The sequence below is a fragment of the Pseudomonas fluorescens genome, from assembly GCF_041354075.1.
In the GTDB taxonomy this organism is placed as follows: Bacteria; Pseudomonadota; Gammaproteobacteria; order Pseudomonadales; family Pseudomonadaceae; genus Aquipseudomonas; species Aquipseudomonas fluorescens_CE.
Genome location: NZ_JARZGC010000002.1, coordinates 239511 through 295990 on the forward strand (window position 1 = coordinate 239511; position 56480 = coordinate 295990).

The window sequence follows — 56480 nt, forward strand, 5'->3', positions numbered from 1 at the left end:
GCCACACGGCGTTCGATCAGACGATCCGAACCACCTTCTGCCACACGGCGTTCGATCAGACGATCCGAACCACCTTCTGCCACACGGCGTTCGATCAGACGATCCGAACCACCTTCGGCGACAACCGGGTGAGCGGAAGTAGCGGCGAATGCGTTAACTGCGAAAACCGAGAAAGCGATGCTGAGGAAGATTTGGCGTTTCATGATGGTGTGCTCCGGGGGTAGTAGTTTTGTATGGAGCCATTGTTACGCCGCCCGGTTATTGAGAGAACTTCATTGGGATGATGGTGACTATCGATGCCGGTAATGAATCATTGATCCACTGTCGGAGCGAGCTTGCTCTTACAGGCCAGCGCCCACACGGCTCACTGCACCCGCGATCAAACCCGCGCCTCATTCTGATACTGGCGCGGACACATGCTGAACCGTGCTCGAAATTCCCGGGAAAAATGCGCGCCGTCGGAGAAACCGCAATCCATGGCGATCTGGGTGATGCTGCTGTGGCTGTTCACCAGCAGCCACGCACCGTACTCAACCCGCAGGGAGCGCTGGAACTCCATGGGGGAAAGCCCCAGTGACTGCTGGAATGCCCGGGTCAGTTGACGCCGGCCGAGCCCGACATACCGGGCGATGGCATCGAGGGTCGGCAGGCTGTCCATGCGCTGCTCGATGTAATGCGCGGCCTGGCGCACACGTTCGTCCTTGATGTCTTCGAGGTTGGCGTAGAAATGCGCCTGTGGCTGTCGCCCCTGGCGAATCCCCTGCAACATCATGTGCCGCACCGCCTGCTGGGCTTTCTCCCGTCCACAGTGACGGGCCACCAGGTACAACGCCAGGTCGATGGCGGCGGTCGAGCCGGCACAGGTGATCAGGTCGCCTTCGTCGATGAACAGATGATCGACAGCGGCCGGTGTTTTCGGGAACCGGGCGCGGAACGCGTCCAGCACGTTCCAGTGCACACACACCGAACGACTTTCCACCACACCCGCCTGCGCCAGGGCGAAGGTGCCGGTGCAGATACCCAGCAGGCGCGTGCGGCTTTTCGCGACGCGTTGCAGCCAGTCACGCAAGTGGCCCGGCATCTGGGTATTGAGATAGTCATTGCCGCCGCAGATGGCGATGTAATCGAACGCCTCCACGTCCTGCGCCAACCCTCCGGAGACCTCCAGCGCGATACCCGCGCTTGAAGTTCGCGGCAAGCCGTCAACACTCATCACCTGCCACGTCGTGTGAATCTGCCGGCTGCCGCCGCCCAGATCCCCCGCCAGGCGCAGGACATCGATGAATCCGGAAAACGCCGCCAGGGTGAACTGATCCAGCAGGACGAAGCCCACGGATAACTGCGGACGCGGGTTCACCACGCTGCCGGCGGGGGCAGACGTTGGGCGATCCGGGTCAATCGGCGTCATTTTTTGCATGACCTAACTATTCAACTTTAAGACCCCGAAGTGCAAGCACTCGAATCAGCGATACGAGCAAGATGCAGGCAAGGGGAACAGTCCAATAACAGCAATAGAGGACATACGATGAAACTGAAGACAGGTCAGACAATCACCGCCGCTCTTTTGGTTACGGGCTGCATCGCCGCACCGGTCGCCTTGGCCGACCCGCAGAAACTGACCGTCGCGCTGTACGGCGGCAACTGGGGCGACGCCTTCCTCAAATGTGTTGCAGAACCTTTCACGAAGGCCACGGGGATCGCCGTCGCCGCCGAAGTCGGCACTTCGACCGTCACCCTGGCCAAGCTCCAGCAGCAGAAATCCAGCCCGACCATCGATGTGGCCTGGATGGACGGCGGCATCAGTGAAATGGCCTATGACGCCGGCGTCGTCGCTGATCTCGACCCGGCGGCGATCCCCAATCTGAAAAACGTGCAGGACAAGGGGATCTACACCCACGACGGCCACACCTTCGCCGTCAGCAGCGGTTACTACTCCCTGGGCCTGACCTACAACACCAAGGACATCAAGCAGGCGCCCACCAGTTGGAAAGACCTGTGGAACCCGGAGTACGCCGGCGCCATCGCCCTGCCCTCGCCCGCCAACTCGTCCGGGGTGCCCTTCGTGTTTTTCATGGCCGACGTCTGGGGCATCGACCGGGCCAATCTGGAGCAGGTCTACACCAAGCTCGGGGCGCTGGACACCGCGTTGTTCTTCGACAGTTCGGGCGCGGCCACCAATGCCTTCCAGAGTGGCGAAGCGATCATCGGCGCACACTTCAACGTCGGCGCCTGGGACCTGATCGACAAGGGTGCACCCATCGGCTTCACCATTCCCAAGGAAGGTGTCTGGGCCACCGATGCGCGCCTGCACCTGATCAAGGGCGGCAAAAACAACAAGGCCGGCGAGCAGTTCATCAACACGGCGCTGACCCCCGAAGCGTCCTCGTGCCTGGCCAGCAAGCTGTACCTGGGCCCGGCGGTGAAAGGCGTCGAAGTGGCGCAGGATGTCGCGCGCAAACTGCCCTGGGGCGTGGACGGCTCGATCGACAGCCTGCGCCTGTTCGACTGGAGCCAGATCAATGCGCAGCGCGCCGCCGTCACCAATGACTGGAACCGCAAGGTCACCGCCAAGTAAGCCACGGGGTCAGCCATGTCAGTTTTGTTGAGCATCGACAGCGTCTGTAAACACTTCGGACCGTTCCAGGCACTGGACAACATCCAGCTGGATATCCAGCAAGGCGAGTTCATCGTCCTGCTGGGCCCCAGCGGTTGCGGCAAGACCACCCTGCTGCGTTCCATCGCAGGCTTCATGCAGCCGGATTCGGGCCGCATCGCCATCGACGGTCAGGATGTCAGTCGTTTGCCACCCTACCGTCGCCCCCTGAACACGGTGTTCCAGAACTACGCGCTGTTTCCGCACATGACAGTGCTGGAAAACATTGCCTACGGCCCTCGGCGTCAGGGTATTGGGCGTAACGAAGCCAAACTCAAGGCCCGCGAAGCCCTGGCGATGGTCGGCCTGGAAGCGCTGGAAGACCGTTTTCCGCGTGGCATGTCCGGTGGGCAACAGCAGCGCGTGGCCCTGGCGCGTGCCATCGTCAACCAACCCAAACTCTTGCTGCTCGATGAGCCACTCTCGGCGCTGGACATGAAACTGCGCAAGCGCATGCAGATCGAGCTCAAGCACTTGCAGGCCAAACTGGGCATCGCTTTCATCTTCGTCACCCACGACCAGGAAGAAGCGATGACCATCGCCGACCGGATCGTGGTCATGAACGCCGGGCGCATCGAACAGGTCGGGACCAGCAGCGAGATCTACAGCGCCCCCGCTTCGCGGTTTGTCGCGGACTTCATTGGCGAGGCCAACCTGATCGGTTACGAAGCCCGCGACAGCGGCGAGATTCGCCTGGCAATCGCCCACAGCCCATTCCTGCACATGGCGAAAAACCTGTTGCCACGCGGCACGGCGGTGTTGCGTCCCGAGCATCTGCAAGTGCTGGAGAACGGGAGCCTGGAAAGCCCAGGCCGCTGCGAAATGCACGGCACGGTGACCGATGTGATCAGCGTTGGCAGCCACACCCTGGTCCACTCCGTGATCGACGGCCAGCCCGTCGTGGCCCGCACCATGGGCCTGCCTCGGGCCGACCTGATCGCCGGCAGCGCCGTGCGGCTGGGTTTCGATCCGGCGCACCTGCACCTGATCGGAGAGCCGGTATGAAACGCACAGCGCTTGCGCCGTCGCTGATGCTGTTCGGCGCCCTGGCGTTCTTCACCGCGTTTTTCCTGGCGCCCTTCGCGGTGGTGATCTTCGCCAGTCTCACCACCAGCGGTGATCAGACGCTGACGCTGGACCACTACATCAAGGTGCTGGGCGATCAGTACCACTGGGACGTGATCCTGGTGACATTTCGCATCGCCGCGCTGACCACGCTGATCTCGCTGCTGCTGGGTTATCCGCTGGCCTGGTATCTGGTGCGCGTCGTGAAATGGCGAGCCTGGCGCCGTGCCTGCGTGATCCTGCTGGTGGTGCCGATGTTCACCAGCAACATCGTGCGCTCGTTCGGCTGGATGGTGCTGTTGGGTCGCAAGGGTCTGGTCAACGAGAGCCTGATGGGCGTCGGCCTGATTGACACGCCGGTGCGCTTTCTCGGCACCGAACTCGGCATCCTGATCGGCATGGTCTACATCCTTCTGCCGTTCATCGTGCTCGCTGCCGGCAACGCCCTGGCACAGGTCGACCCGGCCTACGAACAGGCGTCCGATGACCTGGGTGCCAGTCCTCGTGCAACGTTTTTCCACGTGGTGTTGCCGCTGACCATGCCCGGCATCATTTCCGGTTCGATCATGGTGTTCACCCTGGCGGCCAGCGCCTACGTGACCCCGGCATTGCTGTCCGGCGGCCGGATCTCGGTGCTGTCGATGCTGATCTTCCAGCAATACAGTTCGGTGTTCGATTTCAACTATGGCGGCGCACTCAGCGTGGTGCTGCTGATCTTTACCCTGGTCATGGTCGGCATCGCCGGACGGGTGGGCAACATTCGGGGGAGCAACTGATGATCACGCAAGTATTGGTCAGACTCGTGTCCTGGGCCGTGCTCGGCTACATGCTGCTGCCGCTGGTGGTGATCCTCGGCGTCTCGGTCACCGCAACCTCGTTCCTGGCCTTCCCGCCACAGGGCTGGACGCTGGACTGGTACGGCAAAATGCTGAGCGACCCGAGCTACGTGGCGTCCTTTGCGACCAGCACGATCCTGGCGCTGGCAGCGACCTTCGTCGCCGTGTTGCTCAGTGTGCCGGCCGCGCTGGCGATGGCCCGCTACGAGTTTCGCGGCAAGGGCACGATCGTCGCGGCACTGACGTCGCCCCTGGTGTTTCCGCACATCGTATTGGGTGCAGCGCTGTTGCAGTTCGGCGGCTACTTCGGCCTGACCCGCAGTTTCCTCGCCTTGCTGATCGGTCACACCATCATCATCTCGCCCTTCGTCCTGCGCTCGGTGCTGTCGATGCTGACACCCGAACAGCGTGCCCTCGAAGAAGCCTCGAGCGACCTGGGCGGCACACCCTGGACCACGTTCTTCCTGGTGAGCCTGCCGCAAATCCGCCCGGGTCTGGTGACCGGATCAATGTTTGCGTTCATCTCGTCATGGATCAACGTCGAGCTGTCGATCTTCAACACCACGCCGGACCTCAACACCATCCCGGTGAAGCTTTTCAACTACGTGCAATACACCGTCGACCCGACCATCGCCGCCGCGTCCGGCGCGACCATCCTCGTCGTCGTGGTCGCCGTGATTATTCTGGATCTGTGCATCGGCCTGGACCTTTTGTCCGAACGCAAATAACCGCCCCATCCCACCCACACAACACTCATACGTCCCGTTAGCAGGAGAGTACCGTCATGCGCATGCAAGACACGTTCGATGTCATCTATACCCATACCGAAGGCGAACCCCTGTGCATCGTCCACAGCGGTATTCCCTACCCCGCCGGCTCGAGCATTCTGGCCAAGCGGCGCTTCCTGGAGCAGAACTACGACTGGCTGCGCAAGGCCCTGATGCAGGAGCCACGCGGGCACAAGGACATGTTCGGCGTGTTCCTCACCCCGCCTTCGAGCAGCGAGTACGACGCCGGGCTGATCTACATGGACGGCAGCGTGTATTCGCACATGTGCGGCCACGGCACCATCGCCGTGAGCATGGCGATGGTCGCCCTGGGGCTGGTGCCTCGAGGCCAGGACGGCATCACCAAAATTCGCTTCGAAACCACCGCCGGGCTGGTCGTGGCCGAAGTGGGGTCCGAAGGCGACAAGGTGCTGTGGACCCGTTTCGAAAACGTACCGGCCTATGTGGCCGCCCAGGATATCCCGATCCAGCTTCCCGGCTACGGCGACCTCAAGGCCGACCTGGTGTGGGGCGGCAACTACTTCGGCATTGTCGACCTGACCAACTGCGACCTGCGCATCAGCCCGGACAACGGCAGCGAACTGTCGCGCCTTGGCCTGTTGGCCCGGGATCAGATCAACAAGCAGTTGAAAATCCAGCACCCGACCGAGGCCCACATCAACGACCTGAACTTCATCACCTTCTGGCACCCGGCAACCCTCGAAGGCGCGTTCTACAAGAACGTCCACGTCTTCAGCGCCGGCCAGCTGGATCGTTCCCCGGGCGGCACCGGCACCAGCGCGATGATGGCGATGTTCGAGGCCCGGGGGAAACTGGGGTTGAACCAGCCGATCCTGTCCGAAGGCTTGCTGGGCAGCGGCACCTTCGAGGGTTGCCTGCTCGGTGAGGTGGACCTCAACGGCACCCGTGCGGTGCGGCCGACGGTCAAAGGGACGGCGAGCATCCTGGGGACTTCGCGTTGGGTAATCGACCGTGATGATCCGGTGGGTTCGGGGTTTGTCATCAACTGATGCCCCGCCGGTTTTGCGGGCGTGCGCAAACGCTGTGCACCCCGCAAATCTGCAGGAACGGGCTCGCCCGCGATGGCAGCCCCGGCATCGCAGGCATCCAGACAGCCCGCGTCATCGTTGACGCAGGCAATCAATCGCATCGTCATCGCGCTTGCCCGGCCCTGACTCTCTATCGATAATTGCGCTCCCTCCCCTCACGCAAGGATTTGCCGTGAACAAGCTCTACCTGGCCCTGCCTTTCTGCGCACTGCTGTTACAAGGCTGCGGTGTGACCATGGCCCGCTACGAACCCAATTTCCAGAACGTACAACAGCTCAAGCAAGCAGCACCTTTGCAGCCGGTTCGCGACGCGCAGGTGAATGCCGACTCCGGCCAAGGTTCTCTGATGGTGCGTTTGAACCCGATTTCCTCGCCCGAGGGCAGTGTTCCATTGCACATCCAGGCCGCGATCAGCGACGAGCTGCGTCACGCCGGGCTGCTCGACCCCCGAGCCGACCGGCAACTGCAGATCCAATTGATCAAGAGCCAGCTCAATACCGGCGTGATCACCGGCCACGGTGAATTGGCAGCACGCTTCACCCTGCGCAAGGGCGACGAGTTGTTGTACGAAACGACCAAGGAAGTGGAACGTGATTGGGACAGCAGCTTCTTCGGACCGATCGCAATCCCCGCTGCTGCGAACAACTACAACCCGATGGTGCAGGCCCTGCTGAAAAACCTCTACAGCGACCCGCAATTCCTGCAAGCGCTCAAGTAATCAACTGATCAAAAAAAGAGCCGCAAATGCGGCTCTTTTTTGTCGATGTCAGCCGCGAGGAATGCGGGCACCCACAGCGGAGTACTTCATGCGGTTGCTGTCGACCCAGTTCTTCAGCAGCGCATTGACCTGTCGATTGAACGTATCGGTGACCGCCGCCTTGGGCGTATTGCCCGCCAGAGGAAGGAACCAGATGCCCATCCAGGTATTGATTGCGTCGTGGTTGCTGGTTTTGCCCAGCGACTGACCACGCTCATCCAGCGTTTCCAGGCTCATGGTGTACTGGTCGGTCGCGAGCGCAGGAATGATCGTCAGGGTCAGGCCGCTGATGAAGGCCATCGCCATCTGCCCACCACCCGGCGCGTGGTTGTAAACCTTCAGGTGCAGACTGTAGTCACCAGGTTGTTTCTCGAATTCGTCGAAACTCACACGACCGAACAAACCCGATTCGTTGAAGGCGCGCTTGAGCTCCGGCTTGAGCATTTCTCGGGCTTGCGGCACTTCGTTGGCCTGCGCATTGCCCGGATCGCCCTGGTAGAAATCGAAGTCCACATAGACGTTCGGCTTGTGGGAGTAGCTGGCCATCGATGGCAAATCTACAGGTGCCACCTCATCCTTGGTGAAGCTTGCGCAACCACCCAGGGTCAATGCCAATGCGAGACTCAGGACTTTTCCAAATTGCATATCGACTTCCTTGCAGATCAAAAAAAAGCAGCCAGTCAGACTGCGGAGCCGATTCTAGAGCGATTGCGACGCAAGCTAAAGGTGGATGACGGGCAAACTGCAAGCCCATTGACGATTGCTGCCTTTCACCATGGGTAGAAATCGGCCGAGGTTGGTGGACACGTCGGCTCTTCCAGACCGCCTCCCGTGCGGTGCGGCCGACGGTCAAAGGGACGGCGAGCATCCTGGGGACTTCGCGCTGGGTAATCGACCGTGATGATCCGGTGGGTTCGGGGTTTGTCATCAACTGATGCCCCGCCGGTTTTGCGGGCGTGCGCAAACGCTGTGCACCCCGCAAATCTGCAGGAACGGGCTGGGGCTGAGTATCAACTGGACGAAGCCCCGACCGATGCAGGCGCTTGTCGCTTGAACGCAACGCAGAAGCACAAGAGCACAGCCACTGCAAAAAGCGCCGGGAACAGCCAGATGCTCGTCCAGTCATGCAACGTGCCGACGGCGTAGTGATCGGTTACTTTACCGGCGACCCAGAAGCCGATCAGCATACCCAGCCCATAGGTGGCCAACGTGATCAGGCCCTGAGCGGAGCTTCGGCAGCCAGCCGTGGCCTTGGCATCGGTGTAAATCTGCCCCGAAACAAAGAAAAAGTCGTAGCAGACCCCATGCAGCGCGATGCCCAGCAGGAGCATGAACGCTTGCCCGTCGCCATGGCCGTAGGCAAACAAGACGTAGCGCAACGCCCACGCCAGCATGCCCACCAGGAGCGCCATTTTGATCCCGAAGCGTGTGATGAACAGTGGCAGCAACAGCATGAAGAGGACTTCGGACACCTGCCCGATTGCCATTTTGGCCGTGGGGTTGGTCACTCCGATCTCGGAAAGGAAAGGGTTGGCGTTCTGGTAATAAAACGCCAAGGGAATGCAAATCAGGATCGAGGCCAGAAAGAACACCAGGTAGCTGCGATCCTTCAGCAGACCCAGCGCGTCCAGCCCCAGCAATTGACGCAGATCCGAGCGCCCCGCCGCTGCCCTGGTCGGTGGCGTCGCAGGCAAGCTGAGGCTGTAAAGGCCCAGCACCAGCGAAGCGAGCGAGGACATCAGGAAGGTGTTTCTCAGCCCGCCGCTGGCCACAGCCTGCGCCGAATCCCAGGCGAACACGATACTGATGACGACTCCGGCGACAATCCATCCCAAGGTGCCCCAGACTCTGATGCGTGCGAACTCCTTGGCCGGATCGCTCATCTGGCGGAATGCGACCGCGTTCACCAGTGCCAGGGTCGGCATGTACACAACCATATAGGCCAGCACGTAGGGATAGAACGCGCTGAAATCCGGCGCCTGATACAGCTGATACAGCAGCACCGCGCCCAACAGGTGCAATACCGCGAGGATTCTTTCTGCATTGAAGAAGCGGTCTGCCACCAACCCGATGACGAACGGGGCAATGATTGCGCCCCAGGACTGTGTCGAAAACGCCAGCCCTATCTGCGCACCGTTAGCCGCCAGATGCGAGGACAAGAACGTGCCCAGGGTGACGAACCAGCCGCCCCAGATGAAAAACTGGAGGAACATCATTGCGCTTAATCGCAGGGACATCGTGTTCATGTGCAGATCACCGTTTTATTGTTATGTCGGTCATGCAGGGACAGCTCAGGCGTCAGGCAACCCCAGCAATCGTCTGTTGAAATCAGCGTCAGCCGCCACACCGGCGAAGTCGTCGAAGGCTTTGCGGGTCTTGTCGATCATGTGCGCGTCAATGAAAGCGGCACCCTGCGCCGCACCTTGGGCCGCGTCCTTCAGACAGCACTCCCATTCAAGAACGGCCCAGCCATCAAAATCGTATTGGGTCAACTTGCTGAAAATCGACTTGAAATCGATCTGTCCGTCTCCCAGCGACCTGAAACGGCCCGGCCGTTCCACCCAGCCTTGATATCCGCCGTAGACGCCTGAGCGAGCGTCCGGCCGGAATTCGGCGTCCTTGACATGGAACATGCGTATCCGCTCGTGATAGCGATCGATGAAGCCCAGGTAGTCCATCTGCTGCAGCAACAGATGACTGGGGTCGTAGAGGATGGCGGCCCGGGGATGGTGATCGACAGCCTCCAGGAAACGCTCGAATGAGGCGCCGTCATGCAGGTCCTCGCCGGGGTGAATCTCAAAGCAGAGATCCACGCCCTCCTCCTCGAAGCAATCGAGTATCGGCCGCCACCTTGCCGCCAGTTCTTCGAAGCCTTGCTCGACCAGTCCTGCCGGCCGCTGCGGCCATGGGTAAACGTAGGGCCACAACAGGGCGCCGGAAAACGTGGCATGTGCCGTCAGGCCCAGACGCCGACTGGCCCGTGCCGCCAGCTTGAGCTGCTGCACGGCCCACGCGGTGCGCGCTTGCGGCTGGCCGCGAAGGTGTTCAGGCGCAAATGGGTCGAACAGCGCGTCGAAAGCTGGATGGACGGCCACCAATTGGCCCTGCAAATGGGTCGACAGCTCGCTGATTTGCACGCCGGCTGTGGCGCAGATCGAGGTCAGTTCATCGCAGTATTCCTGACTCTCGGCAGCGCGGGCCAGATCGATGAATTGGCTGCCCAGCGTAGGAAGCTGGATGGCCTTGTAACCCTGCGAAGCAGCCCAGCTAGCGATGTTGGCGAGGGTATCGAAAGGCGCCTCGGCCGACATGAACTGCGCCAGAAAGATGGCTGGTCCACGCAATCCGGGCTTGTCTTCAGCCTGAAGTTCTGACGGTGACTTCGGGGTGGTCATGATGTTGTTATCTCCGTCCATTGTGAGTGCCTGCGGTGGCTGGCGATCGCCGCCTCAATGAATGCCATGCCTCTGTGACCAATCTCTATACCGGGAACGCCGGGTACCTGATGCCCTTTGGCGCCCCCGCGAATCGCGCGAGCGAAATCGCCGTACAGGTTGGCCATGGCTTCGAGATAACCTTCCGGGTGTCCCGCCGGTAACCGCATGCGCTGCTGGGCCTCTGCGCCAAGCCAGGGTTGGCCCAACCCTGAGCGCAACAAACGCAGTGGCTGATCCAGAGATCGATGGATCAGGCTCGACGGGTCTTCCTGTCGCCACTCCAACCCGCCGAGGTTGCCGTAAACCCGAATCTTCAACGGGTTTTCCTCACCGGCGCAGACCTGGCTCGCGAGCAACACGCCGCTGACACCACCCTCCATCTTGATCAGCATGCTGGCGTCATCGTCGAGCTGTCGGCCGTCGACATGTGATCCAAGGATCGCGCACAGGCTGCTAACCTGGCGCCCCGTGACGAACTCGGCCAGGGAGAAAGCATGGGTGCCGATGTCGCCGATACACCCACCGATCCCCGATTGCTCCGGTTGATCACGCCACGCCGCCTGTTTGTTACCCGATTGGGCAACGTCCTGACTAAGCCAGCCTTGGGGATACTCGACGATGACTTTTCGCAGTTCGCCCAGAACGCCTGATTGCACCAGTGCCCGCGCCTCCCAGACCATGGGATAGCCGAGGTACGTATGCGCCAGGCCATACAGCCTGTCGCTTGACTCGACAGTGGCCTTGAGCGCCACCAGTTCAGCCAGATTCAAGGCAGCCGGTTTTTCCGAAAAAACGTGGAAACCCGCCTTCAGCGCGGCCTGGGAAATCGGTGCATGAAGGTGATTGGGCGTGACGATGACCAGCAATTCCAGACGATCTTCAGTCGGTCGATTCGCCTCCGCCTGAAGCATCTGCTGCCAGCTGTCGTAAACCCGGTCCTGCGCAAGGCCCAATGCAGCGCCGGTGCGGGCGTTGTTGTCCGGATCTCGGCTGAAGGCGCCACAGACGCACTCGAAGCGGCCGTCCAGACCCGCGGATTGTCGATGCGCCTGTGCGATGAACGACCCCTCACCGCCACCGACAAACCCCATTCTTATCTTTTTCATGATCGCGCCTGTGAAGTGAATGTACGGCCGATTTCAGCGCCGAAAGCGCCTGATGTAACCGGTTACATTGGAGAGCAAATCTAGGCACAATTCAGTCGGCTGTCAAACACCGCCAGATGCGCGTACACAGGCGACCCAGGCTTGGGTTAAGCTCGTGCCCTATCCGAATCGGACCCGAGGTGGCTTTGTCCAATATTCGTGAGGTCGCCAGAATCGCTGGCGTATCCGTCGCAACTGTTTCACGCACGCTCGCATCGCCCGATCGGGTATCGCCCGGCACACGGGATCGCGTCAATGCCGCCATCGAGCAGGCAGGTTATCGACCCAACTTGCTGGCGGTGCAGTTTCGCTCGCGCAAGACCTTCAACATCGTCATTCTGGTCCCCCAGATCGCCAACGCCTTTTTTGCCAGGGTCATCAGTGGTGCGCAACGCGCCGCCCAAGCCTGCGGATACAGAATCCTGTTGTGCGACACACAAGGGGACGAACGGGTCGAGAAGGAATTCGCCAACCTCGTCTATGCCCACCAGGCGGATGGTGTCATTCAACTGCGAGCCAATGACCCGTTCGCAGACCTGGTTGATGGCCAGCAACCGCCACTGGTCAACGCCTGTGAAGTCATCAAGGGTGGACGCTATCCGACGGTGAGCCTGGATAATTTCGGCGCTGCCAGATCCATCACTACGCTTCTGATCGAGTCAGGCCACACACGCATAGGGTTGATCAAAGGCCCGGAGCACAGCCCACTCACCCGCGACCGCGTTGCTGGTTACGAAGAGGCCCATCGTCATGCCAACCTGGCGCTTGATCCGTCTTTGATGTGTGAAGGAGACTTCAGTTTGAGGGCGGGATATGAAGGCGCTGCGATATTGTTGAACCTGCCCGTTCGACCCACTGCGATTTTCTGCGAAAACGACGAGATGGCGTTTGGCGCACTGAAGCGAATAAAGGAGCAAGGCTTGAGGGTTCCTGACGATTGCTCACTGGTAGGGTTCGACGATATCGAGATGGCCTCGTACTGTGATCCGCCGCTCACCACCGTTTCCCAACCGGCTGAGGAGTTTGGTCAGCGGGCGGTTGAAATGCTCAAGGCGCTCATCGAAAACGAGCCCCTGCTCGAAAGGCATAGGGTGCTCCCGTTCAAGATCATGATGCGCGACAGCTTGCGGTCGATTTGAGCAGCGAACGCGCTGGTCGCGATGTTCTGCTACCTGGTAGTCGTCGGGAAGATTCAGCGCATGGATCTCAATCAAGACGACCGTAGTCCGTCACTCTCCAGTAGCGTATCGAGCCAAGGCTCATCGCAAAAATGCGAGGAAGAAAAAGGTCGCCAAGCCCGCCGATGTTGTTGTGCGCCTGACTTTGAAGATCAGTCGCAGCCCCTACAGGCTAGATGCTTTTACATCCTGCACAAACAGCACAAAGGCAGAAGATGTCGATACGACAAATGGCAAGGGTGCTAAAAAATGTCGCTGCGCCACGCATTTACTTAACGACTGCCCCCTGAGTAGAATGCGAGTAATTATCAATCATGTACTTTCGGGATGGCGATGCGCAGCGACGATACACTAGGTATTGCAGATCTAGGGCTGCTCTATCGCACCCACCATTCCTGGTTGCAGGGCTGGCTGAGCCGACGGGTCGGATGCCGCGAAAACGCCGCTGATCTGGCGCAGGACACTTTCGTGCGCCTGCTCAAGTCCCGTCAATCGAGCCCCTTGCGCGAGCCCCGTGCCTATCTGAGCAGCATCGCCCGCGGGTTGATGATCGACCAGTATCGTCGTCGCGAACTCGAGCGGGCCTACCTGGAAAGCGTTCAGCTGCTGCCTGAGCAGCATGTGCCCTCGGCAGAAAGCCGGCTGCTGATTCTGGACGCGCTGGAACGCATAGACCGCATGCTCGACAAGCTCAAACCCAGAGTTCGCCAGGCGTTTCTGTTTGCCCAACTGGACGGTCTGACCTGCGCGCAGATCGCCGAAAACCTGGGGGTTTCCCGCGCGACGGTGGAACGTGACCTGGCCCAGGCCCTGCAACATTGCTATCGCTTGCGTTATGTCGAAGCCTGAGCCGCAAACGCTGGATCCGGCCATTGTCGACCAGGCCATCCAGTGGCTGGTGTCCCTGCGTTTCAATCAGGCCGATGAGCAGACACGGCACCGGTTCGAGCATTGGCTGCGCCAGCGTCCGGAGCATCGGTTGGCATGGCAGCGTGTGGAAACGCTGGGCGATGAGTTCTCGGGCATTCCCACTCAACTGGCCCGACAAACCCTCAGTGGCCGCCACCGTGGCATGCATCGGCGGGACAGCCTCAAGCTGATGGGCCTGTTGGCCACGGTCGGCGCAGCGACCTGGCTCGGCCGGGACTACACACCGCTGCCAGCCCTGCTTGCACAGGAACACAGCAGCACCGGCGAGCAACGACGCTTCCAGCTGGATGACGGCAGCCTTGTTCAGCTCAACAGCGACAGTGCGGTCGACAGTGATTTCGATGCACAGCAACGCCTGATCATCCTGCGCCGGGGTGAAATCATCGTGAACGTCGGCGCCGATGAACACTCGGTCCCACCCCGCCCGCTCTGGGTACGAACCCGCGACGGGATGGTCCGCGCCCAGGCCACCCGCCTGCTGGCGCGCGAACGTGACGACGGCAGTACCCTGCTCGCGGTTCAGGGCGGCGCCATCACGGTATTTCCCGGAGCCAGCCATCCACTTGCCAACGGCGCTGGCAACGGTGTGCGAACCAGCCATCAACTGCTCCTGACATCAGGGAGCGCCCGCGAGCCAAGGGACAGCGGGCTGGATGTCTGGAGCTGGAGCGACGGCGTGATCAGCGCGCGCAACATGCGCCTGGGTGATTTCGTTGCCGAGTTGTCACGCCATCGTCACGGCGTCTTGCGCTGCTCCCAGGAGGTGGCTGATCTGCGGATCTCCGGCACCTATCAACTCGCCGACAACGACCAGGTACTGGCATTGGTCGCGCAGTCATTGCGCTTGCGCATCGATTATCGGACCCGTTACTGGGTGACGTTGACCGCCAACAGCTAAGGCCATCTCCCCGCATCTATTTGTAAAAATTAATGAGGGACTTTCTCATTCTCGTTCGACCTGTAAGGAAGGCCGGAATACAGGCCAGTTTGCCGATACCTTTCTACGGAGCGAGAAAATGAGTGTGTCCCCTGTTCCACAGCGCCATCCATTGAGTTGCGCCTTGCGCGGCGCAATCCTGGGTCTGGTCGTCAGCAGCTACGCGTTGCCGGCGCTGGCTCAATCTTCGAGCACTGATCACAGCAGCCAGGTTCAGCAGTGGAACATTGCCGCCGGCCCATTGGCACCGGCACTTGACCGCTTTGCGCGCGAGGCGGGCATCAGTCTTTCCTACGATGCGTCGAGCGTAGCGGACCGCACGACCCAAGGCGTCAGCGGCACGCTCGGTACGGCGGCCGCGCTGTCATCGTTGTTGCAGGGCAGCGAGTTGCAGGCTGAGCAACAGGGCCCGAATGCTTACCAGCTGACCCCTCAACCCAAGGCTCCCGGCCCGCTCGAACTCGGCTCGACCGATGTCGAGGACTACCGCCTCGCACCTTTGATCATCAATGCCAAGGTCAAGGTGAGTGCCGACGACGACATCAACTCGGTGGTCGCCAAGGAACTCTGGGTCGGCGGCAAGGTGGCGACCAACATTCTCAACACGCCCGCGTCCGTGTCGGTGGTGACGCGCAAGGAAATGGAACAACGCAGTGTCAGCACCACCGAGGAGGCGTTGCAGTACACGCCCGGCGTGGTCAGCGACTTCTACGGCACCGACGACCGCAACGACTATTTCCAGATCCGCGGCTTCCAGGCCACCACCTACCGTGACGGCTTGACCCTGAGCTCGATGCGCGGCGTACGCGAAGACCCGTTCGCCTATGAACGCATCGAAATCATCCGTGGCGCCAACTCCACGCTGTTTGGCCCGGCCGACCCCGGTGGCTCGGTGAATTTCGTGACCAAACAGCCACGCTTCGAGCAGTTTGGCCAGGGCTACGTAACCTATGGTTCCTTCAACCATGTCGAGACCGGCATCGACGTGGGGGATACGCTGAACGACGAAAAAACCCTGGCCGGCCGCTTCACTGCCAAAGGGCAAGACAGCGACCGCGAATACGACCATTCGAAGGACGACAACCAGTTGTTCATGGGTGGCCTCACCTGGGCACCGACGGATTTCACTTCCGCTACCATGGTGCTGGACTACCTGAAAACCGAAAGCTCGCCCAACAGCGGTGGTTATCCGCTGGACAGGGAATACGACCGCAAGGATTTCTTCGGTGAGCCGAGCTTCAACTATCACGATGTCGAGCGCACCAGCCTCAGCACTAACGTCACCCATGACTTCGACAACGGTTTCGTGCTGCGCAGCAACCTGCGTTACAGCACGCTGACCGACGACTACGGCTACGTTTACCTGAGCGACAACGCCTCGCGCGTCGGCACCACCGTCCCGCGCTACCTGCTCGGCACCGACAGCGATGCCGACCAGTTCAACGGCAACCTGATGCTGCAATACGATGCCCGTTTCGAGAACATCGACAGCAGCACCCTTGTGGGCGTGGAATATCTGGACTCCTCGACCAAGGAGCGTTCCATCTACGACCTGACCTCTTCGATCGACATCGCCAATCCGGTATTCACCGGCGTTTCAAGCGCCCTCACGCCGTACACCGAGAAAAAGAGCGAGGCGAAAACCAAGGCAGTATTCCTCCAGCAGAACCTGTCGTTCTACGAACGCTTCATCGTCACCGCCGGTGTGCGCAACGACTCCATGGATCTGTCGAGCAAGGGCTACAACCTCTTCTCCACGCCGGTGCAGTTCGACGATAACGACACCTTTTCCGAGACGTCCTACCGGGGTGCATTGACCTATATCGTCAACGATGAGGTCTCCACCTACGTCAGCATGGTGGAATCGGTCTCACCTCCACAGGTGGGCGTGACACCGCAAACGGGCAGGCAATACGAAGTGGGCGTGAAGTACTCGCCCATGGGGATGGACGCCCTGTTCTCGGCAGCCGTGTATGACCTGACCCAGGAAAACGTCACCATCGCCGTCGTGCTGCCAAGCGGCATCATCGAACAGCAGACGGTGGGCGAATCGCGGGTGCGCGGCCTCGACCTGGAGGCCAAGGCGCAAGTCACCCAGAACGTCAGCCTGATTGGCGGCTATTCCTACATGGATTCCGAAGTTGTGCGCGGTTCCTTGTACGACGGCAGCTCGCTCAAGGGTAACGAGTTCACCACGGCACCCAAGCATTCCGCGTCGCTGTGGAGCTACTACAGCATCCCCGGTACTGACGTGAGCGTGGGCCTGGGCGCGCGTTATGTCGGCGCCTATTACCTGGATGCCGCCAACACCCGTGAAAGCGATGGCACCACGTTGTTCGACGCCGCCTTCAACTACCGGATCGCCAAGGGCACGGACCTGGCCGTTAACGTCAGCAACCTGTTTGATGAGCAACACGTGGTGGGTTCCGGCACGGCGAACTTCTACAACCCGGGTCGCGAGATTACCGCCAAGTTGAGTTACAACTGGTAAGTCCGCGCTCCAGGCTCCCGATGAGAGTGGTGCCCACTGAGTAGCGGGCACTGCCGAGGCTGCGTTGCCTGCCGCAGATTTGAGGCTGATCTGCGGCGAAGCGGCATGGTGGCAGTAGGCATCGCTGGTTTTTTTTGCAGACCTCCATGATCCGGCGGACCGAAGCGCTGGATGAGCCCGTTATCAGAGATTGCGCACAGAAGACCGTAACCTTTGCTCAACTCGCCTCGCGATCACGAAAACCTTCAAGTTTTACAGGCCCACGGCCGGGCAAGCGTGCGACCAACTCCAGCGTTCCACCTAGAGCCTCGACATAGCTTCGCAATGTGGAAATCAGCATATCTTCTCTTTTTTCCACTTTGGAAATGTTGGCCTGCTTCATGTCCAGAAGGCCGTAACACCGAGTTTACAGTCACCACCCACACCCAGTGATGGCCCCCTGCCCAACCTCAACACATAAGCTCATTCCAACACGGTATTTAGAGCTCGATCCGCACCCTGCCTAGAATCGGGGCCCTTATGCCAGTGGATCCAAGTCACGATGTCTCGCCTTACCCCCCTCGATCGCCAGCACCTCGAACCGTCCACCGTAAACACCCTCGACCGACTCCTCACTGACTATGGTCCCTACGCCAGCCTGCTGGGTGCGTTCACCCATCGGCCTCCGGCGCTGGAGCATTTGTTCGGTTATCTGGTGCAGTCCAAGCGTGATGCGCTGATCTCGCCACGGCACCTGGAAATCGCGTTGCTCACGGCCTCCAAGGCCCACGCCTGCCACTACTGCATCGTCCTGCACGAGCCGAAACTGGCGGCTCAGGGCATCAGCCAGGAAGCGATCGAAAAACTGCTCGACGACCATGTGCCGGGCCTCGATGCACAGGATCTGCTGGTGCGTGATTACGCCCGCCTCGTCACCTTGACCCCCGACCGGATCAGCGATGACGTGCACCGCCGCCTACGTGAGTACTACAGCGAAGCACAGGTGGTGGAGCTGACCATTCGTATTGCCCTTTGCAGCTTTTTCAAGCGCTTCAACGAAGCCCTGGAAGTACCGAACGAAGACATAGTCGCCGCAGAACTGCACGGGGAGCCGGCGGTATGACCGCCAAGCTGGCGATCAGTCATCTGCGCAAATCCTTCAACACCGATGGCCAGCCGGTACCGGTGCTCGACGACATCAACCTGCAGGTCCAGGCCGGCGAATTCGTCAGCATCATCGGCCCTTCGGGGTGCGGCAAGTCGACCTTGTTCAACATCCTCACCGGGTTGCTGGAGCACGACAGCGGCCGTATTGCGCTGGACGGCCACGAGGTACCGCACCTGCGCGGGCGGGTGGGCTACATGCTCCAGCGTGACCTGTTGATGCCCTGGCGCACGGTGCTGGAAAACGTGATTGTCGGCCTGGAAGTCAAGGGCGTGGCCCGTGCCGAGTCCATCGAGCGCGCGCGGGAGTACCTGAACAATTTCGGTTTGCTGCCCTTCCAGAACAGCTACCCCAAGGAGCTCTCCGGCGGCATGCGCCAACGCGTGGCACTGGCCAGAACCTTGCTGCCAGACCCGGACATCCTGCTGCTTGATGAACCCTTCTCGGCGCTGGACTACCAGACCCGTCTCTACCTGGAAGCCATGCTGGTGGACACGGCCAGCCAACAAGGCAAAACCGTGGTGCTGGTCACCCACGACATCGATGAAGCCATCGCCCTGTCGCAACGCATTTATGTGCTGAGCGCGCGGCCTGGCCGGGTCAAGAGCGAACAACACATCGACCTGCAAACCCGTTCACCGCTGGAGGCGCGTCACGACCCGCGTTTTGCCGGTTACTTCGACCTGCTGTGTCGAGAGCTGGACATCCAGACTGCCGCCAGGAAACAGGCCTCATGACTCAGACCTCCACCTCCACTGCCCTCGCGACAAACGCTCCGGCGCCACCCACGCGACGTCGTGTGCCGGTGAGCATTGTGCAATTGGGCATCTTGCTGCTGATCGTCGGCACCTGGGAATATGGTGTGCGCGCCGGGTTCATTTCCGCGTTCCTGTTCGGCTCACCCAGCGGCACCGCGCTGGCGGGCTGGAAGCTGATCCAGTCCGGCGAACTGTGGGAGCATGCCTACTACACCTTGTGGGCATCGATCATAGGGTTCGTCGCCGGCACCGTGCTGGGCACCCTTCCGGGATTGCTCTTGTGGTATTCGCCCTATGTGGCCCGGGTGATCGAGCCATTTCTGGTGGCGATCAACAGCGTGCCGAAAATTGCCTTCGCACCTCTGGTGATTCTCTGGTTCGGCACCGGCCTGGTGTCGAAAATCGCCCTGTCGATTTCCCTGACCTCGATCGTCGCCCTGCTCGCGGCGTTCCAGGCCGCCAAGGACACCGACCCGGATCTGCAGAAAATGCTGATCTCCCTTGGCGCCAGCAAGTGGCAGATCTTCGCCAAGGTCGTGGTGCCCTCCGCCCTGCCCTACGTGATCAGCACCTTTCGCATCAACATCGGTTTCGCCCTGGTGGGCACCGTGGTCGGCGAGTTCATTTCGTCCAGCTACGGCATCGGCCATGTGATCTTCGTCGCCTCTTCGCTCTACGACCTGAACACCGTGTGGGTCGGGATTTTCAGCCTGATGGCGCTGGGCTTCGTGCTTTACGCCGGGGTCGAGCTGGCCGAACGAAAACTGCTGCGCTGGAAAGACCAGACCTACGCCACGAACTTCAAACTCTAGGAACTCGCATGACATTGTCCCCCTCCATTCGACTGGCAGGTTTTGCCCTGGCCTCAACGCTGTCCCTGGGTGCCGTTGCCCAGGATCAAACCGTGGTCTCGGCCGCCTTCAAATCGGTGTTCTACCTGCCGGTGTATTTCGCCCAGGAGCATGGCTACTTCAAGGACGAAGGCCTGAACGTGCGCATCGACGTGGCCTCCTCGTCCACCAATGCACTGGCGGCGGTGATCGCCCGCAGCGCCGACTTCTCGCTGCACGGTCCGGAATGGACCGCGATCTCCTTCAGCCGTGGCGCCCCGGTAAAAATCGTCGGCGGCACCCTCAATCGTCTGGGTGTATGGCTGACCTGCAAGGCCGATGTGACGTTCAACGGCTTCGCCAGCCTGGCCGGCAAGACCATTTCCACCGGCACCATGCCCACCACCAGCACTTCCGCCTTCCTGAGGCTGGCGCAGCAAGCCGGCCTGGACCCCAAGAAGGACCTGAACATCCTCCAGGTGCCGATGGGCAACGAGATTGGCCCGCTCAGTTCCGGCCAGGCCGATTGCGCCGTGTTGTATGAACCGGGCGCTTCGCAGGCAGAGGCGCAGGGCTACAAGGTGGTCGCGGCGTTCTCCCGGCAGATGGGACCGTACACCTTCTCGGCGATCTCGACCCGCAAGGACATTGATCCGGACACCTCGCACAAATTCGTCAGCGGAATCGACCGCGCCCTCAAAACCATTCGCAAGGACCCCGAAGCGGCAGTCGCAAGCGGCTTGAAACTGTTCCCCAACCTCGACCCGGCCGTGGTGCGCGCTTCGGTACTGCGCCTGATCAACGACGGTGTATTCGCCGACTCGGTGGCCATCGACCCCAAGGCCCTTCAGGACGCGCTGGCGACACAGGTCGACCTGGGCAACCTCGAACAGATCCCCAAGGATTCGAGCTGGATCGATTTGCAGTGGGCAGATCAGCAGACGGGCAAGGGTTACTGATGCTCCCCTGGCCGGACCTCGCCCCTACAGACGGTAACTCACGGACTGTGGGAGCGTGCCGGCTCGCGATGGTCGTCAACGATGACGCTGGCTAGCTGAAGGCCCGCAGTGCTCTCAGGTTTTTCGCGAGCGAGCTCGCGCCTACAGGGTTCGTGCGGGTTCCAGGGAGACCCTGACAAACACCGGCTCACTGCTGACCAGGCGAATCCCGTCAGGACCGCTTTCCAGCAGGCGTCTCTCTTGCTCCGCAACCAGAAGCTCCAGCTCGAAACCCTCGGCCTTGGTGAAGCGGGAGGCGATCTCGCGGATCGAGTTCGACGCACTCGGTGTGTTGGAGTCGAAATGACCGAGCAGCTTGCCGTGTTGCCGAATGACCAGCCTGTAAGTTTGCATTCAGGGCATACCTGTAGTGGGTGAATGGATGTCAGCGTTCGCGACCTGTTCAGTGGGGATCGGATGCGCCAGGCCAGTAGAAGGCATCAGGCGTGCTGCGAGCACCGAAGATCGCCTGCCCCACACGGACCACAGTGGCGCCTTCCTCGATGGCAATTTCGTAGTCGCCCGACATCCCCATCGACAGCTCATCGAGCCCGATGCCTGCGGGCGCACCCTGACGCAGTTGATCGCGCAACTCGCGCAGCAGGCTGAAGCAGGCCCGGACGCGCTCAGGCTCTGCCGAAAGCACGGCCAGGGTCATCAACCCACGCACGCGGAGCGCGGAAAACGCCGGCAGTTCGCCAAGGAACGCCGGAACATCTTCAGGCCGCAGCCCATATTTGCTGTCCTCACCGGACGTATTGACCTGAACGAAAACGTCCAGCGACCGACCGGCGTCCTGCAGGTGCCGATCGAGCGCGCGTGCGAGGCGCAAACTGTCCAGCGCCTGGAATTCACTGGCGAATTGCGCCACGACCTTGGCCTTGTTGGTTTGCAGGTGGCCGATGACTGACCAGCGCAGCGACGGGAGGTCGCTCATGGCCTGCCATTTGCGGCTGGCTTCCTGCACCTTGTTCTCGCCCAGCCACACACAACCCGCCTGGTGCGCGAGGCGAATGCGTGACTCTTCGACGGTCTTGCTCACTGGCAGCAGGCGCACACTGTCCCTGGCGCGGCCGACACGGGCGCAGGCCGCCTCGATCCGGGCATCGACGGTGGCCAGGTTGCGGCGAAAGTCTTCGACGGTCTCGGCGACAGGCCACAAGCCATGCTGGTCATGGCGGGTCTGGGTGGGTGGATTGGCGCTGTGTTCGCTCATGGCTGCTTCTCCTGTGGGCTTCGGATCACTGGCTCGTTTCCAAGCACGGTTTTCTCCGATATGCTTTGTCTGTGTCTAAATTTATATTGGCATAGGACAATGACCAAAATCAAAGGAAAATCGGCGCAAGAGATCGCCGACTGCGTTCGTGCCCTGGTGCAGAGCGGCGAACTGGCCCCCGGGGCTTCGCTGCCACCGGTGCGCGAGCTGGCGTTGGAGATCAACGTGAATCGCAACACGGTCGCGTCGGCCTATCAGCGCCTGGTGACGGCCGGAATTGCCATCACTCAGGGACGGCATGGCACGACTGTCTGCCAAGCCCCTCGTGCGGGCGAGCAGGAGGGTTTCAGCAGCGGCACCGCGCTGATCGATCTGGCAGACGGCAACCCCAATCCTGCGTGGCTGCCCTCGGTGGCGTCGCTGCTGACAGGTTCACTGCCTCGTCCTTATCTCTATGGCGACGACACGATTCTTCCCGAACTGCGGCTGCTGGGGGAGAAGTCGCTCGGCCCCGATTGCCCCGCGACCTGGAGCCTTGAACTGACCCACGGCGCAGTCGACGCCATCGAACGCCTGGCCGCCGCGCTGCTGGTCCCCGGCGATGCCGTCGCCATTGAAGACCCCGGTTTTCTCGGTAGCCTCAATGCACTGCGCCTTGCCGGCATGCGCACATTCGGCGTCGAGATTGACCGGCAGGGCATGACGCCGGCTTCTCTGGAGGCATCGCTCGCCAAAGGTGCAAGGGCTGTGCTGATCACCCCTCGGGCGCAAAATCCGACGGGTTGCAGCCTGACGAAGAAGCGCGCGCAACAATTGCAGAAAGTCCTGACCAGGTTTCCGGAGGTGGCGCTGATCGTTGACGATCATTTCGGTTTGCTGGACGAAACGCCCTATCACTCGATCATCCCGCCCGGGACCCAGCGCTGGGCACTCGTGCGCTCGGTGTCCAAGGGGCTCGGACCGGACCTGCGCGTGGCATTCGTCGGTTGTGACAGCGTGACAGCAGAACGCCTGCGCACCCGGCTCACGTCCGGTACGTGCTGGGTCAGCCACATCCTCCAGGCCGCAGTCATCACAGGCTTGACGTCGAGCGACGCCCTGGCCCGAATGGATGAGGCGCGGCGGGGCTACACGCGCCTGCGCCAGGAACTGTGCGACGAACTTTCGCAGGTGGGCATCGCCGTCACCCCACCGGAGGGCGGCTTCAATGTGTGGATTGCCCTGCCCGGGGACGCGAAGGATGTCGCCTACGAACTGGCGAAAAAAGGCTGGCTGGTTCGCCTGGGGACGGCCTTTGATGTGGACGGCGAATCCAGGGCCATTCGGGTCACCGTGTCGCACCTTCAGACGGATCAGGCAAAGGCCTTTGCCCGGGATCTGAAGGCTTGCCTCTGACGTTTTACCCAAGAGTTCAGCGAGGAAAAAATGAACGTACATTTTGTGGTACACGAGGCTTTCGAATCGCCAGGCGCTTACGAAAACTGGGTCGAGAGCCGCGGCCATCAAGCCAGCTATTCCCGCGTCTATCTATACGATGAGCTGCCGCAAACCCTGGACGACATCGATCTGCTGGTCGTGATGGGCGGTCCTCAGGGTCCATCGACAACCCGGGAAGAATGCCCGCACTTCGATGCCGCCGCCGAATGTGCACTGATCGCCAAAGCCGTGGCCGCCAACAAGCCAGTCGTGGGCGTGTGCCTTGGCGCGCAATTGCTCGGCGAAGCGCTGGGCGCAAAATGCGGCCACAGCCCGGAACCGGAAATCGGCAGCTACCCGATCACCTTGACCGCTGCCGGCAAAGCCGACGCAAAGCTTGCGCACTTCGGCGACACCCTCGAAGTCGGCCATTGGCACAACGACATGCCCGGCCTGACCGCCGACGCGCAAGTCCTCGCTGCCAGCGAAGGCTGTCCGCGCCAGATCATCCGGTACAGCCAAGGGGTGTACGGTTTCCAGTGCCATATGGAATTCACCCGTGAGGTTGTCGAGTTGCTCATCAAGGCCTCCGCAGACGACCTGCTGAAGCTGGCTGATCGACGGTTCGTGCAGCAGGCCGAGGCGTTGCGGGCGAATGGTTACGACGAGATGAACCAGAAGCTGTTCGGGTTTCTGGATGCCCTCGTTCTGGAACACAAACGATGAGCAACTTGAAAACACCGCAGCCCCTGTAGGAGCGAGCATGCTCGCGATGGTAGTCAACGATAACGTGGGCTGCCTGATACCCCGCGGGGTCCTTGCAACCATCGCGAGCATGCTCGCTCCTACAGGGGCTGCGTCGTGGTCACGGCAAAATGCCGCCTCGTTGGGATTCGCACTCAAATAGCAATTGCTATCATTTACAGATCCAGAACATTTATTTAAGCTTCCGCCGCGATTTATCCGCTCGTCTGCCAGAGAAGCCCGACCATGTCGTTTGTCTCCTTCATCGCGTTGCTCCCCGGACCCCGTCGTTGAACTGGCAGGACATCGACCTGCGCTGGGCCTACAGCGATCTGTTGCTCAGTCTCAGCCGGCAAACCCGTTGCGTGCAGCGCGCCTATGACGTGTTGCACGACGCGCTTGTCCGTTTCGCCCTCGCCCGCCCTGCTCAGCCGGTGACGCAGCCCAACGCCTACCTCAGGCAGGTGGCCCAGTCGGTGTTGATCGACCATTTCCGCCGCAACGCCCGTTTCCAGCCCCTGCCCGATTACCACGAACAAAACGATGACACGCTCTTTGCCCCGTCCGCCGAACACTTGCTGGACATCCAGCAACGGCTGACCGCCCTGCAACGTATTCTCGACTGCCTGCCTGCGCGCTGCCGCGAGGTCTTCTGGCTGGCGCGCATCGAGGGCTGCTCGCAGAAAGAAATCGCCGAGCAGTTGGACATCAGCGTGAACATGGTCGAACGCCACATGGCCAGGGCCCTGGTCGACATGCGCAACGCCCGCGAATTGCTGCGTCGATGAGCACCGCCCGCGAACAGGCGGCGCTGTGGTTCGCGCGCCTTTACAACGGCGCCGACGACCACCCGGAACGCCCGCAGTTCGAGGCCTGGTTGGCCGAAAACCCGCTGCACCTGACCGAGTATCGTGAACTGGCCGAGCTGTGGGGCGATTTCGCTTCGGTGCGACACATCGAGGCACTGGCCCAGGCAATGGAACAGGATCGTCGGCGCCAGCGTCGCCGCCTGATACAGAGCGGCGGGCTCGTCGTGTTGCTGGTGTTGAGCGGCCTGTTCGGCTGGCACGCTCACCGTTACGGCCCTCTGGAGCTCGATCTGCACACCCGCATCGGCGAACGACAGGTGCAGCACCTGCGTGACGGCAGCGAACTGTCGCTCGATGCCGATACCCACCTGCACCTGCGCTTCGACAACACGCTGCGCCAGGTCGAACTGCTGCGCGGTGAGGCGATCTTCTCCGTGGCGCGCCAGCCCGAACGCCCCTTCGTGATCGACAGTGGCCTGGCCCGGGTTCGCGTGCTGGGCACGCGTTTCGTGGTCAACCGCCTGCCTGACCGGCTGCGCATCAGTGTCGATCATGGCACGGTGCAGGTCGACAGCCTCTCCCGTGCGGGCGAGCGCCTGGTGCTGGAGGCCGGACATGTTGCGGAGGTCAGCGCTGACGGACGCCTGCGACGCCTGTCCCGTGCCGCCGGCGATGCCTTCAGTTTCCAGGACGGCAGCCTGGTGTTCGATCAAGCCGACCTGACCGAGGTCGCCGCCACCCTGTCGCGGTATCGCCAGGCCCCGGTGCGTGCCGCCAACGGCAAGAGCCCGCGCCTCAGTGCCGTGGTGCAACTGAGCGATATCGACGGCTTCCTCCAATCGCTTCCCAAGGTGTTGCCGGTTCGTCTTCGCGAAGAATCGGGCACCACGGTCATTCAGCCCCTTTAGTCTCCACGAACATCGGGCAATAGCGACCGTTCGTCGCAGCCGCAAATAATTCGCAATCACAACATCAGGGTAAACCCGGCTTCGAGCGTTAGAGAAAGGAGCTATCCAACACAAGAAGGATGATGTGCATGCACATGCAAGTAACGCTGCGCGCCCTGTCGGCCGTCGTGGCCATGACATTGGCAACCCATACCCTCGCCGCCCCTGTAAATATTGACCTGCCCGCCCAACCACTGGCCGTTTCCCTGCGGCAGTTGGGCGAGGTCGCGGGCGTGACGATTGCGGTCGACAGCCGCCTGGTCCAGGGCCGCCAGGCACCGGCCGTCAGCGGCACGATGGACGCGCAAGGCGCACTCCTGCGCCTGCTCGCGGGCAGCGGACTGACGTACCAGCAAAGCGGCAATACGCTGATCGTGCTGGAAACCGGCAGCACTGCAATGGAGCTGGGCGCCACCAACATCAACGGCTTCGCGCTCGGGGCCACCACGGAAAACACCGGTTCCTACACCACCGGGTCGACGGCCACCGCCACCAAACTGCCGCTGTCGATTCGCGAGACACCCCAGTCGGTCAGCGTCATGACCCACCAGCGCATGGAAGACCAAAACCTCACCCAGTTGCTGGACGTGGTCAAGCAGGCGCCGGGCCTGAGCGTCAATCAGGGGGGCAACGCCGGCTCGGACTCCAGCCTGATCTACTCGCGCGGTTTCGTGGTGGAGAACTATCAGGTCGATGGCTTGCAGCGTCTGGACAGCGGTTACAACTCCGTCGCGCAGAGCAGCGACATGGCGTTGTACGACCGTGTCGAGATCATCCGTGGTGCCACCGGTCTGACCAACGGCACAGGCACACCGGGCGCCACGGTCAACCTGATCCGCAAGCGCCCCACCGCCGACTTCCAGAGCAGCGTATCGGTGGCCGCAGGCTCCTGGAACTACCGACGCGATGAAGTCGACGTCAGCGGCCCCCTGAACGACAGCGGCACCCTGCGGGGCCGAGTGGTCGGCGCCTATCAGGACAACGAGTCGTACATCGACCGCTTCAACGAGCGCAAGAAGGTGTTCTACGCAATCATCGAAGCCGACCTCACGCCCGACACGCTGCTGAGCTTCGGCATGGACTCCCAGACCCACGACGCCGACGACCACGCCCGTGGCGGCCGCCCGCTGTTCAACAGCGACGGCACGCGTGCCAAATGGTCCCGCTCGGATTCGGCGGCGGCCAGCTGGGCCTATTCCAACCGCCATTTCACCAGCGGCTTCGCCACGCTCGAGCACAATCTCACGGAGCGCTGGAAAGCCAAACTGACGCTCAACCGCGACCGTTACGAATACGACGAGGTGCTCGGCTACGCCGCCGGTGGCAACCCCGACCCGGCCACCGGGGCCGGCGTCAACCTGTGGGCCGGGCGCTGGGCTGCCAAACCGGTGCAAACCAGTGCCGACTTCAACCTCTCCGGCAGCTTCGACCTGTGGGGCCTGGAGCATGATGCCGTGCTGGGCTACACGCGCCAGCACACCCAATATCGCTCCAGCAATTTCCCCCTGTGGCGCTTCGACGGGTGGAGCGGTGCCATCGCCAACATCTATGAGTGGAACGGCGACTTCCCGGGCATGCCGCCCATGCCGGCCACCGGGCGCGCGGACCACAAGGAAGATCAGGCGGCGACCTACGGCAGCACGCGCCTGCGCCTGAGCAACGACCTGTCGCTGATCCTCGGCGCCCGGGTCAACGACTGGAAAAACACCGTCAAGACCGAATACTACGACGGCTCGCCAGACACCGACGAACACCGCAGCGAGACCGGAGTGGTCACGCCATTTGCCGGCGTGCTCTATGACCTCGATCAGAACTGGTCGGTGTACGCCAGCTACACGAGCATCTTCAAACCCCAGAGCAACAAGGACATCAACGGCCAATACATCGACCCACTGGAAGGCGAAGGCTACGAGCTGGGCAGCAAGGCGTCGTTCTTCGACGACCGCCTGAACTTCGGTCTGGCGGTGTACGAAGTCAAGCAGGACAACCTGGCCGTACTGATCGAGCCCAACGTTCCGGTCACCGGCGGCGGCTTCGCCTATCGCGCCGAATCCGGCACCAAGACCCGTGGGTTCGAAGTGGAACTGAGCGGCGAACTGGCCACCGACTGGCAGGCCAGCGCCAGCTTCAGCCGCAACATCGTGCAGGACGCCGAGGGCAAGAAGCTCAACACCAACGTGCCGCAGAACACCTTCAAGCTGTTCACCACCTACACCCTGCGCGATATCGGCAACGGGTTGACCGTCGGCGCCGGCGCCAACTGGCAGAGCAGGATCTACAGCAACAACCAGGGTTTGAATCGCGTGCGCTTCACCCAGGACGACTACGCCGTGGTCGACCTGATGGCACGGTATCCGATCACCCGCCAGTTGAGCGCCACCGTCAATCTGAACAACGTTTTCGACAAATCGTATTACACCAGCACCGCCGGCAGCAGCTACTACGGCACGCCGCGCAATGCATCGCTGGGGCTGAAATACAGCTTCTGAAGCACTGTGCAATGGGAGAACCCCTTACAGGGTTCTTCCATCACTGACACAGCAGGCTATTGATTCCTGCCCGGTCCCCGTTCGGAGGTCGGGCGCAACACCGACTGCATCGCCGGTGTCACCTCAACCGCCCCGCCGAGATTGACCTCCGTGACCTGCGCCTGCTTTTTCCGGCTGCGCGAATCATAGGCCTGACGACGTTCGATCCAGCGCCGCAACGCCAACAACAGTGCGCTGACAAACCCGTACATCACGGTGACGATGAACGCCGATTGCAGCAGCGACTGCGGTGCGAAGCTGGATATCTGCTGTGAACGACGCAACAACTCTTCGTACGGAATGATGTACCCCAACGACGTGTCCTGGACGATCGCCAGAACGGCACTGACCAGGGCTGGCAACATCAGCTTCAGCGCCTGGGGCAATACCACCCACACCATCGCCTGATGATCGCGCATGCCAATGGACAGCGCCGCTTCCTTCTGCCCGCGCCCCAGCGAAAGAATGCCTGCTCGCACAATCTCCGCAGTCATCGCGCTGTGGTGCAGCACCATGCCGAAGATCAGGTAGCCCAGTGCCGACCAGTGCAACCCTATTGAAGGCAGCAGGATGACCGTAAACAGGATCAGCAACAGCAGGGGGACCGCTCGGAAACAACCGATGTAACCCGCCGCCAGCGTGCGCACCCAGAACCGGTTCGACAACCGTGCCAGCGCCAAGGGCACCGCAAGGCTGAAGGCCAGCACCGTACTGATCACTGCCGCCAGCAAGGTGGCCATCAGGCCGTCAAACAGGAACTTCAAGGTGCCGGGATGCAGGAAGATTTTCCAGCGATGGGCATCGAACTGACCACTCGCTTCCAGGCGATGCCCGACCGCATACGCAAAGCCGAACAGCAGGAACACGCCCACCACCGAAATGATCCGGTTACGCCGCCTGGCAATCGGTCCCGGCGGCTCGTAAAGCAGGTTATCCGCACTCATCGCAGCACCGCCACTTTTTGCTCAAGGAAGCGGAAGAACAGCCCCGCAGGAAGAGTCAGCAGGAAATAGGCCGCCATGGCCCCGAGAAACGTCGGCACCGCCAGGGCCGTGTCAAAGTTGATCTTCTGCGCGGTGTAGGTAATGTCCGCCACCCCGATCGCCGCGCCGATGGCCGACGCCTTGATCTGAATGATGAACAGGTTGCCCAGGGGCGCAATCACCGACTGCACGGCCTGTGGCAAGACCACTTCGCCCAGTATCTGGTCGAAGCGCATGCCGATGCTGCGTGCCGCTTCGATCTGCCCCACGGGCACGGTATTGATGCCGGCCCGCACCACCTCACAGATCCACGCCGCGCTGTACAACCCCAGGACCAGGACCGTGGAGGTGAACAGCGAATACATGAAGCCGAGCTTCGGCAGGCCGAAAGTGAACAGCAGCAACAACGCCAGCAGCGGCATCATGCGCATCAGTTCCACGTAACTGCTGGCAAACCAGCGAAAGGGTGGCCAGGGGCTCACCCTCATGATTGCCAGGAGCAGTCCGAGAACGATCGCAATGGCGAAGGACAGCAGGGTCAACTGGATGCTGACCCCAATACCGCCCAGAAAGCGTTCGATATACGACATCAGGTTCGCCTCAGCCGAGCGTTACTGTTCGATGACCGGCACCTGGGGTGCACCGAGACCTTCCTGCAGGTCCCTGCTGTACATTTCCTTCCACTGGCCGTCCTTGATCGCGGTGCTCAGTTGCTGGTTGAGCCAGTCACGCCAGGCGGTGTCTTCCTTGATGACGGCAATGCCGTACGGCTCTTCGGTGAAGGGCGTGCCCACCACACGCAGCTTGCCCGGCTGACGCATCGACTCGCCCACCAGCGTCGCACCGTCGTCGACATAGGCGTCGAAACGTTTGTCGATCAGTCCCTCGACGCAGGCCGAGGCATCGCTGAACGTGACAATCTTCGCTGTCGGCGCGAGCGGCTTGAGGTTGCGCTCCACGGTGGTGCCGCTGAGGACGCACACCGTCTTGCCATTGAGGTCGGCGGTCTTGGTGATCGACTGATCGTCGGCGCGCACCAGCGAGTCCTGCCCGGCCAGGTAATACGGGCCCGCAAAGCCGATGACCTTCTTGCGCTCGTCGGTCACGGTCATGGTGGCGATGACCATGTCGACACGCTTGTTCTCGACCAGCGGGATGCGGTTTTCCGGCGTGGTGCTGACCCATTCGATGTTGTCTTCGGACCCGGTGAGCTTCTTCGCGAGCATGCGCGCCAAGTCAGCCTCGAACCCTTCGACCTCACCGGTCATGGGGTTGCGCGACGAAAACATCAGGGTATTGAGCGAGCTGCCCACCACCAGTTTGCCGCGCTTCTGGACCTTGGCCATGGTCGAATCGGCCGGGAACGACTCGGCGGTAGAGGCCGAGACGAAGGAGGCGAACATGCAGGAAGCCAGGAGGGAGACGCCGAGGGAAACGATTCGATGTGTACGCATGGTTGTCATCTCTTGTTCTTGTGATGTTATTGATTGAATCAGTGTGCAAGGACCTTGGACAGAAATTCGCGGGCGCGCTCCGAGCGAGGGGCACTGAAGAATGTCTCGGGTGGAGCGCTTTCGACGATCCGACCGGCATCCATGAAAATGATGCGGTCGGCAGCGGAACGCGCGAAGCCCATCTCATGGGTGACCACGACCATGGTCATCCCGGTGCGGGCCAGGTCGACCATGACCTTGAGCACCTCGTTGACCATTTCTGGATCAAGGGCCGAGGTGGGCTCGTCGAACAGCATCACGCTGGGCTTCATCGCCAGCGACCGGGCCAGGGCCACGCGCTGCTGCTGACCGCCAGAGAGTTCAGCCGGGTAGGACTTGCCCTTGTGGCCCAGGCCGACCTGCTCAAGCAGTTGCAGGGCCCAGGCATCGGCCTCCGCGCCGCGCATGCCGAGGACTTTTCTAGGCCCCATCGCGACGTTCTGCAACGCCGTGCGATGGGAAAACAGGTTGAAACTCTGGAAGACCATCCCGACCTTGGCACGCATCTTCGCCAGTGCCCCACCCTCTTCCGGCAGGCGCTCGCCATGCAGGAAGATATCGCCGTTGGTGATGGTTTCCAGGCGATTGATGCACCGGCACAGGGTCGATTTGCCAGAGCCGGACGGACCGATGATCACCACCACCTCACCGGGCTGCACCTCCAGGTCGACGTCGAACAGCACTTGCTGGCTGCCGAAGAATTTGTTGACGGCACGCAATGAAATGGCAGGCGTTTGTTGATTCAATGATTGAGCCGATTGCATGGTTTCTATCTGCCCCTATAGAGTTGACCCGTACCCGACAGGCACGGCGAACTAGACGAACTTCAACTGCACCGTGGCTTTCAACTGCCCGGCACGCGAGCCGTTGTAACTCTTGAGCACGGGGTCGGCCCAGGGTGCCAGAAGTGGATCATCACTGCCTTCTTCCAGCACACCCAATTGCTTGAGCACAGCAATGGTCACGGCAAACACGCTGGGGAAATCGCCGTCGCTCACCTTGACCGCCACACCCAGGCCACGGCTGCGGATGCCGACCGTCTGCACGCCGTCGGCGCCGGTCTTCGCCACCCAGTCGCCGTTCGAAGCCAGCGTGATGCCGAGGTCGGCGCGACCGGTCCCCGAGACCATGTGCGGGTGGCTGCGCATGGCATCGAACAGGCGCGTCAAGACCGGATCGAGGCTCGCATCGCCCCCGCCATCGCCACTGGCGAGGCGCGCCCACAACAGCGCAAGGCGCGACAACGGCATGCCCAGGTTCGGCGCATTGCAGCCATCGATGCCGGTCCACAGCTGGGTGGGCGCCACCCCGGTCATTGCGGCGACTACGCGCAGAATGTCGCGCTGCAGTTCGTGCTCGGGGGACAGATAGCTCTGGCTGGGTAGACCATGCAGCCGGCAGTAGGCGAGAAAACCGCTGTGCTTGCCGGAACAGTTGTGGTGGCGCTGATCGTACTGAAAGCCCTGGGGCGGCAGGTTGTCCACGGAGTAGAAGTCCGGCAGGTGGCAGCCGCAGCCCAAGTGGTCAACCTCCTGCCGGGTTTTCTCCAGCATGCCGCTCACGGCGTTCACGTGCGAGGTTTCGCCCGAGTGACTGGCGCACATGATCGCCACTTGCTCATCGGAAAAGCCGAAGTGCTCGATCCCGCCGTCACGGACGAATGGAATGGCCTGGAACGGCTTGAGCGTCGAGCGGGAAAACATCATCGAACCGGGATCGCCGGCATAGGCCAGCAACACCCCTTCGTTGTCAACGACAGCCACCGATCCCCAGTGGATGCGTTCCACGTGTTCGTTTCGGGTCGCAATGGCCAATGGAACGTGTGCGGGAAAATCCATGGTGATCTCGATACTCCAAAGCTCGCCTCAGGAAGCACATCCCTTCGGGCGAATACGTGGTCGGTTGGATGAACGACGTGCGCACTTCGATCGAAATTGAGTCTATATTCAGCCAAATACTGATGGAATATCGTGAAACAGAATTCGGTTTTGCATACAGCGCAAAGGCAACCACTTCCAACATGACATCTGAAACCGTACGTATCGATCACCTTGGCGTGATGAGAGCCCTGGTCAAAGTGGTCGAATTGGGCACCTTCTCTGCGGCCGCCCGGGAGATGCACGTCTCCCCTTCCACCCTGACCCGCATGATCTCGACGCTGGAAAAGTCCCTGGACACGATCTTGCTGCACCGCACTACGCACATCGTCGCCCTGACCGAGGCCGGCCAGATCTATCACGCCCGGGCCTTGTCGATGATCGCGGACCTGGACGACACCTTGCGTGTCGTCAGCGACCTCAACCTTGCACCCAGCGGCCCGTTGAAACTGGTGTCGCCGGTGGCATTCGGCAGACGCTTTCTCGCACCGCTGATCGCGCCTTTTCTGAAAATGTACCCGGGCATCCAGATGGACCTGCGGTTGACCGATAACCACAACGACATGATCGTGGGCGGCTTCGATCTGGATATCCATGAAGGCGAAAACCATCTGGAAAACCTCGTCGCCTACCCGATCTGTCGCAACGACTCATTGCTGTGCGCCACCCCGGACTACCTCGCGCGCAATGGACACCCCGCCACCCCGGCCGAGCTCAGTTCGCACAATTGCCTGATCTACCTGCACCCCGACAGCGACCCCCACTGGTACTTCACCAAGGACGAGGTCAAGCACTCGATTTTCCCCAAGGGCAATCTGCAATCGGACAACTCGGAACTGCTGCTCGAAGCTGTCTGCGGCGGGCTGGGTGTTGCCGAGTTCGAGATCTGGCTGGTGCGGGATTTACTATTGAACGGCGAATTGCAGATCGTCCTGCCGGACTATCGATTTGTTAATTCGCTGACCGGGAACCAGATCTACATGGCTTACCTGCCCAATCGCCGTTACTCGACAAAAGTCAGGGTGCTGCGCGATTTTCTCGAAGAGCGACTCAAGGGCATTGGTGAACTGCCCGCAGAACTGTTCAAGCATCGTTTGTGAGCGAGCGCATTACAAACGCTTGTGGTGCACCGAACACACCACAAATCACTGTGGGAGCTGGCTTGCCAGCGATGAGGCCGGCACATCCGACCTCTGTGGAGCCTGACACCCCGCCATCGTCGGACCGCCGCCCGGAACAAGCCCGCTCCCACAAAAGTGAATTGAGACTGGCAACGGACTGACAATCAGACTCCAGGGCAAATTGTCCGACTCCAGCGCAGAACTTCATCCGCCAGGGCAAGGCAATGCCTGCGCCCTTCTCTCACACTCGGTTCCAAAGCAATCGCCGGCATAGCGCGATGCCTACAACAAGAGCCGAGAACATGAACAGTCATCTGCCCGATACCCCAGCCAGCACCGGCCATATTGGCACACGCCAGGCGCGGGTCGAGGACGCCGCCCTGTTGCGGGGCCTGGGCCGCTATGCCGACGATGCGGCCATCCCGCCCGGCACGCTGCACGCGGCTATCGTTCGCTCACCTCATGCCCACGCACGCATCACCTCCATCGACTTCGCCAAAGCCCTGACCCTGCGAGGTGTGCACGGCGTTCTCGTCGGTGAGGATGTCAAACGTTGGGCACTGCCGTTTCCGGTCGGCGTGCGCCAACCCATGGAGCACTGGTGCGTCGCGGTCGACAAGGTGCGTTACGTCGGAGAACCGGTGGCGGTGGTCATCGCCGAAAACCGTTACCTGGCCGAGGATGCCATTGAAGCGGTGCGCGTCGTCTATGAACCGCTGCCGCCGATCATCGACCCGCTGGCGGCAACCGGCGAAGAGGCGCCAGTGCTGCACGAGGCAGTCGGCAGCAACGTGGTCAACGAACGTCATTTCCGTTATGGCGAGCCTGAGCAGGCCTTCGAGTCCGCCGCGCATCGCATCTCGCTCAACGTTCAGTACCCACGCAGTTCCTGCACGCCCATCGAGTGTTATGTGGTGCTCGCCCAGTTCGAACGCACCACGGGCGTGTACGACGTCATGGCCAACTTCCAGGGCCCCTACGCCTTGCACACGGTCATGGCGCGCGCCTTGAACGTCCCTGGCAATCGCCTGCGGCTGCGCACGCCGAAGGACTCCGGCGGCAGTTTCGGGATCAAGCAGGGCGTCTTCCCTTACGTGGTGATGATGGGCCTGGCCGCTCGCAAGGTGGGCGCCCCGGTGAAGTGGGTCGAAGACCGCCTGGAACATTTGCAGGGCGCGTCATCGGCGACCAATCGCGTCACCGAGATCGAAGCGGCCGTGGACCCCGACGGCCGGGTGACAGCCCTGCGATATGACCAGATCGACGATTGCGGCGCCTACCTGCGCGCTCCGGAACCGGCGACCTTCTATCGCATGCACGGCAACCTGACCGGCGCCTACGGGATTCGCAATCTGCAGGTGCGCAACCGCGTGGTGCTGACCAACAAGACGCCAACCGGCCTCAACCGGGGATTTGGCGGGCCCCAGGTGTATTACGCGCTGGAACGGCTGATGCAGCACATCGCCGTCAAGCTGCAACTCGATCCGCTGGAAGTCATTCGGCGCAATCTTGTCCCCGCGGACGCCTTTCCCTACCGGGCGGCCGCCGGTGCCCTGCTCGACTCCGGCAATTACCAGGCAGGCATTGCGCTGGCGGTCAACGAGGGGGGGCTGGGGCAATTGATACAGCGTCGCGAGCAAGCGCGAGCAGAAGGCCGTCTCTACGGCATCGGTTTTGCCGCCGTGGTTGAACCTTCGATTTCCAACATGGGATACATCACCACCGCCATGAGCGTGGATGAACGCGCCAAGGCGGGCCCCAAGAACGGCGCAGTGAGCACCGCCACCGTCACGGTCGGGCCACTGGGTGACGTTACCGTCCATGTGTCGTCAACGCCCCAGGGGCAAGGCCATCAGACAGCGGTGGCGCAGGTGGTCGCTTCGGTGCTGGGCGTGACGCTGGAATCCATCATCGTCAATGTCGAACTCGACACCCAGAAGGACGCCTGGTCGATCGCCTCGGGCAACTATTCCAGCCGTTTCGCCGGCGCCGTTGCAGGCGTGGTCTATCAGGCGGCCATCAAGATACGCGACCGACTGGCCAATCTGGCGGCGACTCAACTGAACGTCGAGGCCAGCGATGTGCGATTTGCCGGTGGAAAGATCTTCACCGTCGACGGCCCCTCGGCGCCGTTTCACCGGATCGCAGGTGCCGCGCACTGGGCGCCCGGGCTGCTGCCCGAGGGTGAATCCGGTGGCATGCGCGAAACCGCGTTCTGGTCACCGCCGCAACTGACGGCTCCAGACGATACTGATCGGGTCAACAGCTCCCTGTGCTACGGCTTCGTGTTCGATATCTGCGCGCTGGAGATCGATCCGGTCACGGGCGCCATTCATATCGAGCGCTATGTCACCTGCCACGATGCGGGACGCCTGATCAATCCCGACCTGGTGGACGGGCAGATTCGCGGCGGCTTCACCCAGGGATTGGGCGCCGCGTTGATGGAGGAATTTGCCTATGGCGCGGACGGCAGCTTTCTCAGTGGCACCTTTGCCGACTACCTGGTGCCCACCGCACCGGAGGTCATCGAGCCCGTGATCCTGCACATGGAAACCCCCTCGCCTTTCACGCCCCTGGGGGCCAAAGGCGTCGGTGAAGGCAACAACATGAGCACGCCGGTGTGCATCGCCAATGCAGTGGCCGATGCACTGGGCCGGGATGATATCCGCCTGCCCCTGACGCCATCGCGGGTGCGTTCGATGATCGGCATTGACGAACCGCCCAGGCCAGCGGGCATGGAGCAGGATGACAGTTTCCCTGAAGCCATCACCGGCGGTCCCGCCCTGCAAGCCCGCGACAGCGTGATCATTCCGGCAGCGCCACAACAGGTGTTCGACACCTTGCTCGATCCGCAGACCCTCAAGGCGATCATCCCGGGCTGCCATGCACTGGAGCTGGAAAGCGAAAACAACTACGCCGCCGACGTGACCGTTGGCGTCGGCATGATCCGCGCCCGATTCGAGGCCAGGGTCGCCCTCAGCGAGCTGGAACCGCCGCACTCGTTACGCCTCTCCGGCTCGGGCAGCAGCTCGATGGGGTCGGCCACGGGCCACGCCAAAGTGCGCTTCGTTGAACTGGAAAACGGCCATACACGCCTTGAGTATCACTACCAGGTGTCGGTGAGTGGCAAGGTCGCCGCCGTCGGCGCGCGCATGTTGCAAGGGGCCTCGAAAGTCATCATCGGCCAGATCTTCACGCGTCTGTCCCAGCGCGTCACCGGCCAGGCCATCCACACCCCTTGGTGGACGCGCTTGAAAACCACCCTCGCCACCCTGCTGGGCAAAGGAGGTGAGCAATGAAACCTGCCGCGTTCGACTACGTACGGGCCAGCCACCGCGAAGAAGTGCTGGATCTGTTGGCCGAATATGGGCAGGACGCCCGGATCATCGCCGGCGGCCAGTCACTGATGGCGGTGCTGAACATGCGTCTGGCCCAACCCAAGGTACTGATCGACATCAACCATGTCGCCGACCTGAATTTCATCGAACGTCGCAACGGATGCCTGGCGGTCGGGGCTGCGGTGCGTCAGGCACAACTGCTGGCGCACCCGTCCCTGGCCGATGACGTGCCCTTGCTGGCGCAGGCGATGCCCTGGATCGGACATTTCCAGACCCGCAATCGCGGCACCGTCTGTGGTTCGGTGGCGCACGCCGATCCGAGCGCCGAATTGCCGCTGTGCCTCGTCACCCTGGGCGGTGAGGTGATCCTGCAATCGAAAAAGGGCCAGCGCAGCGTCCAGGCAGCGGACTTCTTCCAGGGGATTCTCACCACCGCCAAACGCCCCGATGAACTGGTGTCCGAGGTGCGTTTTGCGCTGAAGCGGGACGCCATCAGCTATCGCTTCCGGGAAGTCGCCATGCGCCACGGCGACTTCGCCATGGTCGCCCTGGCCGCCGCCGTCGGCGATGACCACGTCGAGCTCGGCATTGGCGGCGTGGGCGATCGCCCGCAATGCCGCCGGCTGGAGCGCGGCGCCTCGCTGAAGGACGCCTTGAACGAACTGGCCTGGTCGCTCGACGCCCAGGACGACTTGCATGCCAGTGCCGCCTATCGTCGGCAACTGGTTCGTGAACTGGGGCTGCGCCTCATAGAAGGAGTCTGAACATGCGCGCCAATGCCGACCAAGTTTTTCTGGTGAACGTCAAACTCAACGGTCGCGAGCGTCAAGCCACGACCGAATCACGTACCCAACTGTGCGACTTCCTGCGTCACGACCTGGGTGCCACCGGTGTGCATGTGGGCTGTGAACACGGCGTCTGCGGTGCCTGCACCGTGCTGGTGGACGGCGTGGCGATGCGCTCGTGCCTGATGCTCGCGGTGCAAAGCCATGAGCAACGCATCGACACCGTGGAGTCGTTGGCCGAGGACGATGAGCTCAGCGACCTGCAACAAGCCTTTCGCCGTCATCACGCGCTGCAATGCGGATTTTGCACGGCGGGGATTCTCATGTCCTGCGTGGATTTCCTCGACCGGGTTCCCGATCCCGACGAGACACAGGTACGCGACATGCTCTCCGGCCACCTGTGCCGCTGCACCGGGTACACCGGCATGGTCCGGGCTGTTCTCGAAGTGGCCACCCAACGTCAAAAGAACCTGGAGGTACAACAATAATGTTCGATCTCGGACGCAGCTTCCTCGCAGCTGTCGAGCGTCGTCCCGACGCCGTGGCAATCAGCGATGGCGCGCTGAAAAAAACCTACCGGCAATGGTTCACCGATATCCAGTGCGCGGCCCATGGCCTGGAGGGGCTGGGACTCAAACGCGGCGACCGGCTGCTGGTCGCCATGCAGAATCGCTGGCAAATGGCGACACTGCACTGGGCCTGCCAGTTTGCAGGGATCGTCGTTGTGCCGGTCAACTGGCGCTCCACGGCCGATGAGCTGGCCTATTGCATTGGCGACGCCCAGATAAAAGCCATTGTCTACGACGACGCCACCCTCGCGGCCGTGGCCGCCTGCGCCAGCGCCAGCGCTTCAGGGCTACCACGTATCGCCTGTGGCGCGCGCGCGGATGATCGAGACCTGAGCTTCGAGGCGTTGACCGCTCAAGCCCCGGCGTCGACCCTCCTGCGCGCCTCGGCCGAAGACTTCTCGTTGCTGCTGTACACCTCCGGCACCACCAGCCGGCCCAAGGGTGTACCTCGCCGCCACCGCGCGGAACGGGCTGCCGCCGTCGCCCATGTCGCGCAAAACCTCTACCGGCACGATGAATGCACCCTCGGCGTCATGCCGCTGTATCACACCATGGGCGTGCGCTCCCTGCTGTCGATGGCGCTGATCGACGGACAATTTGTCTGCGTTCCACGCTTCGATGCCGAGGCGACGCTGCAGGCCATTGAGCAGCAGCAGGTCACCAACCTTTACCTGGTACCGACCCTGTATCACATGCTCATCGAGCATCCGGGCTTTCACAAGGACCGGGTCGCGACTGTCAAAAAGATTGGCTTTGCCGGTGCGCCCATGAGCGACGGCCTGATGCAACGCGTCGAGCAGGCCTTCGAACCGGAACTGTTCGTCAATCATTACGGCTGCTCCGAGATTTATACCTTCACCATTGACCAGCAGGCCCATCGCAAGCCGGGATCCTCCGGACGCTGCGCGCTCAATCAGCGGATTCGTGTGGTTGCGATCGACACCACTGATCCCGACCTGCCCAGCCGTCAGGGTGAAGAAGGCCAGATCATTGCCGACCTGGCCAGCGATGAAGCGTTCGAAGGCTATCTGAACCGGCCTGAAGCCACCGCCAAGGCGCTGCACGATGGCTGGTACTTCACCGGCGACACCGGCTACTTCGATGCCGACGGTGACCTGTTTGTCACCGGGCGAGTGGATGACCTGATCATCACCGGTGGTGAGAACGTCAGTCCGGTAGAAATCGAAAGCCTGCTGTCATTGCACCCCGCCGTGGAAGAAGTGGTGGTGGTCGGCCTGCCTGACGAACAGTGGGGCAAGATCATCGCCGCTTTCATCAAACCCCGTGGCGAGGTCAGCGACGCCGAACTCGACGCGTGGTGCATGGCCTCCGGGTTGGCAAAGTTCAAGCGCCCGCGCCATTACCAGTTCATCGATCAAATCCCGAAATCACCGGTTGGCAAGGTGCTGCGCCGCGTGCTGCTCGAAGAGCACCAGGCCAACACCTTGAAAACCGCCTGCTAATTCCCAAGAGGACATCCCCATGCAACAGCAATCGATCCAGCAGTTTCTCGACACCGAGTTCGACGGGTTTCAGGTCGTGGTCGACCCGGCACGGGAACGCGCCGACATCATCCTCAACAGGCCGCCATTGAATGTGATTGCCATGCCCCAGCGCGACATGCTGCGCAAAGTATTCGAGGCACTGGACGAACACCCGGCGGTGCGGGTGATCGTGCTTCGCTCCAGCGGCGAGCACTTCTCCAGCGGCGGCGATATCAAGGGGTTTCTCGAAGCTTCGCCGGAACATGTTTCCAAGCTGGCCTGGAACGTCGCCGCACCGGTACGCTGCGAAAAACCGGTGATTGCGGCCAATCGCGGCTACACCTTCGGCGTAGGCTTCGAGTTGTCCCTGGCCTGCGATTTCCGGGTGGCCTCGGAAACCACCCGCTACGCGTTGCCAGAACAGAACCTGGGGCAGATTCCCGGCTCGGGCGGTTCTGCCCGCTTGCAGAAAATGATCGGCATCACTCGCACCAAACACATGGTCATGCGTGCCAAACGCATCAGCGGGCAACAGGCGTATGACTGGGGAATCGCGACCGAATGTGTGCCGGACGGCGAACTGGAAACCACTGTCGATGCTTTGGTCGAAGAACTGCGACGCTTCTCGCCACTGGCACAGCGCACCGCCAAACGGCTGATCAACGACAACGAAAACTCGCCGCTGACGGTGGCCATCGAAATGGAAGGCCATTGCTACAGCCGCCTGCGCGGCTCCCTGGACTTCAAGGAAGGCGTCGAAGCCTTCCACGGCAAGCGTGCGGCGGTATTCAAGGGCGAATGACCCGGGCCTTCACGGCTCAAGGTCAGCCGCTCCCGGACACCGGGAGCGGTCGGCCCGGCAATACTGCACAGACGACCCGTTTCTCCCCGATAACTATAAAAAACCGGAGTCACCGTCATGGCGACCATCAACACCAGCACCACGAATCGCTCGCTCGACTCTCCCGCCGAGGCACCCGCTGCGGGCTATCTGTCGACGCGCAAGGCGTTGCTCGCCGGCTTCGCCTCGACCTTTGGCTGGGCACTGGATCTGTTCGATCTGTTCATCCTGCTCTACGTGGCGCCGATCATCGGTCGACTGTTTTTCCCGTCGGATACGCCCACGCTGTCACTGGCCGCCGTCTACGCCTCCTTTGCCGTCGCGTTGCTGGTCCGACCTCTCGGTTCGGCCATCTTCGGCAGCTACGCTGACAAGTACGGCCGCAAACGGGCGCTGATGGTCTCGATGGTCGGCGTCGGTATTTCCACGGCTCTGTTCGGTGTTCTGCCCACCCTCGCCCAGGTCGGTATCATCGCGCCGATTCTGTTCCTCATCCTGAGGATCGTGCAGGGCATTTTCGTCGGCGGCATTGTCGCCTCGACGCACACCATCGGCACGGAGTCCATTTCTCCACGCTATCGCGGTCTGATGTCGGGCCTGGTCGGTGGGGCGGGCGCCGGTATGGGCGCCCTGCTGGCGTCGTTCGCCTACCTGGTGCTGTCGGAAGTGTTCCCCGGCGCCGAGTTCGATGTGTGGGGCTGGCGCTGCATGTTCTTCTGCGGGTTGATCAGCACGGTCTTCGGCCTGGTCATGTATCGCTTCCTCGAAGAAACCCCGGCCTGGCGTCAACTCCAGGAAAAACGCAAAAACAACGTGGCCAAACCCGCGCAGTCACCTGTCAAGCGCCTGTTCAGCCCCGAATATCGCAAGGTCATGCTGGTCAACCTGTTGATCACCTTCGGCGGCGGTGCCACCTACTACCTGGCGTGCGGGTACCTGCCAACGCTGCTCAACGTGGTGGCCAAGGTGCCCCACGCTCAAACCTCGCACCTGTTGATGTACGGCTCGCTGGCCACCATCGCAGGCTCGCTGATGTTCGGTTACGTGAGCGACCTGATCGGGCGCAAGAAAACCTTCATCCTGTTGAGCCTGATCAATCTGGTCAGCCTGCCCTTGATGTTCCTCCATGTGGCCGACCCCGGTTCCCTGCTGCGCACGGCGCTCTACTGTTCCGGCATCGGCTTCATGGGCGGGGCGATGATCGCGCCGATCCTGATCTTCCTTAACGAACGCTTCACCACCGAGCTGCGCGCCAGCGGCACCGGCCTGTCATGGAACATCGGCTTTGCGCTGGGCGGCACCATGCCGACCTTCGTGTCGTTGGCCAGCAGCAGTCCGGAGCAGATCCCCCAGGTACTGGCGATGTTTGCCGTCGGGCTATCGCTGATCTATCTGGTGGGCAGCCTGGTCGTGCCCGAAACCAAGGGCAACTTCAACTGAGGACCGGCTATGGCAGCGTGTGCCCGTCGGACGCCAGGCCCGCGACGAAATCGGCGATCAGTCCCAGTGTGGCCTGCGTGGCTTCGCGCTGCGGGAAATGCTGGCAGTCGTCGAGCAACACACAGTCGCAAGATGCCGAAACATGAGCCTTGATCACAGACAGTTGTTCAGGGGTGGCGTACTGGTCGTCACGCCCCTGGATGACCAACAGCGGTCGAGCGATGTCCGTCAGTCGTGCGACCAGAGGCTCAAGGCTGAAGTCGGCATGCAGCCAGCTGTCGCTCCAGCCATGGAAGGCGCCGTCCACGTTGTCGCCGTGATGGCGCATCAACTGTTCGCGCAACCGGCCCGTGTGCCACTGCGTGACGGTCTGGCGTATGCCTTCCAGCGTCCTGGCTTCGACCAGGACGTGGGGCGCGAGCGCGATACTGCCGCGCACCCGAGGGTCATTGCTCGCCGCGTGGGCAAGCACGATCGAAGCGCCGTCGCTGTGGCCCAGCAGCACCACATCGTCCAGCTTCAGGGCATCGAGCAAAAGCGCCAGCTCCACCGGACCGTCCTGGTTCAGATACTCGAGCGATCGCGGCAAGGTCACCGGGCTGGATCGCCCGTACCCCTGGCGACTGTAGGTCAGTACGCCGCAGCCGGTCGCCTCGACCAACTGCTCGGGGAAATCGCGCCACTGCGCGGCGCAACCCAGGCCTTCATGCAGCAGCACCAGGGTCGGTCGGCCAGCCTGCGTGGCGGGCAGGTGGCGGTATTCGATCCGGACCTCGCCGAGTTCGACACAATCAGGTTTCACGACACTTTCACAGGACATACAGGGTCTGACACTGAACACAGGGCCCGCAGATTAACGCAATCGTCAGCAATGAGGTGAACCGGCATGCGACATCTGGATGTTCAGGTCATTGAACAGGCCTTGCACTGGGCGCGCTCGGGCCAGGCCGTCTGGCTGTGCACGGTGCTCTCGACTTATGGCTCGGCGCCCCGGGCGCCGGGCGCCATGCTGGTTGCCAACGCACAGGGCGAGTTCGTCGGCTCGTTGTCCGGAGGCTGTGTCGAGGAGGAGTTTCGCGAAAGCCTGGCCCGCGGCGAATTGCTCGAGGCCGCGCAGATCGTCCGTTATGGCGAGAACGCCGAGCAAAGCCGCCGCCTGCAATTGCCGTGCGGCGGCATGCTGATCGTGCTGGTCGAGCATCGTGCCGCCAGCCCGGCCTGGATCGATCACTTGCAGCAGTTGCAGGCCACCTTGCTGGGCCAGCACCAGCAACTGCGTCACGTCGACCTGACCACCGGGCAAACCCACCTGCAACCTGTCTCCCATCAAGCAGGTGAACGAGTCAGCGTTTGTGATGAACAGGTCCATATCCGCGTCGGTCCCGCACTGCGCCTTATTCTCGCCGGCCTGTCGCCGGTCGCCGAGTTCTGCGCCACCTTCGCCCGGGCGATTGGCTGTGAAGTGATCGCTTGCGATCCCCGGGATGAAATGCAGCATGTGCAACTGGAGGGCGTACAGATGCGGCGCATCCTGCCGTCGATGTTCATTGCCGCAGGTGGCTGTCACTCGGCGACGGCGGTGGTCGCCCTGACGCACGATCCGAAAATCGATGACCTGGCGCTCATGGAAGCGGTGCATACGCCGGCGTTCTACATCGGCGCGATGGGCTCACAGGCAACCTCCGCCAAGCGTGCCGAACGCCTCAGACGGATCGCTGGCCTGGACGACGCCCAGATTGCCCGCCTGCACATGCCGATCGGCCTGGACCTGGGCAGCAAATCCCCGGCGGAAATAGCCCTGGCCGTCATGGCCGACGTGTTGCGGGTGTATCACGGCAAACAGCGTCACGCGCTATGAGCACCGGCGGTCATGAACAGGCCGTTTCAACAGGGCCTGACTGGACGCGCGGCCCTGTTCTGCGGGATATTGCACCCTCAAGCATCCTGCCTTGCGCTGTGATGCGCTGCTGCCCGTTGCATGGCGCACGCAACAGACGACTGCCCTCCTCCTTCGGCGCAGTTGAACAACAATAGCCGCTACAAGCGAGTGAGGGAGTTTTTCAATGTCGATTGCCCAACGTGTGTTTCATGGCAAATTCGGGCGTGTCGCCTTGCTCAACATGGATCGGCCGCTGGTGACACACACCCACTCCGAGTGCCACGTCCTGGTCAAGGTGTCCGGTGAAGACACGTTCTTCAACGTCAATGGCCGCCTCGTGCCGCTGACGGATCGCACTGCCGTGCTCGTCAACGCCTGGGAGCCGCATTTCTACGCCCCGCAACCTGATACCGGCAACACCCTTATCCTCGCGCTGTACATCGAACCGGCCTGGCTGGCGACCGCGCAACAATCACTGGCACTGAGTGCAAGACCGGATTTTTTCGCCCACCCCTGCATTGACCTGTCGCTGCAGAACCGCCGATTGGCCGACCTGCTCATCGGCGAAATGCACGGCTATGGTCTGGTGCCCAAAGAGCGGATCGAATTCCTGCTGTTCGACTTGCTGATCCAGTTGATCGAAGACTTTTCCCAGTGGCGACGGCTCTGGCAACTGGGTGCACCGACCTATGGCGAGTTCCGCGATGCGCGCATTCGCCGGGGCACGGCGTATCTGCTCGACCACCTCGAAGACCCGGACCTGATCGACAATGCCGCGCGAGCCAGCGGTTTGTCCCGTGCGCATTTTTTTGCCTTGTTCAAGAAAGACACCGGCATGACGCCCACGCTCATGGTCAACGATGCCCGCATGCGCCGCGCATTCACCTGGCTGGAGCACGAGCGCAGCGGCACGCTGGGCCTGCTGTCCGAAAGCCTGGGTTTCTCCGAACAGGGCCACTTCACCCGCTTCTTCCGTCAGCACATCGGCGCCTCGCCCAGCCAGTACCGACGGGTGGTGGACAGTTACGCCGGAAGTTGACCCAGTCACACATTTATTCAGCTGGCTTTTTCCAGCGCCGAAAACAGGCTGACGAATTCCCGTGAGAGCTTGTGTCGCGGGGCCAGGTGAATCATGGGCACCGATGATTCGTGGGATTCGCGCATCTTGATCGTGCTGCTCAGGTAATCCGGCAGCACCGGCAAGCCTTCAGCCACCAGTTCGTCGATGAGTTTCTGGTGCAGACTGGCCCGGGACATGAACTGGTTGACCACCACCCCTTCCACGATCAACGACTCGTTATGGTCGGCCCGCAACTCGGCCACCTGCGTGATGACGTTGTAGAGGGCCTGGCGGGAAAAGGTGTCGCAGTCGAACGGAATCAACACGCGGTCGGCGGCGATCAGTGCGCTGATGGTGTAAAAATTCAGGGACGGTGGCGTGTCGATGTAGATGCGCTCGTAGTCCTCGGACAACGCGGTCAGCAGGCGGCGCAGCTTGTTGATCTTGAACCGCGATTCGAGCTTTGACTGCAGGTCGCACAACTCCTGGCTGGCCGTCACCAGGTGCAGGTTGTCGTAGCGGGTTTCGGTGATCGCCACGTAGTTCTTTTTGCTGGCGGGGCCGCTGGAGAGGGTTTGCTTGAAGAAGTCGGCAATGCCCATCGGGATGTCGTCGCCACGCAGCCCGGTCAGGTAATGAGTCGAATTGGCCTGCGGGTCGAGATCCACCAGCAGGGTCCTGTAGCCTTCGGCGGCAGTGACCGCAGCAAGATTGCAGGCGATGCTGGATTTGCCAACACCGCCTTTTTGGTTGAACACCACTCGACGCATGACCTTACTTCCCTGAAAGAAAACTCCCACATCATAGGAATGAAACATTTCAGTAATATTTCTGCGCGACATTTTTATTGCATATTTAAGACAGCGCGCCACGCCGAGCGCGCCCCGGGCTCGAGGCTCACGTAAGCCGCCGAGGCGCAGAGGTCCGGGATGGCGGGAAACAATGGATCGACGCGCACCCGTCCTGTGAAATAAAGGCATCAGGCATCATTGAGCGCGGATGCTACTGCCGGTCTCCTCCAGTTTCCCGGGCACGTCCGTCGGAAAAGGAAACCTCCACAAGAAATAAATGTCAGTTGAATCATGAGTCAGGTTTTCTGAATGGCAGGTTTTCTGAAACAATCAACAACCGACCCCGGCTATCGTTCCGAGGTTTGTCGGCCCAAGACCCGGAATGTCCGACGTCGCCATCAAGAGATCAGTTTTTAGCATCCATGCCGACACCCTCACTGAATCCCAACGTTCCAACCGTTCTGCAAGACCTGCGGGCCGGTACGGCCGAGCTGCACATCGCGCTGGAAAAGCGTCTGCCGTTTTTCTCGGACTCGTTGAATATCGAAACCTTTACCCGCCTCATGCAAGCCTATTTCGGCTTCTATCGGCCGCTGGAAAGCGCCTTGGGGGAAAGTGGGTTCATCCCCCGGGACTTCAATCTGACGGCGCGATTGAAGACTGCAACGCTGCGCGCCGACCTGCAGGCCCTGGGTCTGCCCACCTCGGCGCTGGACCGTTTGCCGACCTGCGCGACCTTGCCCGTCATCGACTCCAGCGCCGCGTGCCTGGGGGTGTTGTATGTGCTGGAAGGCGCGACGCTCGGCGGTCAGATCCTGCGGCGAGAGATCGCCGAGCGGCTGGCGCTGGACGCAGACAACGGGGCGGCTTTTCTCGATATCTATGGCGCCACCACCGGACGCCGCTGGCGCGAGTTCATTGAATACCTGGGCAGCCGCCCCATGAGTGCCGACGAGCGAGCCGCCGTCGTGGCCGCCGCGCACACCACATTCAGCTGTTTCGAACGCTGGCTCGAAAGCCAGGAGGTTCTGGTATGACCCCACAAGACAAAGACGCTTTTGAAGAACTGCTGGCCAACTGTGCCGATGAGCCGATCCGTTTTCCCGGCGCCATCCAGCCACACGGCCTGCTGCTGACCCTGACCGAGCCAGGGCTGGACATCATTCAGGTCAGCGCCAACGTCGAGACGTTGCTCGCCCTCCCCCCGCAGTCCCTGATCGGCCAACCGCTGGGCGCGCTTCTCGGCGACGCTCACGCCCGGACGGTGAAGCAGGCTCTGGAGCAATCGGCGCTGCTCGATGTACCGCCGATGCTGTTCGAACTCAACAACATGGTGTTCGAAGGCTTTGTGCATCGCCATCAGGGGGTGTTGATTCTCGAACTGGAGATCCACGTCGAGAACTTCCAGCCGCGCAACGTCGCCGGTAACCAGACTCATCTGGGCCGGATGCTCCAGCGCCTGCAAGCGGCCACCACCCTGCAGGCCCTGTACGACATCAGCGTCCGGGAAATCCAGGCCATGACCGGTTATGACCGGGTCTTGATCTACCGGTTCGAAGAAGAAGGCCACGGCCAGGTCATCGCCGAGGCCTCAGACCCGTCGATGGAGGTCTACAACGGCCTGTTCTTCCCAGCCTCGGACATCCCCGAGCAGGCTCGCGAGCTGTACCGCACCAACTGGTTGCGGATCATCCCCGACGCCGATTACGACCCGGTGCCGCTGGTGCCGAAACTGCGTCCGGACATCCAGGCTCCGCTCGACCTGAGCTTCGCCATGCTGCGCAGCGTGTCGCCCATCCACTGCCAGTACATGAAAAACATGGGCGTGCTGTCGTCCATGAGCATCTCGCTGATGAAGGGTGACAAATTATGGGGGCTGATCAGCTGCGGCAATCGTCAGCCGCTGCACGTCCCGCACGAGTTGCGCATGGCCTGCCAGACCATCGGCCAGGTGCTGTCGCTGCAGATCAGCGCGATGGAGTCGCTGGAAATCAGCCGCCAGCGTGAAGCGAAGATGCAGACGCTGGCGCTGCTCAATCAGGCCATGATCGACTCGCCGCAAAACGTCTTCGACGGGTTGGCCGGGCAACCTCTAGCGCTGATGGCCCTGACCGGCGCCGGCGGTATTGCGATCATCGAGGACAAAACGTTGCACCGCTATGGCAACTGCCCCGAACCGCAAGAGATCCGCGCGCTGCACAAATGGCTGCAGGACAGCGGCGAACCGGTGTTCGCCAGCCATCACCTGAGCAGCGTCTACCCGCCCGCCGCCCAATTTCAGCAAGTGGCCAGCGGCGTGCTCGCCATGAGCCTGCCCAAGCCGGTGGACAACGGCGTGCTGTGGTTTCGTCCGGAAGTGAAAGAGAGCATCAACTGGAGCGGAGACCCGAGAAAGCCCCTGGACCTGGAGAACTCCGACGCGGGCCTGCGCCTGCGCCCGCGCACCTCGTTCGAAATCTGGAAGGTCGAGATGGCCGGGATTTCCACCAAATGGAGCCACGGCGACCTCTTTGCAGCCAACGACCTGCGCCGCTCGGCACTGGAAAACGACCTCGCCCGCCAGGTGCGACGCGAGCAGGACGCCGTGCGCGCCCGGGACGATCTGGTGGCGGTGGTCTCCCACGACCTGCGTAACCCCATGACCGTGATCTCGATGCTTTGCGGCATGATGCAGAAGACCTTCAGCTCCGACGGGCCGCACACCTCGCGCCGTATCACCACGGCGATCGACACCATGCAGCAGGCGGCCGCGCGCATGAACATTCTGCTTGAGGACTTGCTCGACACCTCGAAAATCGACGCCGGGCGCTACACCATCACCCCGCAGAAACTCGACGTGCGCCACATGTTCGAAGAAGCGCAGACACTTCTGACTCCACTGGCGCTGGACAAGGACATCAGCATTTCCTTCGAGGCCGATCCCGACCTGAGTATCCATGCCGACCCCGAGCGGCTCTTCCAGGTGCTGTCGAACCTGGTCAGCAACGCCATCAAGTTCACCCCGCGCCTGGGTACCGTCGGCGTGCAGGCGACATCCGTCGGCAACGAAATCGTGTTCACCGTGCGCGACAGCGGCGAAGGCATTCCCAAGGAAAACCTGCCCCATGTGTTTGAACGCTACTGGACGGTCAAGGATGGCAATCCGACCGGGACCGGGCTGGGCCTCTACATCACGCAAGGGATCGTCGAAGCCCATGGCGGCCGCATCGTTGCCGAAAGCGAGCCGGGCGGTGGCGCCCTGTTCAGGTTTACGGTGCCGGCGTCCATTGAGGGTGTTGAATGAGGCGCCGGAGTGCGACTACGCGCGCCGTCAATCCATCACGACCTGCACCGTGACCACCGCAGCCAGCCCCATCAGGCACAGGACACCGAGGGTGTAACTCACCGTTCGCCATGGCTGCAGGCTTGCCAGGTACGTCGCCGTGTGCACGTACCTCGCGGCGGTAAACACACCGCACAGCCAAAGCGTCATGACGCCGGGCGCATCCAGCGCAATCGCCAGCCCCCCCAGCGCGATGAACATCGGGATGTTCTCCAGGTCGTTCCTCCAGGCGCGCATGGCCCGGCTGACTTCCGGCCGCTCCGCCGCCTGGGCTGATCGATTGAAAACGGCAGCGTCTTCCGGATTGATGAACGCGGTAAAGCGAAGCCGGAAGTACCCCTGATAACAGGAAATCGCCAGCATCTTCAGAAACAGCGCCACGACACAGAGCGCATAGGTTGACAGCACGATGCTCATGCCCGACTCCCGTTCGCCAGGCCCTTGACCGCGATGTACAACAACGGTCCGATGGAAACGAACACCGCCGTGACCAGCAGATAAGGCACCACGCCCCGCAACCGGCCGCCTCGCGCGCGGGTATCGTCGATCATCCAGATGCAAGCCAGCGCCGCCATCAGATAGAGATCGATGACGACCTGCGCGGTGTCGGGTCGAGACAACAGTTGAAGGCCGAACGCGACCAGCGACTGATCGGCGAACGCCATCGTCCAACCGGTATAAAGCGCAAAGATCGTCAACACGAACAATGCAAGGTAATGGGTCCTCATCCTCTTCTCCCGGGTGAATGGTCACCCGACAGTAGTGGTAGAGTCGCTCGTACCTCAATGACCTGACAGGTCATGGACGCACTCAACAGGGACAGTCAGAGTCGAAACATGAGCCAAAAACCTTTTCATTCAACCAGCCCGGCTGCCGGCCCGTCCGCCGGGGAACACCTGCGTCGCCTGCGTCGCCAGGCAGGGCTGAGCCAACTGGAGCTTGCGTTGCTCGCGGGCGTATCCCAGCGTCACTTGAGTTGCGTGGAAACGGCTCGCGCCAGGGCCAGTCCGAGCACCCTGCACGCCCTGCTGTCCGCCCTGGACGTGCCCCTCGAGCACTGCAACGAGGTGTTCCTCGCAGCAGGCTACGCCCCCCGCTACGTCGCCTCGGCCAGCGATGCGCCTACGATGAAAATGGTGTCTGACGCAGTCGACCACATCCTGCAGGCCAACAACCCGGCCCCCGCCATCGTCATCAACGGCCATTGGGATGTCACCGCCGCCAACGCCAGCACAGGCCTGCTGTTCGCACTGGTCGGTATCGACGCCGACAGCCTGTCGGGCCTGAACCTTCTGGACACCCTGCTGCGCCCTGGCGGCCTGGGTGAGCACCTGGTCAACGCGCACGAGATACGCGCCATCGCCTGGCAGCGCGCAGCTCGCGAAGCAGTGGCCAATCCCGCACTGGCTCGCCTGTTGCGGGACATGCCCGGCTCGCCGCCTCCGCCGTTGAACACGGCGCCCGCGCCAGTGGTGCTGACACGCGTGCGATCCGGGCACGGCGAACTGAGGTTCCTGTCGACCTTTACCACCTTCGGCATGCCCCTCGACATCACCGTCGCGTCGCTACGCATCGAACACCTGATACCCGCTGACAGCCAAACCTGGCAGATCATGTCGACGGCGTTCGAGCAATGGTCAGCCGGTGGTGGCTGAACGGGACGGCCGCAGAAGGCTGTCGCTGCGGACAAACACCCCCATCGCGCCGAACCCCTGCCCCGCAAAACCCTCAAACCCTCCATTAGATGGCAGAATCTGCGCACATGATCATCAAGGAGGCCACAATGCTTCGTGTGTTTGAACGAAGGCTCGACCCTTTCCCGCCCGACGAGCTGCCACCGCCACCAGTGGGCCTGGCACGGTTCCTGTGGGCCTGCACCCGTGGCGCTCGCGGTTACATCCTGGCGTTTGCGCTGCTCAGCGCCAGCGTGTCGATCTATGAAGCCTGGCTGTTTTCCTTCCTCGGGCAGGTCGTGGACCTGCTCTCGACCTGGCAGGCCGGCGGCGAAGCCCGAATGCAGGAAAGCCGCGTGCTGTGGGGGATCGGCAGCGTGCTGGTCCTCAGCGTTGGGTTGGTGGCGTTGCGCACCATGGTCCAGCACCAGGTGCTGGCGATCAATCTGCCGCTGCGGCTGCGCTGGGACTTCCATCGGCTGATGCTGCGCCAGAGCCTGTCGTTCTTTTCCGACGAGTTCTCCGGGCGGGTCACGACCAAGGTGATGCAAACTGCGCTCGCAGTACGTGAGGTGCTGTTCACCCTCATCGAGATCCTGCCCGGGATCGGCGTCTACTTCATTGCGATCATTGCCCTGGCCGGCGGCTTCGCGCTGAAATTGATGCTGCCCTTCATTCTCTGGATCGCCCTGTTCGGCCTGGCCATGCTGTACTTCGTGCCGCGCCTGGGCAAAGTCGGCCAGGAACAGGCCAACGCCCGCTCGTCCATGACCGGACGCATCTCGGACGCCTACACCAACATCACCACGGTCAAACTCTTCTCGCACTCCAGGCGCGAGGCGCACTTCGCCCGCGCGGCAATGGAAGACTTCAAGCTCACCGGCTTTCGCCAGATGCGCCTGGTCAGCCAGTTCGAAATCGTCAACCAGGCGCTGGTGGTCGGCTTGATCATGGGCGCCGGCGGCTATGCCCTGTGGCTGTGGCATCAAGGCCAGGTCGGCGCCGGTGCCGTGGCGGCGATCACCGCCATGGCGCTGCGCATCAACGGCATGTCCCACTGGATCATGTGGCAGATGACCTCGCTGTTCGAGAGTATCGGTACCGTGCAGGACGGCATGGAAACCCTGACCCGTGGCCCCAAGGTGCAGGACGCCCCGAATGCCGGCGTGCTGGTACCCGCCGGCGGCGCGGTAACGTTCGACAACGTCAGCTTCAACTACAACGGCGAACGCCAGGTGCTCGACAACCTGAGCCTGCACATTCGTCCGGGGGAAAAAATCGGCCTGGTCGGGCGCTCCGGCGCCGGCAAGTCCACGCTGATCAACCTGCTGCTGCGTTTCTACGACGTGGACAGCGGCGCGATTCGCATCGACGGGCAAAATATTGCCGAAGTGACGCAAGACAGCCTGCGCAGCACCATCGGCATGGTGACCCAGGACACGTCCCTGCTGCACCGCTCGATTCGCGACAACATTGCCTATGGCCGGCCCGAGGCAACGGATGCACAGATCCACCAGGCTGCCGTCAATGCACAAGCCGATGGTTTCATCAGCCAGCTCAGCGACAAGCAGGGTCACAGCGGCTACGACACCCTGGTGGGCGAACGCGGCATCAAGCTGTCCGGCGGCCAGCGCCAGCGCATCGCCATCGCCCGGGTCATGCTCAAGAATGCGCCGATCCTGCTGCTGGATGAAGCCACCAGTGCCCTCGACTCGGAAGTCGAAGTCGCCATCCAGGAAAGCCTCGATGAAATGATGCAAGGCAAGACCGTGATCGCCATCGCCCACCGGCTGTCGACGATCGCGGCGATGGACCGGCTGATCGTCATGGATGACGGACGCATCATCGAACAAGGGACGCATGCCGAGTTGCTGGCGAAAAACGGCACCTACGCGCGGTTGTGGCACCACCAGAGCGGCGGGTTCCTGGGTGAGGACCAGGGAGTGGTCGAGGCGGTGGAATAGGGCCATTTGGAGAGGGGTGATTATCGCCCCCTTCGTATCCCCGACCCTGGCGCTCGCGGGCGCCCATTCAAGAAGCGTCAGGATTCAGCGCCGTCACCGAGCGCATTCTGCTGGGAGGAGCATCATGAAAGCGGCTCCACGTCCGTCGCAACTGCCTGGCGGAGGAAAACCCGGCTCGCTCAGCCACGGCCTCGATGTCCAGTTGTGACCCCGTCAACAACTCACGCGCCAAGGCGATGCGCATGCGGTTGACGTAGTCGATCACGCTCATGCCGGTGTGTTCGTTGAACAGTCGCGACAGGTTACGCGTGCTGGCGCCGGCGATGCTCGCCAGTGTCTCCACCGACCATTCCTGGGTGGGGTCTGCCGCCACGGCATCCTGCGCGCGATGGATCGTCGGGTGGATGTGATTGCGACCCTCCAGCCACGGGGACAATTGCGGGTCTGCGCCACCGCGACGCAAGTAGATGACCAGGTGGCGTGCGATGGACAGCGCAATGGCATGACCGGCCTGCTGGGCGACCAGGTGCAGCATCAGGTCGATGCCCGCTGTCACGCCCGCGCTGGTCAAGCGCTCGCCGTCCTCCACGTACAGCCGGTTCTCTTTCACCCGGGCAGAGGGCGCGACTCTGATCAGCTCGGCCACGCAGCCGTGGTGCGTTGTACAGTCACGCCCGTCCAGCAATCCCGCGCGCGCCGCCATCAGCGCGCCCGAGCAGATCGACACCAGACGCATGCCCGGGCGGATAGCCAGTTTCAGCCAGTCGACAATCACCTGCTCCTGCCGATAAGCCTCGGTGCGATCCACGACGGTCTGATCGAGCAGTACGTCGATGGTACCGGGCACCACCACCAGCGCCTCATCCGGCAGACTCGCCGGCAACGGGGCGATGCCGGCAATCTGCAGCCCGATGGAGCTGCCCACCGTCGCCGAAGGGCCGATGTAATTCACCGAGTAGCGCATGGCATCCTGTTCGCTGTTGGCTTTGCGCAGCACCTCCATGGGCCCCGCCAGATCGAGCAGCAGAATGCTCGAAGGGATGACCACGAACACGGGGATTTCCATCAGGGCCGTTTTCACGCCGGACATATTGTGACTCCCTCCGCTAAGGGTATGGCGCAACGATAGCCGCGAAATTGTATAGCTGAAATGCACGAGCCGGACAACGAACGGACAATTCACGCCATTCTCTATCACGGGTGAGGCCAGCGCCGTGTGCCGGCGCGCGTTCCGGCGGTCCCTGGCTATTGATTCCGCAATGTAACAAGTGAAATTCAATTCATGGGCTCTTTCAACTTTCGACCCAGTAATAAGATTGGCGCCGCCCCACCCTTCCTACTGGAGAATCCCGTGAAAAAAACCCTCATTGCTGCCCTGCTGGCCGCGGCCGCCAACTATGCCAACGCCGGCACGGTACTGGTTGTACTGTCGGATCAGGCGCAACTCGACCTCAAAGACGGCCAGGTCATGCAAACCGGTTTCTTCCTCAACGAATTGATGCAGCCGGTGCAGACCTTCATCGAGTCGGGTCAAACCGTCGTGTTCGCCACCCCTGGCGGCAAGGCACCCACCGCCGACCAGAAATCCAACGACGTGAGCTTCTGGGGCGGCGATGAAAAAGCCCGCCAGCAAAGCCTCGCGCTGCTGGCCACGCTGAAGCTGACCTCGAAGACCGACTCGCCTGCCATCAGCTTCGCGCAGGTGCAGAAGATCGGCTACGACAAATTCGATGCCGTGTTCGTGCCTGGCGGCCATATCCCGATGCAGGATCTGCTGAAGGACAAGCAACTGGGCCAACTGCTGACCCACTTCCATGATAAAGGCAAGGTCACCGGTTTCACCTGCCATGGCACCATCGCCATGTTGTCGGCGATCCCGGACGCCCGCGGTTTTGTCTCCGCGCTGGAGTCGGGCAAACAACCGACCGCGCCCGCCAACTGGATCTACAAGGGCTACAACGTCACCGCCTTCACCGACGCCGAAGAAGAGCAGGCCAAAGGTTTCCTCGGCGGCGGCCATATGAAACTGTTCCCGCAGGACGGCCTGACGGCAGCCGGTGCCAAGTTCTCCGAAGCCAAGCCGTGGAGCGAGCACGTGATCGAAGACCGTGAAGTCATTTCCGGTCAGAACCCCCAATCGGCCAAGGCCGTCGCCGTGGCCATGCTGGCGAAGATGAAGTAAGCCCGGGCGGCTGTTTCACGTCAGACCTGACCCATGGCACAGCCGGCATGCGGTACTGCGCCATGGGTCTCGACGACGTCCGCGTTACAGGGTTTGGCCGATCCGTTATGGAGCCCTGACTGCCACCGCCTATACAGTGGAGAACTTCATGCCCTGGACAGTGGACCAGAGCATGAAGGTGCAGCGCATCCTCGCGCCGGCCAATCCTTCGAACGACAAAAAGGCAATTCACGATGAAAGGTTACTGGATCATTCTCGGATCAACCGTCACCGATACGGATGCCCAGCAAGCGTACGCCCGGTTGTGGGCGCCCATCGCTGAACGTTACGGCGCAAAACTCAAAGCGCTGGACCCGGCGGCATTGCTGGAATCGCACACCACCCGCCGCGTACTGGCCGTCGAATTCCCCAGCTACGCCCAGGCGAAAGCTTGCTACGAGGACCCGGCCTACACGCAAGCGAAAGCGTTTGCGTTACGTGCGGCGCAGCGTGAGCTGATCATCATCGAGGGGGATCTGGGGGATTGAAGACGCGCCGAATGCGAATGGCCGCTCCCCTGTAGGAGCGAGCATGCTCGCGATGAACTCCAGAGCACCGCGTGGAATCAGGCTGCTCGCGTCATCGTTGACGACCTTCGCTGGCAAGCCAGCTCCCACAGTTGACGGCGTTCACCCTGCAGGAGCGAGATTGCTCGCGAAGAACGTCCAGGCGCCGCAGGGTGTCAGGCAGCCAGCGTCATCGTTGACGACCATCGTGGACAAGTCCGCTCCTAGGGGGGCCAGGGTGGCGGCGCTGAGAGGTTTCAGCATTTGATCACAAGGATTGAACCTCGCCACACCAACGCTCTCGGATATAAAAATCCCGGGGCGAAAAAGCATGACCATCGAGCAAACGTTGTTGCGCCAGCGCAGGGTGCTTGCCGAATTTGGCGAGCTGGCGCTGGCGTCAGACGACATGGACCTGATTTTCAATGAAGCCTGTCGGTTGGTGGGCGACGCACTGGGCACGCAGATGGCCAAATT

At 61.8% G+C, this 56480-nt stretch carries 53 protein-coding genes and 1 pseudogene (1 of these 54 only partly in view); 35 read left to right on the forward strand and 19 right to left on the reverse strand.

From position 1 onward, the window contains the following. Window positions 1-203: pseudogene (locus tag QIW53_RS03360) on the reverse strand (phage infection protein); the annotation flags it as partial. A 176-nt stretch (window positions 204-379) separates the two neighbouring features. Continuing rightward, window positions 380-1408 carry a GlxA family transcriptional regulator gene (locus QIW53_RS03365; RefSeq protein WP_371048271.1) on the reverse strand — a complete coding sequence of 343 codons (1029 nt, stop codon included), beginning with the start codon at window positions 1406-1408 and terminating at the stop codon, window positions 380-382. A gap of 117 nt (window positions 1409-1525) precedes the next feature. Here QIW53_RS03365 and QIW53_RS03370 point away from each other — a divergent pair, with 117 nt between their 5' ends. The 6 genes from QIW53_RS03370 to QIW53_RS03395 all read left to right on the forward strand — a co-directional run bounded on the left by QIW53_RS03370 (window position 1526) and on the right by QIW53_RS03395 (window position 7109). Beyond that, complete coding sequence (locus QIW53_RS03370) at window positions 1526-2575, forward strand: ABC transporter substrate-binding protein (protein WP_371048272.1); 1050 nt, start codon at window positions 1526-1528, stop codon at window positions 2573-2575. A gap of 15 nt (window positions 2576-2590) precedes the next feature. Next, window positions 2591-3658 carry an ABC transporter ATP-binding protein gene (locus tag QIW53_RS03375; RefSeq protein ID WP_371048273.1) on the forward strand — a complete coding sequence of 356 codons (1068 nt, stop codon included), beginning with the start codon at window positions 2591-2593 and terminating at the stop codon, window positions 3656-3658. Beyond that, window positions 3655-4494: an ABC transporter permease gene (locus tag QIW53_RS03380; protein ID WP_371048274.1), complete on the forward strand. Its 840-nt coding sequence runs from the start codon at window positions 3655-3657 to the stop codon at window positions 4492-4494. The genes QIW53_RS03375 and QIW53_RS03380 overlap by 4 nt, the downstream gene beginning before the upstream one ends. After that, window positions 4494-5282, forward strand: coding sequence for an ABC transporter permease (locus QIW53_RS03385; RefSeq protein ID WP_371048275.1), 789 nt, complete (start codon window positions 4494-4496; stop codon window positions 5280-5282). The genes QIW53_RS03380 and QIW53_RS03385 overlap by 1 nt, the downstream gene beginning before the upstream one ends. Before the next feature lie 56 nt (window positions 5283-5338). Next, window positions 5339-6352: a proline racemase family protein gene (locus QIW53_RS03390; RefSeq protein ID WP_371048276.1), complete on the forward strand. Its 1014-nt coding sequence runs from the start codon at window positions 5339-5341 to the stop codon at window positions 6350-6352. 211 nt (window positions 6353-6563) lie between these two features. Beyond that, the gene (locus QIW53_RS03395) at window positions 6564-7109 is read left to right on the forward strand and encodes a hypothetical protein (RefSeq protein ID WP_371048277.1); all 546 of its coding nucleotides are present in this window, start codon (window positions 6564-6566) and stop codon (window positions 7107-7109) included. A gap of 48 nt (window positions 7110-7157) precedes the next feature. Here the strand turns inward: QIW53_RS03395 and QIW53_RS03400 are convergent, their stop codons facing one another. From QIW53_RS03400 to QIW53_RS03415, 4 genes are all read right to left on the reverse strand, one after another. After that, complete coding sequence (locus QIW53_RS03400) at window positions 7158-7793, reverse strand: hypothetical protein (RefSeq protein WP_371048278.1); 636 nt, start codon at window positions 7791-7793, stop codon at window positions 7158-7160. A 365-nt stretch (window positions 7794-8158) separates the two neighbouring features. After that, a complete protein-coding gene (locus tag QIW53_RS03405; protein WP_371048279.1) occupies window positions 8159-9394 on the reverse strand; it encodes a nucleoside permease in 1236 nt (411 codons plus the stop codon). A gap of 45 nt (window positions 9395-9439) precedes the next feature. Next, a complete protein-coding gene (locus tag QIW53_RS03410; RefSeq protein ID WP_371048280.1) occupies window positions 9440-10543 on the reverse strand; it encodes a sugar phosphate isomerase/epimerase family protein in 1104 nt (367 codons plus the stop codon). After that, window positions 10540-11691 (reverse strand): Gfo/Idh/MocA family protein, encoded by a 1152-nt coding sequence (locus QIW53_RS03415; RefSeq protein WP_371048281.1) that lies wholly within the window; start codon window positions 11689-11691, stop codon window positions 10540-10542. Before QIW53_RS03415 ends, QIW53_RS03410 begins: the two co-directional genes overlap by 4 nt. A 185-nt stretch (window positions 11692-11876) precedes the next feature. On the opposite strand from QIW53_RS03415, the gene QIW53_RS03420 reads away from it, so the two are divergent. The 4 genes from QIW53_RS03420 (at window position 11877) to QIW53_RS03435 (ending at window position 17266) form a co-directional block, all read left to right on the forward strand. Continuing rightward, window positions 11877-12869, forward strand: a complete 993-nt coding sequence (locus QIW53_RS03420; protein ID WP_371048282.1) for a LacI family DNA-binding transcriptional regulator — start codon at window positions 11877-11879, stop codon at window positions 12867-12869. Between the two features lie 372 nt (window positions 12870-13241). Next, on the forward strand, window positions 13242-13757 hold the full coding sequence (locus QIW53_RS03425) for a sigma-70 family RNA polymerase sigma factor (protein ID WP_371048283.1): 516 nt from the start codon (window positions 13242-13244) through the stop codon (window positions 13755-13757). Beyond that, window positions 13744-14736: a FecR domain-containing protein gene (locus QIW53_RS03430; RefSeq protein WP_371048284.1), complete on the forward strand. Its 993-nt coding sequence runs from the start codon at window positions 13744-13746 to the stop codon at window positions 14734-14736. Before QIW53_RS03425 ends, QIW53_RS03430 begins: the two co-directional genes overlap by 14 nt. Window positions 14737-14854: 118 nt before the next feature. Beyond that, on the forward strand, window positions 14855-17266 hold the full coding sequence (locus QIW53_RS03435) for a TonB-dependent siderophore receptor (protein WP_371048285.1): 2412 nt from the start codon (window positions 14855-14857) through the stop codon (window positions 17264-17266). 217 nt (window positions 17267-17483) lie between these two features. On the opposite strand, the gene QIW53_RS03440 is transcribed toward QIW53_RS03435, so the two are convergent. After that, window positions 17484-17648, reverse strand: coding sequence for a hypothetical protein (locus QIW53_RS03440; RefSeq protein WP_371048286.1), 165 nt, complete (start codon window positions 17646-17648; stop codon window positions 17484-17486). A gap of 159 nt (window positions 17649-17807) precedes the next feature. Between QIW53_RS03440 and QIW53_RS03445 the strand changes: the two genes are divergently transcribed. Genes QIW53_RS03445 through QIW53_RS03460 form a run of 4 tightly spaced genes read left to right on the forward strand, consistent with a single transcriptional unit; the run spans window position 17808 to window position 20957 of the window. After that, the gene (locus QIW53_RS03445; RefSeq protein WP_371048287.1) at window positions 17808-18368 is read left to right on the forward strand and encodes a carboxymuconolactone decarboxylase family protein; all 561 of its coding nucleotides are present in this window, start codon (window positions 17808-17810) and stop codon (window positions 18366-18368) included. Continuing rightward, entirely contained in the window at window positions 18365-19147 is a 783-nt protein-coding gene (locus QIW53_RS03450) for an ABC transporter ATP-binding protein (protein ID WP_371048288.1), read from the forward strand. The genes QIW53_RS03445 and QIW53_RS03450 overlap by 4 nt, the downstream gene beginning before the upstream one ends. After that, window positions 19144-19980 carry an ABC transporter permease gene (locus tag QIW53_RS03455; protein WP_371048289.1) on the forward strand — a complete coding sequence of 279 codons (837 nt, stop codon included), beginning with the start codon at window positions 19144-19146 and terminating at the stop codon, window positions 19978-19980. Before QIW53_RS03450 ends, QIW53_RS03455 begins: the two co-directional genes overlap by 4 nt. Before the next feature lie 8 nt (window positions 19981-19988). Beyond that, on the forward strand, window positions 19989-20957 hold the full coding sequence (locus tag QIW53_RS03460; RefSeq protein ID WP_371048290.1) for an ABC transporter substrate-binding protein: 969 nt from the start codon (window positions 19989-19991) through the stop codon (window positions 20955-20957). Window positions 20958-21098: 141 nt separating this feature from the next. Here the strand turns inward: QIW53_RS03460 and QIW53_RS03465 are convergent, their stop codons facing one another. Together QIW53_RS03465 and QIW53_RS03470 are read right to left on the reverse strand one after the other, a co-directional pair. Then, a complete protein-coding gene (locus tag QIW53_RS03465; RefSeq protein ID WP_371048291.1) occupies window positions 21099-21350 on the reverse strand; it encodes a cytoplasmic protein in 252 nt (83 codons plus the stop codon). Between the two features lie 49 nt (window positions 21351-21399). Further along, a complete protein-coding gene (locus QIW53_RS03470; protein WP_371048292.1) occupies window positions 21400-22212 on the reverse strand; it encodes a YggS family pyridoxal phosphate-dependent enzyme in 813 nt (270 codons plus the stop codon). A gap of 99 nt (window positions 22213-22311) precedes the next feature. On the opposite strand from QIW53_RS03470, the gene ptsJ reads away from it, so the two are divergent. The 5 genes from ptsJ to QIW53_RS03495 all read left to right on the forward strand — a co-directional run bounded on the left by ptsJ (window position 22312) and on the right by QIW53_RS03495 (window position 28617). Next, window positions 22312-23607: a MocR-like B6 salvage transcription factor PtsJ gene (gene ptsJ, locus QIW53_RS03475; protein ID WP_371048293.1), complete on the forward strand. Its 1296-nt coding sequence runs from the start codon at window positions 22312-22314 to the stop codon at window positions 23605-23607. Between the two features lie 30 nt (window positions 23608-23637). Beyond that, window positions 23638-24354 carry a type 1 glutamine amidotransferase gene (locus QIW53_RS03480; RefSeq protein WP_371048294.1) on the forward strand — a complete coding sequence of 239 codons (717 nt, stop codon included), beginning with the start codon at window positions 23638-23640 and terminating at the stop codon, window positions 24352-24354. A 308-nt stretch (window positions 24355-24662) separates the two neighbouring features. Continuing rightward, on the forward strand, window positions 24663-25160 hold the full coding sequence (locus tag QIW53_RS03485) for a sigma-70 family RNA polymerase sigma factor (RefSeq protein WP_371048295.1): 498 nt from the start codon (window positions 24663-24665) through the stop codon (window positions 25158-25160). After that, window positions 25157-26089: a FecR family protein gene (locus QIW53_RS03490; RefSeq protein ID WP_371048296.1), complete on the forward strand. Its 933-nt coding sequence runs from the start codon at window positions 25157-25159 to the stop codon at window positions 26087-26089. The genes QIW53_RS03485 and QIW53_RS03490 overlap by 4 nt, the downstream gene beginning before the upstream one ends. Before the next feature lie 128 nt (window positions 26090-26217). Further along, window positions 26218-28617: a TonB-dependent siderophore receptor gene (locus tag QIW53_RS03495; RefSeq protein ID WP_371048297.1), complete on the forward strand. Its 2400-nt coding sequence runs from the start codon at window positions 26218-26220 to the stop codon at window positions 28615-28617. 56 nt (window positions 28618-28673) lie between these two features. On the opposite strand, the gene QIW53_RS03500 is transcribed toward QIW53_RS03495, so the two are convergent. From QIW53_RS03500 to QIW53_RS03520, 5 genes are read right to left on the reverse strand one after another with little or no spacing between them, the layout of a single operon-like run. Beyond that, window positions 28674-29600, reverse strand: a complete 927-nt coding sequence (locus tag QIW53_RS03500; protein ID WP_371048298.1) for an amino acid ABC transporter permease — start codon at window positions 29598-29600, stop codon at window positions 28674-28676. Continuing rightward, the gene (locus tag QIW53_RS03505; protein WP_371048299.1) at window positions 29597-30229 is read right to left on the reverse strand and encodes an amino acid ABC transporter permease; all 633 of its coding nucleotides are present in this window, start codon (window positions 30227-30229) and stop codon (window positions 29597-29599) included. The genes QIW53_RS03500 and QIW53_RS03505 overlap by 4 nt, the downstream gene beginning before the upstream one ends. Window positions 30230-30250: 21 nt before the next feature. Continuing rightward, window positions 30251-31093: a glutamate ABC transporter substrate-binding protein gene (locus tag QIW53_RS03510; RefSeq protein ID WP_371048300.1), complete on the reverse strand. Its 843-nt coding sequence runs from the start codon at window positions 31091-31093 to the stop codon at window positions 30251-30253. A 38-nt stretch (window positions 31094-31131) separates the two neighbouring features. Further along, a complete protein-coding gene (locus QIW53_RS03515) occupies window positions 31132-31896 on the reverse strand; it encodes an amino acid ABC transporter ATP-binding protein (RefSeq protein WP_371048301.1) in 765 nt (254 codons plus the stop codon). Window positions 31897-31947: 51 nt separating this feature from the next. Then, entirely contained in the window at window positions 31948-32970 is a 1023-nt protein-coding gene (locus QIW53_RS03520) for an asparaginase (protein WP_371048302.1), read from the reverse strand. 182 nt (window positions 32971-33152) lie between these two features. On the opposite strand from QIW53_RS03520, the gene QIW53_RS03525 reads away from it, so the two are divergent. The 7 genes from QIW53_RS03525 to QIW53_RS03555 all read left to right on the forward strand — a co-directional run bounded on the left by QIW53_RS03525 (window position 33153) and on the right by QIW53_RS03555 (window position 42587). After that, on the forward strand, window positions 33153-34109 hold the full coding sequence (locus QIW53_RS03525; RefSeq protein ID WP_371048303.1) for a LysR family transcriptional regulator: 957 nt from the start codon (window positions 33153-33155) through the stop codon (window positions 34107-34109). A gap of 323 nt (window positions 34110-34432) precedes the next feature. Then, on the forward strand, window positions 34433-37429 hold the full coding sequence (locus QIW53_RS03530) for a xanthine dehydrogenase family protein molybdopterin-binding subunit (RefSeq protein WP_371048304.1): 2997 nt from the start codon (window positions 34433-34435) through the stop codon (window positions 37427-37429). Next, window positions 37426-38232, forward strand: a complete 807-nt coding sequence (locus tag QIW53_RS03535) for an FAD binding domain-containing protein (protein WP_371048305.1) — start codon at window positions 37426-37428, stop codon at window positions 38230-38232. Before QIW53_RS03530 ends, QIW53_RS03535 begins: the two co-directional genes overlap by 4 nt. Window positions 38233-38234: 2 nt before the next feature. After that, window positions 38235-38741 carry a (2Fe-2S)-binding protein gene (locus QIW53_RS03540; RefSeq protein WP_371048306.1) on the forward strand — a complete coding sequence of 169 codons (507 nt, stop codon included), beginning with the start codon at window positions 38235-38237 and terminating at the stop codon, window positions 38739-38741. Beyond that, on the forward strand, window positions 38741-40285 hold the full coding sequence (locus QIW53_RS03545) for an AMP-binding protein (protein WP_371048307.1): 1545 nt from the start codon (window positions 38741-38743) through the stop codon (window positions 40283-40285). Before QIW53_RS03540 ends, QIW53_RS03545 begins: the two co-directional genes overlap by 1 nt. Window positions 40286-40304: 19 nt before the next feature. Next, the gene (locus QIW53_RS03550) at window positions 40305-41108 is read left to right on the forward strand and encodes an enoyl-CoA hydratase/isomerase family protein (protein ID WP_371048308.1); all 804 of its coding nucleotides are present in this window, start codon (window positions 40305-40307) and stop codon (window positions 41106-41108) included. A gap of 117 nt (window positions 41109-41225) precedes the next feature. Continuing rightward, a complete protein-coding gene (locus QIW53_RS03555; protein ID WP_371048309.1) occupies window positions 41226-42587 on the forward strand; it encodes an MFS transporter in 1362 nt (453 codons plus the stop codon). A 7-nt stretch (window positions 42588-42594) separates the two neighbouring features. On the opposite strand, the gene QIW53_RS03560 is transcribed toward QIW53_RS03555, so the two are convergent. After that, window positions 42595-43407 carry an alpha/beta fold hydrolase gene (locus QIW53_RS03560; RefSeq protein ID WP_371048310.1) on the reverse strand — a complete coding sequence of 271 codons (813 nt, stop codon included), beginning with the start codon at window positions 43405-43407 and terminating at the stop codon, window positions 42595-42597. A 66-nt stretch (window positions 43408-43473) separates the two neighbouring features. Here QIW53_RS03560 and QIW53_RS03565 point away from each other — a divergent pair, with 66 nt between their 5' ends. Together QIW53_RS03565 and QIW53_RS03570 are read left to right on the forward strand one after the other, a co-directional pair. After that, on the forward strand, window positions 43474-44445 hold the full coding sequence (locus tag QIW53_RS03565) for an XdhC family protein (protein WP_371048311.1): 972 nt from the start codon (window positions 43474-43476) through the stop codon (window positions 44443-44445). A 205-nt stretch (window positions 44446-44650) separates the two neighbouring features. Then, entirely contained in the window at window positions 44651-45505 is an 855-nt protein-coding gene (locus QIW53_RS03570) for an AraC family transcriptional regulator (protein WP_371048312.1), read from the forward strand. A 17-nt stretch (window positions 45506-45522) separates the two neighbouring features. On the opposite strand, the gene QIW53_RS03575 is transcribed toward QIW53_RS03570, so the two are convergent. Then, a complete protein-coding gene (locus tag QIW53_RS03575; protein WP_371048313.1) occupies window positions 45523-46296 on the reverse strand; it encodes a ParA family protein in 774 nt (257 codons plus the stop codon). A gap of 443 nt (window positions 46297-46739) precedes the next feature. On the opposite strand from QIW53_RS03575, the gene QIW53_RS03585 reads away from it, so the two are divergent. After that, on the forward strand, window positions 46740-47354 hold the full coding sequence (locus QIW53_RS03585) for a biliverdin-producing heme oxygenase (protein ID WP_371048314.1): 615 nt from the start codon (window positions 46740-46742) through the stop codon (window positions 47352-47354). Continuing rightward, window positions 47351-49600 (forward strand): ATP-binding protein, encoded by a 2250-nt coding sequence (locus tag QIW53_RS03590; protein ID WP_371048315.1) that lies wholly within the window; start codon window positions 47351-47353, stop codon window positions 49598-49600. Before QIW53_RS03585 ends, QIW53_RS03590 begins: the two co-directional genes overlap by 4 nt. Window positions 49601-49627: 27 nt before the next feature. Here the strand turns inward: QIW53_RS03590 and QIW53_RS03595 are convergent, their stop codons facing one another. Next, a complete protein-coding gene (locus QIW53_RS03595; protein ID WP_192303531.1) occupies window positions 49628-50056 on the reverse strand; it encodes an MAPEG family protein in 429 nt (142 codons plus the stop codon). Further along, entirely contained in the window at window positions 50053-50367 is a 315-nt protein-coding gene (locus tag QIW53_RS03600; RefSeq protein WP_371048316.1) for a DUF2834 domain-containing protein, read from the reverse strand. The genes QIW53_RS03595 and QIW53_RS03600 overlap by 4 nt, the downstream gene beginning before the upstream one ends. A gap of 108 nt (window positions 50368-50475) precedes the next feature. Between QIW53_RS03600 and QIW53_RS03605 the strand changes: the two genes are divergently transcribed. Together QIW53_RS03605 and QIW53_RS03610 are read left to right on the forward strand one after the other, a co-directional pair. Beyond that, window positions 50476-51294: a helix-turn-helix domain-containing protein gene (locus tag QIW53_RS03605; RefSeq protein ID WP_371048317.1), complete on the forward strand. Its 819-nt coding sequence runs from the start codon at window positions 50476-50478 to the stop codon at window positions 51292-51294. 128 nt (window positions 51295-51422) lie between these two features. After that, on the forward strand, window positions 51423-53276 hold the full coding sequence (locus tag QIW53_RS03610; protein ID WP_371048318.1) for an ABC transporter ATP-binding protein: 1854 nt from the start codon (window positions 51423-51425) through the stop codon (window positions 53274-53276). Window positions 53277-53343: 67 nt separating this feature from the next. Here QIW53_RS03610 and QIW53_RS03615 read toward each other — a convergent pair whose 3' ends face one another. Continuing rightward, a complete protein-coding gene (locus QIW53_RS03615) occupies window positions 53344-54366 on the reverse strand; it encodes a GlxA family transcriptional regulator (RefSeq protein ID WP_371048319.1) in 1023 nt (340 codons plus the stop codon). Between the two features lie 261 nt (window positions 54367-54627). Between QIW53_RS03615 and QIW53_RS03620 the strand changes: the two genes are divergently transcribed. The 3 genes from QIW53_RS03620 to QIW53_RS03630 all read left to right on the forward strand — a co-directional run. Beyond that, complete coding sequence (locus QIW53_RS03620; RefSeq protein WP_371048320.1) at window positions 54628-55458, forward strand: type 1 glutamine amidotransferase domain-containing protein; 831 nt, start codon at window positions 54628-54630, stop codon at window positions 55456-55458. A 233-nt stretch (window positions 55459-55691) separates the two neighbouring features. Beyond that, complete coding sequence (locus tag QIW53_RS03625; RefSeq protein ID WP_371048321.1) at window positions 55692-55985, forward strand: DUF1330 domain-containing protein; 294 nt, start codon at window positions 55692-55694, stop codon at window positions 55983-55985. A 349-nt stretch (window positions 55986-56334) separates the two neighbouring features. Beyond that, window positions 56335-56480: the 5' end (the start) of an ATP-binding protein gene (locus tag QIW53_RS03630; RefSeq protein WP_371048322.1), read on the forward strand. The gene runs 2029 nt beyond the window's last position; the window shows 146 of its 2175 coding nt (coding positions 1-146); its start codon is at window positions 56335-56337; its stop codon lies off the right edge, out of view.

Bases quoted from the DNA above. Each gene is read 5' to 3' on its own strand.
- ptsJ (WP_371048293.1), top strand. From the start codon at position 22,312: ATGACCAAAATCAAAGGAAAATCGGCGCAAGAGATCGCCGACTGCGTT.
- QIW53_RS03495 (WP_371048297.1), top strand. From the start codon at position 26,218: ATGCACATGCAAGTAACGCTGCGCGCCCTGTCGGCCGTCGTGGCCATG.
- QIW53_RS03595 (WP_192303531.1), bottom strand. From the start codon at position 50,056: ATGAGCATCGTGCTGTCAACCTATGCGCTCTGTGTCGTGGCGCTGTTT.
- QIW53_RS03390 (WP_371048276.1), top strand. From the start codon at position 5,339: ATGCGCATGCAAGACACGTTCGATGTCATCTATACCCATACCGAAGGC.
- QIW53_RS03590 (WP_371048315.1), top strand. From the start codon at position 47,351: ATGACCCCACAAGACAAAGACGCTTTTGAAGAACTGCTGGCCAACTGT.
- QIW53_RS03375 (WP_371048273.1), top strand. From the start codon at position 2,591: ATGTCAGTTTTGTTGAGCATCGACAGCGTCTGTAAACACTTCGGACCG.
- QIW53_RS03540 (WP_371048306.1), top strand. From the start codon at position 38,235: ATGCGCGCCAATGCCGACCAAGTTTTTCTGGTGAACGTCAAACTCAAC.
- QIW53_RS03515 (WP_371048301.1), bottom strand. From the start codon at position 31,896: ATGCAATCGGCTCAATCATTGAATCAACAAACGCCTGCCATTTCATTG.
- QIW53_RS03575 (WP_371048313.1), bottom strand. From the start codon at position 46,296: ATGCGTCGAGTGGTGTTCAACCAAAAAGGCGGTGTTGGCAAATCCAGC.
- QIW53_RS03380 (WP_371048274.1), top strand. From the start codon at position 3,655: ATGAAACGCACAGCGCTTGCGCCGTCGCTGATGCTGTTCGGCGCCCTG.
- QIW53_RS03415 (WP_371048281.1), bottom strand. From the start codon at position 11,691: ATGAAAAAGATAAGAATGGGGTTTGTCGGTGGCGGTGAGGGGTCGTTC.
- QIW53_RS03370 (WP_371048272.1), top strand. From the start codon at position 1,526: ATGAAACTGAAGACAGGTCAGACAATCACCGCCGCTCTTTTGGTTACG.
- QIW53_RS03450 (WP_371048288.1), top strand. From the start codon at position 18,365: ATGACCGCCAAGCTGGCGATCAGTCATCTGCGCAAATCCTTCAACACC.
- QIW53_RS03615 (WP_371048319.1), bottom strand. From the start codon at position 54,366: ATGTCCGGCGTGAAAACGGCCCTGATGGAAATCCCCGTGTTCGTGGTC.
- QIW53_RS03510 (WP_371048300.1), bottom strand. From the start codon at position 31,093: ATGCGTACACATCGAATCGTTTCCCTCGGCGTCTCCCTCCTGGCTTCC.
- QIW53_RS03555 (WP_371048309.1), top strand. From the start codon at position 41,226: ATGGCGACCATCAACACCAGCACCACGAATCGCTCGCTCGACTCTCCC.
- QIW53_RS03405 (WP_371048279.1), bottom strand. From the start codon at position 9,394: ATGAACACGATGTCCCTGCGATTAAGCGCAATGATGTTCCTCCAGTTT.
- QIW53_RS03435 (WP_371048285.1), top strand. From the start codon at position 14,855: ATGAGTGTGTCCCCTGTTCCACAGCGCCATCCATTGAGTTGCGCCTTG.
- QIW53_RS03520 (WP_371048302.1), bottom strand. From the start codon at position 32,970: ATGGATTTTCCCGCACACGTTCCATTGGCCATTGCGACCCGAAACGAA.
- QIW53_RS03605 (WP_371048317.1), top strand. From the start codon at position 50,476: ATGAGCCAAAAACCTTTTCATTCAACCAGCCCGGCTGCCGGCCCGTCC.
- QIW53_RS03535 (WP_371048305.1), top strand. From the start codon at position 37,426: ATGAAACCTGCCGCGTTCGACTACGTACGGGCCAGCCACCGCGAAGAA.
- QIW53_RS03470 (WP_371048292.1), bottom strand. From the start codon at position 22,212: ATGAGCGAACACAGCGCCAATCCACCCACCCAGACCCGCCATGACCAG.
- QIW53_RS03425 (WP_371048283.1), top strand. From the start codon at position 13,242: ATGCGCAGCGACGATACACTAGGTATTGCAGATCTAGGGCTGCTCTAT.
- QIW53_RS03500 (WP_371048298.1), bottom strand. From the start codon at position 29,600: ATGAGTGCGGATAACCTGCTTTACGAGCCGCCGGGACCGATTGCCAGG.
- QIW53_RS03550 (WP_371048308.1), top strand. From the start codon at position 40,305: ATGCAACAGCAATCGATCCAGCAGTTTCTCGACACCGAGTTCGACGGG.
- QIW53_RS03505 (WP_371048299.1), bottom strand. From the start codon at position 30,229: ATGTCGTATATCGAACGCTTTCTGGGCGGTATTGGGGTCAGCATCCAG.
- QIW53_RS03445 (WP_371048287.1), top strand. From the start codon at position 17,808: ATGTCTCGCCTTACCCCCCTCGATCGCCAGCACCTCGAACCGTCCACC.
- QIW53_RS03430 (WP_371048284.1), top strand. From the start codon at position 13,744: ATGTCGAAGCCTGAGCCGCAAACGCTGGATCCGGCCATTGTCGACCAG.
- QIW53_RS03625 (WP_371048321.1), top strand. From the start codon at position 55,692: ATGAAAGGTTACTGGATCATTCTCGGATCAACCGTCACCGATACGGAT.
- QIW53_RS03525 (WP_371048303.1), top strand. From the start codon at position 33,153: ATGACATCTGAAACCGTACGTATCGATCACCTTGGCGTGATGAGAGCC.
- QIW53_RS03610 (WP_371048318.1), top strand. From the start codon at position 51,423: ATGCTTCGTGTGTTTGAACGAAGGCTCGACCCTTTCCCGCCCGACGAG.
- QIW53_RS03480 (WP_371048294.1), top strand. From the start codon at position 23,638: ATGAACGTACATTTTGTGGTACACGAGGCTTTCGAATCGCCAGGCGCT.
- QIW53_RS03570 (WP_371048312.1), top strand. From the start codon at position 44,651: ATGTCGATTGCCCAACGTGTGTTTCATGGCAAATTCGGGCGTGTCGCC.
- QIW53_RS03530 (WP_371048304.1), top strand. From the start codon at position 34,433: ATGAACAGTCATCTGCCCGATACCCCAGCCAGCACCGGCCATATTGGC.
- QIW53_RS03490 (WP_371048296.1), top strand. From the start codon at position 25,157: ATGAGCACCGCCCGCGAACAGGCGGCGCTGTGGTTCGCGCGCCTTTAC.
- QIW53_RS03385 (WP_371048275.1), top strand. From the start codon at position 4,494: ATGATCACGCAAGTATTGGTCAGACTCGTGTCCTGGGCCGTGCTCGGC.
- QIW53_RS03400 (WP_371048278.1), bottom strand. From the start codon at position 7,793: ATGCAATTTGGAAAAGTCCTGAGTCTCGCATTGGCATTGACCCTGGGT.
- QIW53_RS03565 (WP_371048311.1), top strand. From the start codon at position 43,474: ATGCGACATCTGGATGTTCAGGTCATTGAACAGGCCTTGCACTGGGCG.
- QIW53_RS03465 (WP_371048291.1), bottom strand. From the start codon at position 21,350: ATGCAAACTTACAGGCTGGTCATTCGGCAACACGGCAAGCTGCTCGGT.
- QIW53_RS03545 (WP_371048307.1), top strand. From the start codon at position 38,741: ATGTTCGATCTCGGACGCAGCTTCCTCGCAGCTGTCGAGCGTCGTCCC.
- QIW53_RS03460 (WP_371048290.1), top strand. From the start codon at position 19,989: ATGACATTGTCCCCCTCCATTCGACTGGCAGGTTTTGCCCTGGCCTCA.
- QIW53_RS03560 (WP_371048310.1), bottom strand. From the start codon at position 43,407: ATGTCCTGTGAAAGTGTCGTGAAACCTGATTGTGTCGAACTCGGCGAG.
- QIW53_RS03455 (WP_371048289.1), top strand. From the start codon at position 19,144: ATGACTCAGACCTCCACCTCCACTGCCCTCGCGACAAACGCTCCGGCG.
- QIW53_RS03440 (WP_371048286.1), bottom strand. From the start codon at position 17,648: ATGAAGCAGGCCAACATTTCCAAAGTGGAAAAAAGAGAAGATATGCTG.
- QIW53_RS03410 (WP_371048280.1), bottom strand. From the start codon at position 10,543: ATGACCACCCCGAAGTCACCGTCAGAACTTCAGGCTGAAGACAAGCCC.
- QIW53_RS03365 (WP_371048271.1), bottom strand. From the start codon at position 1,408: ATGACGCCGATTGACCCGGATCGCCCAACGTCTGCCCCCGCCGGCAGC.
- QIW53_RS03600 (WP_371048316.1), bottom strand. From the start codon at position 50,367: ATGAGGACCCATTACCTTGCATTGTTCGTGTTGACGATCTTTGCGCTT.
- QIW53_RS03585 (WP_371048314.1), top strand. From the start codon at position 46,740: ATGCCGACACCCTCACTGAATCCCAACGTTCCAACCGTTCTGCAAGAC.